Genomic DNA, 56,112 nt, shown 5'->3' with positions numbered 1-56,112 from the left:
GCCGGGCAAGCAGAAGGCGCTCTTCGCCGGTCTCGTCGTCGTGGCGCTCGGGCTCGGGTCGCTCGGCGCGTTCGGGTTCGCCGCGATCGCGCGTTCGGCGGGACCGCCGGTCGCGGGCAGCTGCCTCTACCTCTCCTCGCTGGGTTCGGAGACGCAGACCTACACCGGCGCGAACTGCTCCGAGCAGGCCGCCACCTACCGCGTCGACACCGTCGTCAACGGCCGGGCCTCCTGCCGCGGCGAGGACTACGTGCGGTTCGAGCTGTACTCGTCGACGCGCTCCACCAGCGGCAGGCCGACCCAGACGTTGTGCCTCGCGTTGAACGTCGCGTCCGGCGAGTGCGTGCGCGACGTTTCGGACGAATCGAAGGTCGGCAAGGTCGCCTGCGACGACCCCAAGGCGGAAGCGCGCGCGGTCGTGCACGACGGCCAGCGGTCGGCGTCCAGCTGCGAGGACAAGGACCTGTCGCTGGTCTACGCGGGACCGCCGGTGCGCACGATCTGCCTGCAGCCGACCGGGGCGAGCATCTGAGGGCTACAAAGCGTTGGGCAGCATCGCCGCCACGTCGAGGCGGTTGGCGAGCTGCCCGGAGCTGTGCATGAGGTCGGCCACGCGCTGCAGCCGGGTCGCCGACAGCGTGGTCGGGTAGCTGCCGAGCGAGATCAGCGCGGCGGTGGTCTGGTCGATGTCGGAGAACGTCGGCAGCGCGTCGCGCACCTTCGCCGAATCGGACGCGGCGAGCTGGGCCTGGGTGAGGACGTTCCGGAACGCCGTCAGCGTGCGGGGGTTCGCCGCGGCGAACTGGCCGGTCGCGGCGTAGCCCGACGCGGGGAAGTCGAGGGTCGCGCCGGTCGAGCCGTCGGCGAGGATCTGCGCGCCGAGTTCTTTTTCCGCGCGGGTGATGTACGGCTCGACCATCAGCGCCGCGTCCGCGTCCCCGGACTGCAGAGCGGCGGGCATCTGCCCGAACGGCCGGGCCACGAACTCGATCTTCGACTTGTCGACGCCCGCCGTGCCGAGGACCGCCCGCGCGGTGAGCGCGCCGATGTCGGCGGGGGAGTCCACGGCGATCTTCGGTGACTTCTTCGCGGTCGGTTCGCTGTAGTCGGAACCGGGCAACGTGACGAGCGCGATAGTCGTGCGGCCGAAGGTGTACGCCTCGCCCTGCAGTTGCAGCGCGGTGCCCGATCCCGCGGCACGGAACAGGGACACGTCGCTGCCGAACGTCACATCGACCTGTCCGGCCTTCAGTTTTTCCACGCCGTCGCTGTCGCCGAGTTCCACCAGTTGGACGTTCAGCCCGGCCTGACGGAACTTTCCGGCCGCGGCGGCGATCCGCAGCGGGGCGGTGTCGATCGGGCTCGCGACGCCGACCCGCAGCGTCGCGCGTTCCGGCGGTTGCGCTTGTCCAGCGTCACTGGATCCGAACATGGAGCAGCCGCTGACTGCGAACAACGTCGCCACCAGCGCAAACCTCAGACCGGTCGCTTTCACGTGCCATCCCCTGCCGGGAGAATCTCTGCCTCGTGCTGGATCGTATGGGCCGCTGCCCATACGATCGCCCGCAGGGCCGTGCCCCCGCCAGGGTGGCTTCCCGATCTTTTCGCCGAGAACTGCCAAGCGGTAGTTTCCGGCCGGAGCCGATGACGTCCGCGGGCAGAAGGTCCCCGCGGTGGAAAAGGAAGCACAGGTGACCCGTCGCGACGACCGTCCCCGTTCGGGTGACGCGACGGATCCGGCTGCCTCGCGCGCGGTCGGCGGCGGGTGGCGGCTGCGGAACTGGCGGCTGCGCACCAAGCTCTTCGTCGTCCTGCTGATCCCCGCGCTCGCCGTGGTCGTGCTCGTGGGCCTTCGGGTCAGCAGCGACCTGCGCGACGCCCGCCAGCTCGCCGAGTTCGCCGCCCGCTGCCGGGTCGACACGACGGTCGCCGAGGTCGTGCACCAGCTGCAGCGGGAACGCGACGTCACGGTCCGGTTCGTCGCGGGCGACCGGAAGGGAGCCACCGACGTCCTCGTCGGCCAGCGCGGCCGGGTCGACCTGGCGATCGGCGCGTTCGAGCGCTCGCTCGCCGACAGCAAGGCGCGGCTCGACGAGTCCGCCGCGGGCGATCTGCAGCAGAGCGACGACCGGCTGCGAGTGCTTGGCGGCCTTCGGTATTCGGCCGAACACTCGGCGTATCCGGCCGACGCGGTACTGCGCTCCTACAGCGAGCTGATCTCCGGCCTGCTCGACATCAGCGACACCGTCGCGGCCGACGTCACCGAACCCGACCTGGCGCGGCTGCGGCTGGCCGGGAACGCGCTCGCGCGGATCAAGGACCAGATGTCGGTCAAGCGCGCGGTCATGTCCGAAGCCATCGCGCAGGGCACGCTCAACCGGGACCGGACGCGTGCGTTGCTCGGCGCGGAAGCCGAGCTGGCCGCCGCGCGCAGCGACTACCGCACCTTCGCCACTCCGGACGAGCAGCGGATGTACTCGGACACGGTGATCGGCATCGTCGTCGACATCGGCAACGACATGGTCGAGTCGGCGCTCACGCGTACGGAGAACGACCAGCCGCTTTCCGGCCTGGACGCGGACCGGTGGGACACCGCGTCGACGTACACGGTCAATCTCGCCCACCAGGTCCAGCAGGCGCTGCTCGTCCAGCTTCAGGAGAAAACGGACGCGCGCGCCGCCAGCGCCCGCGCGTCGACGATCTGGGACGGCGGAATCGTCATCGGTGTCCTGTTGGTCGCCGGTGTGCTGTCGGTGGTGATCGCGCGCTCGCTGCTGCGGCCGTTGCGGATCCTGCGCCGCACCGCGCTGGAGGTCGCCGACCACCGGCTGCCCGAGGCCGTGCAGCGGCTGCTCACCGAGCCCGATCCAGCGCCGGAAAACCTGCGGCACCGGGCGGCGGTCGCACCGGTGCCGATCTTCACCCGCGAGGAAGTCGGCCAGGTCGCGCGCGCGTTCGACGCGGTGCACGGCGAGGCGGTCCGGCTCGCTGCCGAGCAGGCGATGCTGCGCGAGAACGTGAACGCGATGTTCGTCAACCTGTCGCAGCGCAGCCAGGATCTGGTGGAGCGGCAGCTGTCCGTGCTCGACCGGATGGAGGCGGGCGAACAGGACCCGGACACCCTCGGCGGGCTGTTCGAACTCGACCACCTCGCCACCCGGATGCGGCGCAACAGCGAGAACCTGCTGGTGCTGTCCGGAACCGACCTGGTGCGCGAGGACGCCGGGCCGGTGGTGGCCGACGAGATCATCGGGGCCGCACTGTCCGAAGTGGAGGATTACCAGCGGATCGAGGTCGGCCCGGCCCCCGCGCTGGCGGTGCGCGGCGACGCGGTGAACGACCTGGTGCACGTGGTGTCCGAGCTGCTGGAGAACGCCACCCGGTACTCCGGGCCGCGGACGGCGGTCACCGTCGAGAGCGCGCGGACGCCGGACGGGGCGTGGCGGATCGAGATCACCGACCGCGGCGCGGGCATGCCGCAGGCGGAGATCGACCGCACCAACGCGCGGCTGGCGCATCCGCCGGAGGTCGACGTCGAGGTGTCGCGCCGGATGGGGCTGTTCGTGGTCGCGACGCTGGCCGAACGGCACGCCATCGCGGTGAAGCTGAGCCCGGCCGAGGGCCGCGGCCTCACCGCGACAGTCGTCGTCCCGGCGGCGTTGATCACCGAAGCCCCACCGCTGCCGCAGCTGCCCGCACCGGTCGAACCGGAACCCGCGCCGGAGCCGGAACTGCTGGCCCCGCTCGCGCCGCTGACGCCGGTCGAAGAGCCGGAGGAGCCCGCCGAGCTGGTCGCGCCGACCCTTGACGACGCTGGTCCGCTGCGCCGCGCGCCGGTGGTCGAGGAAGCGCCGTCGTGGCCGGTCGAATCGGCACGGTCGCATCTGGAGATCGACGCGCCGACGGACCGGATGCCTGCTTATCGCGACGTGTTGTCGCGCTGGTTCGATCTCTCGGCGCCAGCGGAGGACCCGGTGGTACCCGAGCCGCGCGTGGTCGCGCCGATGCCGGAAGTGCCCTCGTTCGAGCCGGACTACCAGACAGCCGAGCCGAAGCACGCCTACGAAACGCCGCCCGAGTTTCCGACCGAGGACCCGGACGAGGCGGTCCCGGAATGGCCGGCGCCCGCGCACTCGGAGCAACCCGAGTGGCCGTCGCCCGCGCACCTGGAACAAGAGGACGGGGCCGAGGACACCTGGCCGTTCCTGCGGGTCGCCGACGTGGCGGGCGGCCCCGCAGCGGCCGAGGAGCAGCGGCCGATACTCTCGCTTTCCCCCGACGCGGTGCGCGCCCGGATGACGAGCCTGCAAGGCGGCTTCCGGCGCGGCAGGCACGCCAGGGGGGAAGACACCCCGCCACTGGATCGAAACGGATGAGGCATGAGTTCGAACACCGCCCTGCTGGAAGTGATCGCGCTGGGCTCCCAGGACGCGGAGCGGGCGCAGGAGGGCGGAGCGGACCGGCTCGAACTGGTCGCCGACATGGCCAGCGACGGGCTCACCCCCAGCGAGGCGACGGTGCGCGAGGTGCTCACGGCCACTGATTTGCCGGTGCGCGTGATGCTGCGCGCGGAGAACACTTTCGACGCCCGCGCGATCGACGAGGTGCGTGCTTCGGCGGCCCGGTTGGTGTCCGCGGGCGCGCAGGAGTTCGTGTTCGGCTTCCTGACCGAGGACGGCGAGGTCGACGCCGAGGCGTGCCGCGCGCTGCTGAAGGAGATCGACGGGCGGCCGTGGACGTTCCACCGCGCGATCGACCGCTCGCGCGACCCGATCGCCGCGTACGAGGTGCTGGCCGAACTCGGCTGCGACACCGTGCTGGCGGCGGGGCACGCGAACGGTGTCGCGAGTGGACTGTCGGTGCTGCAGCAGCTCGCGCGGCGCACCGACGGCCCGGCGCTGTTGGTCGGCGGCGGGTTGCGGGCGCAGCAGGTGCATTTGCTGCGGGCCGGCGGAGTGCGCGGATTCCACGTCGGCGGCGCGGTGCGTCCGTCCGGTTGGGACGCTCCGGTGGACCCGGCCGCCGTGCGCGAGTGGGCCGAACTCGTCAAAGGCTGACGCTCTAGTCCATTCGAGAGGGGAACCTCGCCGGGAATTCCAATTCCGGCAAGGTTCCCCTCTTTGCTTGACGCGCACAGTGCGGGTATGCGCGCAAGGGGTCCGGATTGTCCGCGGCTTCCGTCTTCCGACGTCCGGTGGTTTCCGGATTCGCCGGGACATCGCGGCGTGAATCAGTCATAAATCGTGCAAGTGGAAAACAAACCAACCGCGATAAGGTCAGCCAAAAGTAGGTTTCTTTGTTTCGAGCGGTTTTTTAGGGTCGGTGATACGGGTCGGTACCGCGATTTAGCCGGCCCGGTCCCCGCCTCTCGAGAGGAATTCTCATGCGCTTGCGCAAGCTCGTCGCCGCCGCGGTTCCGCTGCCGGCGTTGCTGTGCCTGTCCGTGGCCGGCGTCGCGAACGCCGACCCGCTGGTCGCCCTTTCCGGCAACGCCGCACCGCTCGCCGCCAGCGCGCGGTCCGGCGATGTTGCCGCTGAGCAGCAGATTCCTGCCGCCCTGTCCCTCAAGCTGCACAACCAGCAGGCGCTGGCCCGCTTCCTTTCCGACGTGCAGGACCCGGCCTCGCCGCAGTATCACCGATTCCTCTCTCCGGAGCAGTTCACTGCCGCGTTCGGCCCAACGCAGGCGGAAGCCGAGCAGGCGGTGAATTTCCTCAAGCGCAGCGGCGCACAGGGCATTGAGGTTTCCGGAAACCGTCAGGCGATCACCTTCTCGGCGACTGCCGGACAGCTGGAATCCGCCTTCCATACGCGCCTCGGCAATTACACCGACACGGTCACCGGCCGGAAGTTCTACGCGAACGACTCCGCGCCGGAACTGCCCGCGTCGGTGTCCTCGGTCGTCGATTCGGTCGTCGGCCTCGACAACCACGCGGTGAAGCACCACGCCAAGCCGACGCAGGCGCCGCGCACGGTCAAGCCGGTGACGCCGACCATCCTCAAGACCGCGTACGGCACCAGCGGCATGTCCGCCACCGGCGCGGGCGTGAATGTCGGTTTCGTGGAGTTCGACGGCTACAAGAAGTCCGACATCACCGCGTACGACACGAAGTACGGTCTCAAGGGCGGTTCGGTCAGCACGGTTTCGGTCAGCGGAGCCAACTACGACTCCAGCCCCGGCGACGGCCAGACCGAGGTCGACCTGGACATCGAGGTCGTGCACGCGCTCGCCGCCCCGGCGAACGACTACGTGTACGAGGCCCCGAACTCCAACGCGGGCGAGCTGGCGATGTACCAGAAGATCGCGTCGGACAAGAAGGTCAGCGTCGTCTCGATCTCGTGGGGCTCCTGCGAGGCGGCGGAAGGCTCGGCCGCGGCCAACAGCGTCGACAAGGCGCTCGCGACCGGCACCGCCGAGGGCATCAGCTACTTCGCCGCCGCGGGCGACGACGGCACCACCGACTGCGCCCGCCAGACCGGCAGCAAGTCCCAGGCCGTGGACTTCCCGGCGTCGAGCCCGAACGTCTCCGGCGTCGGCGGCACGCAGCTGACGGTGAACTCGTCGAACGGCTACAGCAGCGAGACGACGTGGAACGACGGCGCTTCCGGCGGGGCCGGCGGCGGTGGCATCTCGACGATCTTCGCCGCGCCGTCGTGGCAGTCGAAGCAGAGCACGACCAAGCGCAAGGTCCCGGACGTCGCCGGGGACGCCGCGCAGGGTTCGGCGTACACGATCATCTCCGGCGGCCAGGCCGGCAACGTGTGGGGCACCTCGGGCGCGGCTCCGCTGTGGGCGGGCTTCGCGGCGCTGCAGAACGAGGTCCACAAGGGCGGTCTCGGCAACCTGAACGCGAAGTTCTACGGCATCGGCAACGGTTCCTCGTACGGTTCCGGATTCCACGATGTGACCACCGGCAACAACACCTTCAACGGCACCACCGGCTTCTCGGCCGGCAAGGGCTACGACCAGACGACCGGCTGGGGTTCGTTCAACGGCTCCGGACTGTCCAAACTGATCGGCTGACAGTGATTCTCGCGAGCGCCTGTCCCGGTCGCCGGGGCAGGCGCTCGCGCGTGTCTTGTGGACTGAAGCGGCTACGGACAATGGCTGATTGACCAAGATCCGGGACGCTGTTTTGATGGCCGGGTGCAGCCTCTCCTGACGCCCAAGCAGCAGGCCCTCGTCGACCGCGCCGCCAAGCTCGCGGACATCTTCGCCGAGCGCGCGGCCGAGCACGACCGGGACAACACCTTCCCGCACCAGAACTACGACGATCTGCGGGAAGCGGGCTTCCTCCGGCTGTCGGTGCCGGAAGAACTGGGCGGCTCCGGAGCCGGGCTGCCGGAGATCCTGCCGGTGCTGGAACGGCTGGCGATGGGCGACTGCGCGACCGCGCTGGCGTTCACGATGCACCTGTCGCCGCTGGGACAGTGGGCGAGCGTGTGGCGGCGCACCAAGGCACCCCGGCTGGCGGAACTGCTGCGCAAGGCGGTCGACGGTGAGTTGGTCTGGGCGTCGATCACCAGCGAAACGGGCCTGCGCAACGACATGACGGACGCGAAAACCCGCGCTGTCCGCGTCGAAGGCGGCTTCGAACTGACTGGCCGCAAGAGCTTCGCGACCAACTCGGCGGTCGCCACGCACTGTTCGACCACCGCCCGCTACGAGGACGCCGACGGCGGCCCGCGGCTGCTGCTGTGCCAGATCGCGCTGGACCAGCCCGGCGTCACGATCCATCAGACGTGGAACACCATGGGCATGCGCGGCACCCAGAGCAACGACGTCGAATTGGACAAGGTGTTCGTCGAGGACGCGGCGGTCGTGCACTCGCTGCCGGTGAAACACCTCGACTCGCGGGTACTGGAAACCGTGTGGGCGTGGGCGATGCCGGCGTTCTCGGCGGTCTACACGGGAGTCGCGGCGGGCGCGCTGGACTGGACCGTGCAGACGCTGATCCAGCGCGGCAAGGCGGAAGACCCGGTGCTGCAGGACCTGATCGGCGAATGCCAGATCCTGCTGGAGAGCTCCCGCGCGCTGATCTACCGCCAGGCCGACGAGGTGACCAGCCGCCGGCTGTTCACCGGAGACATCCAGGACGGCGTGGCCCGCAGCGCGGTGGTGAAGTACACGGCGGCGAACAACGCGGTCCAGGTCATGCAGCGGCTGGTCGACGCACTGGGCGGCATGTCCTACACGAAGGCGCTGCCGTTCGAGCGCATGTGGCGGGACGTGCAGGCGAGCACGTTCATGCCGATGGGGAACCTGGCGACCCGGAAGCTGGTGGGGGCCAACGTGCTCGGGGTGCGGACGCTGCCGGAGATCGGTCCGGATGAGACCGGACCGGATTCCCGGGCTAAGGGCTGAATGGGTGAACCCGGGCGGAACCGGGTGAGTTTTCGCTGCTCAGAGGCTACCTTGATCGCTTCGGTCTTGGTGTCCAGGGGAGGGGCAGCGAGTGGCGAAGCAGAAATTCCGGACGCTTAAGGACGGGCGAGTAGTCCCGATTGACGAGGGCGGCGGGGCAAAGGTCTTCGTAGCCGGGGTGGCAGTAGTCGCCGCTGTCGGAGGCGGAACCGCGGCCGGGATCGGCGGTGCGGCGAGCGTGGAATCCGGGGCAGCGGCGGAGGTCCTGCCCGGAAATCTCGCCGGTGACGTCGCGGATTCCTTGCCCGGCCGGAACTTCGAGACCCGCAAAGCCGAGGGCAAGAAGTCGGCGAAGCGCGGCCGCAAGGACGAAACCTTCAGCCGCTTCAAGCTCAAACAGCTCAAGCAGGCCGCGAAGCACGAGATCAACTGCCTGCTGAACTCCACCGACCGCGTCCGCGACTACCTCGCGGAGCACCGCTGCACCTCATTGGACCGAAACCTCTTCGCCGTCGGCGACGGACACGGCAACGCCGCGGTGATTTCCGTTGCCCGCGTGGAGTTTTCGAAGAAGAGCGACGCCGAGGGCTGCGAGAAGGTCGAAGAGGTGCAGGGCAGCGGGGATATCAAACCCCTTGGCGCTGCCCTGCTCGGCCTCGACGGCGTGAAATTCTCCGGCCACCACTTCCAGTCCAGAGTGGACGGTCGAGCCATGGTGGTCGCCGAAGTGGAAACCGGTGCCGGAAAACCAGATTCCGGCACCCTGGACGCCCTCGCCGACGTCTCAGTCTGGTTTCCGAAGCTGTGACTACTTCTTCTCCGACACGACAGTCTCCGAAGCCTCGGACGCAGCGGCCTCCGCCGCCTCCTGCTCCGCCAGATCCGCCGCCGCTTGCACCGCCGGACCGTGCAGCAACCGCGCCACTTCACCGCGCAGCGAAACGAATTCCGCCGATTCGCGCGTCGTGATCTGGTCCCGCTGCGCGGGCAGGTCCACCTTCAGATCCGCCACGATCCGAGCCGGCGACTTCGACAGCACCAGCACCCGGTCGCCCAGGTACACGCTCTCGTCGATGTCGTGCGTCACCAGCAAAACCGTCGTGCCCTGTTCGACCTGGACCCGGCGCAGCAGGTCCTCCAGTTCGAACCGCGTCTGCGCGTCCACCGAGGCGAACGGCTCGTCCATCAGCAGCAGCGCCGGACGGCTCGCCAGCGCACGGGCGATCGACACCCGCTGCTGCATGCCGCCCGACAGCTGCCACGGGTACTTGTTCACCGCGGCGGACAGTCCGACCGCCTCGAGCGCTTCGGCGGCCCGCGCCTTTCGGGTCGCCTTGTCGAGTTTGCTCCAGCGCAGCGGGAATTCCACGTTCTTCGCGACCGACAGCCACGGGAACAGGGAACGGCTGTAGTCCTGGAACACCACGGCGAGATCGTCCGGCACCGAGGTGACCCGGTCGCCGTGCAGGCTCACCGTGCCCGCGGACGGCGGGATCAGGCCGGCGATCGCGCGCAGCAGCGTGGACTTGCCGCAGCCGGACGGGCCGACGATGCACGCCAGCTGCCCGGTCTCGACCGTGAACGACAGTTCGTTGACCGCGACGTGCGCGGATTCGCCGCTGCCGTAGCGGTGGCTGAGGCCGGAGACCTCGAGCATGGTCGACATAACGGGAAAACCTTCCTAATTCCGGCCGGGCTGCCAGCCGAGCACCCGGCGTTCGATGCCGAGCAGCGCGGCGTTGAACCCGTACCCGAGGATGCCCAGCAGCACGATCCACGCCCACATCTGGTCGAAGTCGTACGAGCGCTGGGCGGCGAGCAGCGCGTAGCCGATGCCGTTGAGCGCCCCCACCAGTTCGGAGATCGCCATCAGGATCAGCGCGATGGAGAGCGACAGCCGCAGCCCGGCGAAGATCTTCGGCAGTGCCGCGGGCAGTACGACCAGCCCGATCCAGTACCGCTTCGGCGTGCGGAACGCGCGCGCCGTCTCCACCTTGACCTTGTCGACCGAGCGGACCCCGTCCACTGTGTTCATCAGAACCGGCCACAGCGAACCGAAAATGATCGTCGCGGTCTGCATGCCAGGACCGATGCCGAACAGGATGATGAACACCGGCACCAGCGCGGGCGGCGGAATGGCGCGGAAGAACGCGAACAGCGGTCCCACATAGTCCATTCCGGTGCGCGAACGGCCCAGCGCGGTGCCGAGCGCGACGCCGATCACCACCGCCAGCAGCCAGCCGCCGAGGACCCGGCCGAGGCTCGGCAGGATGTGCGCGAACACCGGATCGCCGAGGAACAGCTGCGAAACCGGGCCGGAGAACCACAGTTTCGCCGCCGCGGCGGCGATCTTCGACGGCGGCGGGAAGAACACGCTCTCGCTCAGCCGCGTCGCGATCTCCCACAGCACCACCAGAATCACGAACAGCAGCCATTTGCGGGCGAACCCGCCGAGGCCGCGGCTCATCCGGCGCGTCACGGTGGACGGCTTCTCGACCACACTCACGCGGCGGCTCCTTCGACGGCGCTGCTCCAGCGGAACAGCCGGTGGCCCAGCCGTTCCAGGCCCTCGTTGACGAGGAAGCCGAGGATCCCGGCGACGACCGTCCCGGCGAGCACCAGGTCCATCCGGCCCGGCCCGGAACTGGCCTCGAGCACGAACTGCCCGATGCCGAGTTTCGCGCCGGCCAGGAATTCCGTGCTGATCACCAGGATCAGCGAGATCGCCGCGGACAACCGGATCCCGGTGAACACGAACGGCGCGGCGTGCGGCAGCGCGACCGAGGTCAGCACCCGCGCGCGCGGGGTTCCGTACGTGCGCGCGGTTTCCAGCAGCAGCGGGTCGATCTCGGCCAGCGCGTAAATGGTGTTGAAGAGGATCGGCCACACCGCCGCGTACACGGCCAGCGTGATCTTCGCTTCCGGGCCGCCGCCGACGACGATCAGCACCAGCGGGATCAGTGCCACGGAAGGGATCGGCCGCAGGAACTCGACGATCGCCTTGGTCGCGTCGCGCAGCCAGGGGATGCTGCCGAGCAGCAGACCGGCGGGGACCGCGATGGCGATCGAGATGAGCAGCGCGATCATCCACGCGAGCACCGAGGCGACCACGTCGCGGACGAATTCGACGTCGCCGAGCAGTTCGCCGATCCGGGCGAACACGACGGTCGGCGGGGGCAGGTCGTTCTGGTCGATCAGACCGGCCCGCACGACGGCCTCCCAGATCAGGAGGAAGCCGAGCAGGCCGGTCAGGTTCCGGACGAGGCGCACGTCAGGACGCGTTCGCCTGCGGGACGATCATCGACTGCACGTCGATCTTCGACTGGATGGAACCGAACTGCTGCAGCAGGTCCGGCACCCGCTGGATGCGCCGCGCGTCCAAAGTGGACTGGAAGGTCAGCAGGTTCGTGATCTTCGCGGTCGCCTCGTCCACCTTCGAGAACTGGATCATCAGCGGCTCGATCTTGGAGCGGTCGGACGCTTCCTTCGTGGCCCGCAGCATCGCGCGCTGGAACGCGGCGACGGTCTTCGGGTTCGCGTCGGTGAACTTGCCGAGCGAGCCGTAACCGGCGGTCGGGAAGTCCTTGGTGCCGCCGGAAGCGGTGTCGACGACCTCGACCGTCCCGTTGACCTTCGCCGACTGCGTGATGAACGGCTCGGTGAGGAAGCCCGCGTCGATGTCACCGCGCTTGACCGCGGGGCCGATGTCCGGGAACCGCAGCGAAACCCACTTCACGTCGTTGAAGTTCACGCCGTTGTCGCGCATGACCGACTTGGTCAGGGTGTCGCAAATCGTGTTGGTGGCGGTGATCCCGATCTTCTTGCCCGCGAGGTCGCGCACGTTCTTGATGTTGCTGTTCGGCATCGCCACGACCTCGGTGCTCTTCGGGCCGGCCGAGGAGGCGTCGGCGACGAGCTTGATGTCCGCGGCGCCCTTGCTCTTGGCGATGAAGAACGGCGTGTAGCTCGCGTAGGCGATGTCGACCTCGCCCGACTGCAGCTTCTGCAGCGAGGCGTCACCGCTGGCGGCGTCGACGGCTTCGACTTCGAGGCCCTCGTTCTTGAAGTAGCCGTTCTGGACCGCGAGGTGGAAAGGCACCACGTCGATCGTCGGCATGATCGAGACCTTGATCTTGGCCTTCTCGACCCCGGAGCCGCCCTTCGAGCTGCCCGAATCCTCCGATCCGCCCAGCAGGCCGCACCCGCTGGCAGTCAAGGCCACGCCGCCCGCCATCGCGAGCGACAGGAACCCGCGCCTGCCGTAACCGCGCCGGCTGCTCACCGCTTCATCAAACAAGGTCGCTCCTAGCAAATGGGCCCGCGTCTGGCATGGACGCGGGGGGAAGGTGGCTCATTGTCCGGAGTCACGCGGCTACTGTAGAGAACCAGCACGATCACTCACAATGGGTGTTCATATACGATTCAGAAGTGGTACTGGTCACTCGATCAGGTGATCGAATCCGCTGGTATGCCGGGGTATGTGAACGACCTGTGGGTGCCCGAAGGGCCTTGATCCGCTGCCTGGGTGCTCTCCGGGCAACTTCTGGAGGGTTACAAATCGGCCAGGCGTTCGCTACCCTCTGCTCCTGCAGTGTGAGGTGTGGACCACCGATGTAGTGAGAGCAGGACATGCGAAAAGGCTCTCCGCACACGCCGGCTCCTGGCCGGCGGAGGGTGGCCTCGGCCGAACGGACCAAGAGATCGACCACGTGCGGGGACCGAACGTCATGCCAGACCTGAACCGATTCCGCGCCCGAGGCGACGGGCAGCCGCACCGGGAAGTCGATCTTTTCACTCAAAAGGGTGTAACGGTCCGGGGCGCGGTCCAGACCACTCAGGTGGCGGATTACCTGCCGGGAGCGTGCGCGTAGTGGCCACGAGCACGGCAGGTTCGGAATCAACGGGCCCCTCGGGCCCGGACGGTGGTGCGGCGGTGCCGAACGAAGACACCGCGGGGGCAGGGGAGGCCTCCGCTCAGGAGAACGCGGGGACCGCGCAGCAGCGGTCCTGGCTCGCGCTCGGCAACTGGCGGCTGCGGTCCAAGCTCGCGCTCATTCTCCTCATTCCCACGATCACCGCGCTGGTGCTCGGTGTGCTGCGCGTGGTCGACGACGTGCGGTCGGCGGTCGAGCTCAACCACACCGCCAACCAGGTCGCCTTCGCCGAGAAGGTCACCGCGGTGGTGCACGACCTGCAGCGCGAGCGCGCGCTGGCCGTGGTCCGGATCGCGTCGGCCGACCCGCTGCGCCAGACCGGCCTCGACGCGCAGATGGCGAAGGTCGACCGCGACGTCGACGACCTGCGCAACGCCGCGGTCAACCTCGAAAGCGACGACCAGGCCGCCAGCGACCGCTACGCGCACGGCCTCCAGCGCCTCGACGCGCTGCGCCCGCTGCGCGCGGCGATGACCACGTCGGCCTACTCCGACCGCGCGGTGCTCGACACCTACTCCTCGGTGCTCGACTCGCTGATCCAGCTCGGCCGCGAGGTCTCCACCGCGACCACCGACCGCGATCTGCTCCGCCTCGGCACGAGCACGCAGTCGATCAGCGAGGCGAAGGAGTTCATCCTCCGCGGGGACTCCGCGCTGCAGATCGCCGCGTTCCGCGACAACTTCCCGGGCAACCTGATCGACGAGACCCGGGCCGCCGAGGCCAGCGGCGACGCGTCGATCACCGCGTTCCTCGCCAACGCGACCGGCGACCAGGTCCAGCTCTACAACGACACCTACTCCGGACCCGAGGTCGACGAGCGTCGGCGATTGCAGACACAGGGCTTCTCCTTCGCCCAGCAAGGCCAGCCGCTCAACCTCGACGGCACCAAACTCGGCCAGGACTCCACCGTCGCCGCCGACAAACTGCGCGCGGTCGAGGTCAACCTGCTGACGCAGCTGCGCGCGCAGGCCGACGAACTGGCCAGCAACGCGGTCCGGTCCGCCTGGGTCGGCGGCGTCATCGTCCTCGCCGCGCTGGTCGCCGCGCTGATGCTGATGCTCGTCATCGCCCGGCTGATGCTGCGCCCGCTGCGGGTGCTGCGGAAGACCGCGCTGGACGTCGCCTACACCCGGCTGCCGGAAACCGTGCAGGCCATCCTGGACGACCCGGACCCGGTCAACGCCTCGAAGAAGGCGGTCGACCCGGTTCCGGTCCTCACCCGCGACGAGATCGGCGAAGTGGCGCGCTCGTTCGACGTGGTGCACGAACAGGCGGTCAAGATGGCCGCCGAACAGGCACTGCTGCGCGAGAACGTCAACGGCATCTTCGTGAACCTCTCCCGCCGGTCGCAGCGGCTGGTGGAACGCCAGCTCGGCGTGATCGACCGGCTCGAGGCCGACGAACAGGACCCGGACCATCTCGCGAGCCTGTTCGAACTCGACCACCTGGCGACCCGGTTGCGCCGGAACGGCGAATCGCTGCTGGTGCTTTCGGGCGCGGGTCTCGCGAAATCCGTGCCGAAGCCGGTGCCCGCGGCCGACGTGATCGGCGCGGCGGTGTCGGAGATCGAGCAGTACGCCCGCATCGAGATCGGCATCGTGCCCGAGGTCGCGGTGCAGGGCCTCGCGATCCACGACCTCGTGCACGTGCTCGCGGAACTGCTCGACAACGCGACCTACTTCTCCGAACCGGAAACCAAGATCACCGTCCGCGCGGTCATCACGCGCAAGAAGGCGCTGGCGATCCAGGTCACCGACCACGGCGTCGGGATGAGCGAGGAGCGCCTCGCCGAGGTCAACGAGCGCCTCGCCGACCCGCCGGACCTGGACGTGTCGGTGACCCGGCGAATGGGTCTGTACGTGGTCGCCCGGCTGGCCCAGCGGCACGGCATCGAGGTGCGGCTGCGCGAGAACGAGGACATCGAGGGCGGCGTGATCGCCCGGGTCGTGGTCCCGGTCGAGCTGCTCACCCAGGTCCGGACCGTTTCGCCGACGATGCGCAACACCCCGCCGCCGCCGAACCGCAACGAGGTCTCGCACCCGAGCCTGCCGCCGCTGAACCGCGCGCCGGAGCCGTCGAACCCGCTTCCGCTCGCGCCGCCGCCCGCGGCCGCCGAGCTGACCGAGGCGATGGGCTCGGCAGGCGGAGCGTCGGACAACGGCGGTCTGGTCCCGCTCGACCAGCCGATCAGCCTCGACGACCTCGTCGCGGGCAACCGCGCGGCCGGTCCGTTCCTCAGCCCGGCGACGCCCGCCTCGGAAGCGCCGGCGTGGCCGACCGCGGAGGACCTCGCCCCGCTCACTCGCGAGTCGTACGGCGAGGGCGCGAGCCTGGCGCAGACCGAATTCCCGCCGCTGGTGCTGCCGAAGCGGGAGCCGAAGTACGTCGCGCCGGAAGCGCCGAAGGAGCAGCCGCCGGCAGAGTCGGACGGTTCCGCCGCGCTCGAGGACGACGTGCCCACCCGGCGGCTGCCGATCTACCAGTCGGTGCTGTCGCGCTGGTTCAGCGAGGGCGAGGACGGCGAGAACGGCGCGGGAACGCCCTCCGCCGCCGCGCCGGAACCGGAAGCCGCCGAGGCCCCCGCGGCTCCCGAGACCCCCGCGGCTCCGGCCGAGCCGGAGGAGATCCGGGCCGAGCCGGAGCAGCGGCCCGCGGCGCTCGAATCGACGCCGCTCTACCCCGGTATCGACGAGCCGGAAGACAGCTGGCACAGCGTCTCCGACGAGGGCTGGCAGGCGGCGCAGTCGCTGCTCGAATCCAAGAACGAGGAGATGACGTCCGCCGGGCTGCCCAAGCGCGTGCCCAACGCGTACCTGGTCCCCGGCTCGATCGGCAACGCGCCGGAACCGGCGCAGCAGAACTCGTTCACCGACACGACCGCCGGAATGCCCGGAACGGGTGCGATGGCCCGCTCGGCGACGGCTGCCCGCAGCCGGATGGCAAGCTTCCAGCGTGGGTACAAGTCCGGTAGGCACGCACTGAAGGAGCGGCCGCCGGACGCCCGGCTCGACGACGACGGGGTTCGCGTCACCGGGGCCGGGTATGTGAGCGACAGCAGTGAGGAGCGAGAGTGACACGGGCGGGAGTGCAGCCGGGAGGCGGCTCGGTGCAGCCGAACGGCAGGCAAGCCGGCGGCGGGGCGAGCAGCTTCGCGTGGCTGATCACGGACTTCGTCCACCGGGTGCCCGGTGCGGCGCACGCGGTGGTCGTCTCGGCCGACGGTCTGCTGCTCGCGTCTTCGCGCGGGCTGCCGAAGGACCGGGCGGACCAGCTGGCGGCCGTCGCCTCGGGGCTGACCAGCCTCGCGCGCGGGGCGGCGAAGGTGTTCGAGGGCGGCCCGGTCGCGCAGACCGTGGTCGAGATGGCGAACGGATTCCTCTTCTTGATGTCGGTGTCCGACGGCTCGTGCCTCGCGGTGCTGGGCTCGCCGGAGAGCGACATCGGCTTGGTGGTGTACGAGATGACTCTGCTGGTCGAACGGGTCGGCCAGCAGCTGACACCGGAGATGCGGGCACAACTGCAGGGCGCTGCGGTCCGTCGCTAGGCGGACCTAGGACTACAGGAGTAAACCGTGGACGACGGGCGCTTGCGCGGCGATGGCCGGCTCGGTGACGAGCACACCGGGGGCTGGGGCGATCGGGACCAGAGCCGGGAGGACTGGAAGTCCTTCCGGGACCGGGTCGACCGCGAATGGCGTTCGAGGGACGTCCAAGCCGCGGATTCCGAGCCGGTGCGCGAACCGCCGAACTGGCTGACCGATTCCAACGCCGGGCAGCAGCCGGGCATCACCGCGGTGCCCGGGTACCGCGAGCGGTTGCTCGGCGGGCCCGGTTCGGAGCTGTTCGGCGGGGCGAGCGGACCGCTGTACGACTCGGCCGAGTTCGCCGCGTTCAGCGCCGAACGGGACGGGTCGCCGGGACCGTCTTCGAACGAGCTGGCCGCCGCGCTGCCGATGCAGGCGGCGGGCGAGTACGTGGACGAGCCCGCCGAGGTGGAGACCTCCGGGCTGGTCCGGCCTTACTTCCGCACCCGCGGGCGCACGAAGCCGACCTACGACCTCGCGATCGAGGCGCTGGTCTCGACGAGCGAACAGGGCCGGGTTCTCGACCGCGTCCGCGTGCCGGAGCACCGGTCCATCTGCGACCTGTGCCTCGACACCCGGTCGGTCGCCGAGGTGGCCGCGCTGCTGCGGCTGCCGCTCGGCGTGGTGCGAGTGCTGATTGGTGACGTGGCGGGCCTCGGCCTGGTGCTCGTGCACACGAGCAGCAGCACGAATTCGGGCGACCGCCCCAGTATCGAGTTCATGGAAAGGGTGCTCAGTGGGCTTCGGAGAATTTGACTCCGACGCGAACACACCGCATACGGGTCCGACCTCGTCGGCCAAGATCGTGGTCGCGGGTGGGTTCGGTTCGGGCAAGACGACTATGGTCGGGGCGATCTCCGAGATCGACCCGCTGACCACCGAGGCCATGATGACCGAGGCCAGCGTGGGCCACGACGACGTGTCGGCGACGCCGAACAAGTCGACGACCACGGTGGCGATGGACTTCGGCCGGATCTCGCTCGACTCCGACCTGGTGCTGTACGTGTTCGGCACGCCGGGCCAGCGCCGGTTCTGGTTCATGTGGGACGACCTCGCCGTCGGCGCGATCGGTGCGGTCGTGCTCGTGGACACGCGGCGGCTCGCGGACGCGTTCCCGTCCATCGACTTCTTCGAGAACCGGAAGCTGCCCTACGTCGTGGCGATCAACTGCTTCGACCGGCTGCTGCACCACCAGATCGAGGACGTGCGGCACGCGCTCACCATCTCGCCGTCGGTGCCGATCATGGCGTGCGACGCGCGGGAGCGGGAATCGGCGAAGCAGGTGCTGATCTCCGTCGTGCAGCACGCGATCGCGCACGACACGGCTTTACGGGCGGGCTAGTCCCGCTCGCGGTCCCCGCCGCCGTCTGCGAAGGAGGCGTACGCCGACTCCCAGATTCCCGTTACACCCCGGCTCGGGTGCGGCCGTTGGAGTGAACTCCGCGCGCTTCACCCGCTTCGGGGAGTGGTGCCTCCGAGTGGCGCAGACTGAGTAGTCCTGCCCCCTCGCGGCCGAGGCCGACCGCCCCTGATCGGGGCGTCGGACCGGCGGTGACCTGCACGGACATCCCGCTGCGCACGGTGGCCGCCGCCACCACCGAGTGACCCGCGAATGCGTGGTTGTGCATGCGTTCGCGCGACGTTACATCCGGCAGACACGTACCGTGCCCGGGCACACGCTCGACACGACCGGGTGCGTGAATACGCTGGAACGACGACTTCACCGCGGCCGGGCGAGGATGACCGGCAGGCGGCGAACGGGCGTCCGGCAGCGTTCGAGGAGCTTGGAGGGGCAGTGACCGATTCCGACCGGCCAGCGGACCAGGGCACGTTCAGCTGGCTGATCTCGGATTTCGTGCGCCGGGTCCCGGGTGCGGCGCACGCGGTGCTGGTGTCGGCGGACGGACTGATGCTCGCGCCTTCGGAGGGGTTGCCGCAGGAGCGTGCCGAGCAGCTCTCGGCGGTGGCGTCCGGGCTGATCAGCCTGACCCAGGGCGCGGCGCGGTGCTTCGAGGCGGGCGGCGTGAACCAGACCGTGGTCGAGATGGAACGCGGGTACCTGTTCCTGATGTCGGTCTCCGACGGGTCCTGCCTTGCCGTGCTCGCCGCGCCGACGTGCGACATCGGGACGGTGGCGTACGAGATGACCCTGCTGGTCGAGCGGGTCGGCGAGCAGATCACGCCGGAACTGCGCGCGCAGCTGCAGGGCGGCGGGGTGCTGGGGTAGCCGATGAAGATCTCGGGTTTCGGAGACCAGGACACGGGTGCCTGGGACGCCCTCCACAAAGGCACGGAGCGGGAGTCGTTCGACTCGCCGAGCCGGTACGACATGAGTTCGCTGAGCATGCGGCTGCCGCACCGGCAGCCGCGGCCCTCCCCTCCGCCGCCTGCCGCCCGGCGTCCGGAGCCTGCTCCCCGTCCGGCTCCCGCGCCTGCCCCGCGTCCGGTGCAACAGGCGGTCGCCCCGCGCCCGATGGCCCCGCCGCCTCCGGTGCAGGAGGAGAACTGGGACGACGGCTACGAATGGGTCGAGGACGGCGAATCCGGTTATTGGGAAGAGCCCCGGCAGAGCCAGCGCTGGGAGGAACCGCCGCCGCCTCCTCCTAGGCCCGCGGCGCACGACCCGTACTCATTCGACGAGTACGCCGGTTCGCCCGGTGCGGACGACCGCGTGGTTCCGGAAGGCTCGGCGTACCAACGCCATCACGTCGAACAAGCCACCCGCAGTCGGCACGCGCTGGCCGACGAGCCCGAGGACCGGTACTCGTACTCCGACCCCGGCCCGGCCTCCGGAGTGTCCGAATTGGACCGGTTCTGGTCCAGTGAGGAACCCGCGCAGCCGGAACCGGAGCCGCCCGCACAGCCGACGAAGTCGCGGGTGCGGCCGTACGCGCGAACCCGCGGCCGGACTCGCTCCGACCACAACCTCGCGCTCGAAGCCTTGGTGTCCACCAGCGACGAGGGCCGTCGGTACCGCGGGGTGCGGTCGATCGAGCACCGGCGGATTTGCGATCTGTGCCTGGACACCCGGTCGGTGGCGGAGATCGCCGCGCATCTGCACCTGCCGCTTGGCGTGGTGAAGGTGTTGGTGGGCGATATGGCCGACATCGGGCTCGTGATGCTGCACCAGACCGATCTGGTGCTGGGGGACAGGTCGTCGAGGGAGTTCATGGAGCGGGTGTTGCAGGGGCTTCGCAACCTCTGACCGGCCTTGCCTGGGGCCGGTTCGTTCGGTTCCTGCTGCGCTGTTTCGTGCCGCGCTCGCCGCTCGCCTCGCCCGCGCAATTCCGGTTCCCTCAACGGAAAGCGCGTCAATGCAGGTGCGGTGCCGGAAGTCCGTGAGGGCCACCTTGGGCCGAGGTCAGTCCTCGACCAGTGCGGCGGAAGTGATGCGGTGCAACGGATACCGCTCGTGGTTGGCGCCCTCCAGCACCCCACCGCCGACCCGCAACGGCCGCACCACCCGTTGGCTAGCCGTCCCACGCGAATCGACCAAACCGATCCACACCTCGCGCTGCTCCAGCGTCGCGCGGGACAGCAGGTCCAACGTCGCCGTCGTGTCCGCGCCGCCGCCACCAGGCGCGCGCACTGTGGAACCGCGCCGTCGCGCCGAAGCTTGGTCTCCGGCGCGCAGATTCGACACGATTCGCGTCGCCTGATCGTCGGTCAGCACCGCCTGCTCGCCCGGCCTAGCCCGAGCCGCCCGCGCTCGGGCGGGCAGTCGGCGTCCGGTGGGTCGCAGGTCGACCACCCGGCCGTCCGGGCCCTCCGCCGCGGGCGCGAAACCCGCGCCGCGTAAGGCTTCCAGCACGTCCGCCAAGGGTGCGGAGCTGATCAGCACCGTCGGCGCGATCAGCCGCAGATCGTATTCCGTCGCCACTGGGTGAGCGAGCACTTCGGCGAGAAGTGCCTCGTCGTCGCAGCGCAGGAACGATCCCGCGGTGCCGCCGCGCAATCGGCCATGGCGGCGGGCGACGTCGTCGATCAGGTACGTGAGGCCTTGCGGCACCGGAGTCGCCGACTTGTTGCGGAACATCGCGTGCAGCTCGTCCGCGGTCCGGCCGGTGTCGAGCGCGCGCCGGACCGAAGTCTCAGTGACGCGGTAAACCGTTGCGTGCCCAGCGGATTCGACGTCCGCGACCGCAGCCATGTCCGCCGCCAGTTCCGGCTCCAGCGGGCCTGGCGCGACGACCGTCAGGTCCGCTTGCACCAGCACGTGGTCGACCGGCGCGGGCAATGCGTCGTGCATCGCCTCGACCGCGCCGGAGCGGTCGTCTTCCAGCAGCAACCGGGTGGCGGTGGTGAGCGCGCCGAGGCCGACGAGACCAAGCGCGGTCGCCTCGGCCATCGTCCAGCGGACGGTCTCGTCGCGAAGTCGGCCACCTCGTCGAGGCGCGCGCCAGGCCAGCACCGCCACCAGCTCGTCAATGCTTTTCACGCCTGCGCCCGGATTCAGTGTCGCCAACGCACTGAGCACGCGATGCCGCGAAACCGGCGCGAGCGGCCGGCGCAGCTCTTCGGACAACGGCGCGATCGGCTTGTCTTTCGCGTCCCGGCCACCGGCGAGACCGGGCAGCCGCGGCAGTTCCAGCCACGCCTGCGCGAGCGTCATCCACCGCTGCACCGACGGCGACGCGAGCCAGCTGTCGGTGAGCATGGTGGGCACGTACTCCGGAGCGGTGTTTTCGCTGTCCGCAACGAGTCCCGCGCCGACGACCAGCTCGGCGAGCAGCGTCGCACGGGTCTCGCCGACTTCGAGATCCTTGGCGACCTTCTTCAGCTCGCGCACTCCGAGCCCGCCCGCCTTGAGCACCGGCGGCGGGGAATCCGACCACATCCGCAGCAGAGATTCCGTCTGCCGCAACAACTCCATCGCCTCGCCGGCCGCCGTTTTGTCCACCGTGTCCGTCCGATGTGGATGGACGGGCAGCTCCGGCTCGACCAGCGTGTCCGGTTCGAACGCCCGACCGCCGCGCAACAGCAAGCCGAGTTCGCGGGGAAGTTCGACGGTCTGGTCGTCCCGGCGCAGCAGCAGGCCGCGCGCGAGGAGCTTCTGCACCGGCGTGGCCGCGTCGGACAGTCCGACGTCGAAGCTCGCGTCGCGGGTGCGGCCGATCGGCGGCCCGGCGGCCAGCGCGGTGAGCACGGCCCGCTCGTCGTCGCCGACCTCCGCGAGCCGCGCGTCGATGTCGGTGGCGGCCAGCGCGGGCGACGGCGCGCCGAGCCCGGCCGGGAACGGACCGAGCGCGTCGCGGGCCGAGGGCGGCACCCGCAGCTCGTCGTCGGCGCCCCAGACGAGAGCCCGGGCACGCAGCCGGGCGAGCGGTTCGCTGACGTCGCGGCCGATCAGCGCCGTCACCGCGGACACCGGCGTCGGCTCGACGTCGGCACCGGCGACCAGCAGCGCGTCGATCACCGCGAGGGTGAACGTGTCGAGGTCCTCACAGGCGCGAGCGACCGACCCCGGCGTGCCCGCGCGGGTGGCGAGCACAGTGGTGTCGGACGGAGGAGGGGTGGACAAATCGCGACGTGTGCGCAGCAGCTCGGCGAGTGCGTCGTCGGACTCCGCACGCAGCCAGTCCGCCAGAGAGGTCGCGGGCATAGACACCCAGGATACCGGGCGGGTGCGCGCGCTTGAGGAGTGTTCGGGCAGACTGTGGTCGAGTTTGCCGGACGAGGGCCTCGGAGGAAGCAGTGGCGAAGGGCGACAAGCAGAGCAAGGGCATCGACCCGACGTGGCCGGGCGAGCCGGGCGAGCACCCGGTCACCGAGCTGTCCTCGGACCGGCAGGGAGCGCTTTCGCCGTTCGGCGACCTGACCTTCCCGCTCGAGCAGGTGCCCTACGTGCACCCGGAGACCGAGATCAACCGCTGACCTGCGGACCGCGTCCGGGAGCGCCGCGAGCCGCGGCGCCCCGGACCTGAAGTTACTGGTCAGTCACCCGGTTGGGGTGTGGTGGCGCGGGTCACCGGACTAGATTCGAGCCGTCCCAACCCACTCCACCAGCGGGGAGTACGTGTCATGCCGGTTCCCGGTCCCGGGTATTCGATCACCGTCCGGGTCGAGGCCCCGGCCTCGTCCACGGCCGCGGGCGATCTCACCACCGCGGTCGGCCGCGTCGGCGGCGTGCTGACGGCGTTCGACGTCGTCGAGTCGCACGCGGACACCATCGTGATCGACATCAGCGCCAACGCGCTGTCGGAAAACCACGCGCAGGACATCACCGCGGCGCTCGACTCGCTGCCGGGCGTGCGCGTGCGCAAGGTCTCGGACCGGACGTTCCTGATCCACCTCGGCGGCAAGATCGAGGTCAGCCCCAAGGTCGCGCTCCGCAACCGTGACGACCTCTCCCGCGCGTACACGCCGGGGGTCGCCCGCGTGTGCCAGGCGATCGCCGCGAACCCCGAGGACGCGCGCCGGCTGACCATCAAGCGCAATACCGTCGCGGTGCTCACCGACGGCTCCGCCGTGCTCGGCCTCGGCAACATCGGCCCGGCCGCCGCGCTGCCGGTGATGGAGGGCAAGGCGGCGCTGTTCAAGAAGTTCGCCGGCGTCGATGCGTGGCCGGTCTGCCTGGACACCCAGGACACCGAAGAGATCATCATGATCGCCAAGGCGCTCGCGCCGGTGTACGCGGGCATCAACCTCGAGGACATCGCCGCACCGCGCTGCTTCGAGATCGAGAAGCGGCTGCGCGAGCAGCTGGACATCCCGGTCTTCCACGACGACCAGCACGGCACCGCGATCGTCGTGGTCGCCGCGCTGCGCAACGCGCTGCGCGTGGTCGGGAAGAACATCGAGGACTGCAAGATCGTCGTCAGCGGCGTCGGGGCGGCCGGTTCGGCGATCATCCGCCTGCTGCTGCACAAGAACCCGGGCGACATCGTGGCCGCCGACATCGACGGCATCGTCTACCCCGAGCGCGGCAACCTCGACGACAACCTGACCTGGATCGCCGAGCACACGAACAAGGACCGCAAGTCCGGCACGCTGCACGACGCGCTGGTCGGCGCGGACGTCTTCGTCGGCGTCTCCGCCCCGAACCTCTTCGGCGCGGAGCAGGTCGCCACGATGAACGACGACGCGGTCGTCTTCGCGCTGGCCAACCCGGACCCGGAGATCGACCCGCTGGAGGCGCAGAAGCACGCCGCGGTCGTCGCCACCGGCCGCAGCGACTTCCCGAACCAGATCAACAACGTCCTGGCGTTCCCCGGCGTCTTCCGCGGCCTGCTCGACGCGGCCGCGCACAACATCGACGACAACATGCTGCTGGCCGCCTCCGACGCGATCGCCGACGTGGTGGACAACGGCAAGCTCAACGCGTCGTTCATCGTGCCGAGCGTGTTCGACAGCGCGGTCGCCCCTGCAGTCGCCGAAGCGGTGCGCAACGCCGTCCGCGCCGAGCGCGCCAGCTGACCGTCCGTGAGGGGAACCCTCAGGGACTCTGATTCCCTCAGGGTTCCCCTCACGGACTTTGGGCGAAGTTGCGCAGTAGCCTCGCGGGCGTGAGTGAACTCAGCCACGTCGACGAATCCGGCGCTGCCCGGATGGTCGACGTTTCCGGCAAGACGGCGTCCGCGCGCACCGCGCTCGCCGGCGGGACCGTCCACACCACGGCGGAGGTCGTCGGCCTGCTTTCGGCCAACGGCCTGCCCAAGGGCGACGCGCTGGCGACCGCGCGGATCGCCGGGATCATGGGTGCCAAGCGGGTGCCCGAGCTGATCCCGTTGTGCCACCAGATCGCGCTTTCCGGGGTCAAGGTGGAGTTCGAACTGGACGGCACCGCGGTCCACATCAGCGCGACGGCCAAGACCAAGGACGTCACCGGGGTCGAGATGGAGGCGCTCACCGCCGTCGCGGTCGCCGGGCTGACGCTGCACGACATGATCAAGGCCGTCGACCCGGCCGCGACGCTCGACAACGTGCGGTTGCTGCGCAAGGACGGCGGCAAGACCGGAACCTGGGAGCGGCCATGAACACCGCCGACGGACTCTCTCCCGCGGAGGCGGCCGTGCACAGCGCGCGCGTCATCGTCGCGTCCAATCGCGCCGCCCGGGGCGTCTACGAGGACAAGACCGGGCCGGTGCTCGTCGCCTGGCTGGCCGAGCGGGGCTACGACGTGCCGCCGCCGGTCGTCGTCGAGGACGGCGACCCGGTGGGCGTCGCGCTGCGCGCCGCGGTGGCCGACGGTGTCCGGGTGATCCTCACGACCGGCGGCACCGGCATCTCGCCGACCGACCGGACCCCGGACGTCACCCGCGCGGTGCTGGATTACGAGCTGCCCGGCGTCGCGGACGCGATCCGCGCGGCCGGGCTGCCGAAGGTGCCCACAGCGGTGCTGTCGCGCGGCGTGGCCGGCGTCGCGGGGCGGACCCTCGTGGTGAACCTTCCGGGGTCGAGCGGCGGCGTGAAGGACGGTCTGCGGGTCCTCGCGGACATCCTCGAGCACGCGGTGGACCAGCTCGCCGGCGGAGACCATCCGCGCGAGGCCGGGAAAGCCGGTCCGGCGGTCCGGGTCCTGCGGGCCGACGTGAGCGACCGGCCGCTGTCAGTCGAGGAGCACGCGCAGCTGGTGGAGGACGACGCGGCGGGCGCCGTGGTCACGTTCTCCGGCGTGGTCCGCGACCACGACGGCGGCAAGGGCGTGCGCGATCTGACCTACGAGGGCCACCCGACGGCAGGCGACGTGCTCGCCGAGGTGGTCAACGACCTGGCGGCGCGATGGAAGGGCGTGCGGGCGGTGGCGGTGAGCCATCGCGTCGGCGCGCTGACGATCGGCGACGTCGCGCTCGCCTGCGCGGTCGCCGCCGAGCACCGCGGCCAGGCGTTCACCGCCTGTGCGGAACTGGTGGACGAGGTGAAGGCGCGGCTTCCGGTGTGGAAGCACCAGCACTTCACCGACGGCACCGACGAATGGGTCAACTCGCCCTGATCCGCTGAGCGCTCCGGACACGACGAAGGGCCCCACCGCCAGGGGATTTGACGCGGTGGGGCCCTTCGGGCGTTCTGTCACAGCAGAGGCTGCGCCGGAACCTGCCTCACGAGGAGGCCGGGATTCACTTGGTGGCGAGCTTCTGGCCGACCACGATGAAGTTCGCGTTCGACACGTACTGCTTGTTCAGGTCCTGCAGCTTCTGGAAGCCGCCCTGGATGTTGTGCTCCTTGGCGATCTTCGAGAGCGTGTCGCCCGCCTTCACTGTGTAGTCACCGTTCGGGTTGGAGTTCGCCACGAGCGCGGCCACCGGCTGGGTGACCTGCTTCTTCGGGGCATCGCTCTTCGGGGTCGCCTTCTTGGTGGCGGTGCTCTTCTTCGGGGTCGCCTTGTGCGAGGAGGCCGAGCTGCCGGCCTTCTTGCTGCACACCGGCCACGCGCCCGGGCCCTGGCCCTGCATGACGCGCTCGGCGACGGCGATCTGCTGGTCGCGCGACGCGCCCTGCGGGCTGCCGGTGCCGCCGTAGGCCTTCCAGGTGCTCTGGGTGAACTGGAGGCCACCGTAGTAGCCGTTGCCAGTGTTGGTGTTCCAGTTGCCGCCGCTCTCGCACTGTGCGATGGCGTCCCAGTTGGTCGCCGACGCGGGGGTCGCGGCGATCGCGAGGGGGGCGCCAACCGCGATACCCGCGACTGCGACACGGGCGATGGTGCGGGTGGCAGCGGACATCTTGCGGTGCTTGCCTCGGTAAGACATCTGAAAACTTCTCGATTCCTGCGCCTACGAGCTCGGTGCTGCGGGTCGGGTTGGGAGCCCGTCCGCCCGTTGCCGGGCGGCTGACGCGGACGTCGCACGACGCGCCGTCTTCGTCCCCTCGTCTCTGTCCGGAAATGCTTTCGCTCGGGGTATGGGTCCGGGGATCCGTTGGACAGAGCTGGGCGCTACGGATTCCCGGTGTTGCTTGGTCGGTCGGGGCCAACCGAAAAGCGACGGTACGTAATTTTCGGCGTGATCGGAAATCATTCGAGGTGTGACCTACGTCACAGTAACGGCACGCAACCTTGCTCGATCCGCTTGTTTCCGCAGGTCAGAGCGCCGTTATCTGGCCGTTTTCTAGTCGAGATATTTCACGGATCGTGAGGCTTGGGTCACGTCGATAACGCGTCAAGAGGCCATTCGCAGCAGATAAGAGCGGGCACTCTAAACCACTCGTCAACCGTCGGCCACTGCCCGCCGAGTGGTTCTTTGAGCTGCGCAAATACGCCGTGAGCGAAACACTTCGGAGCGTAGGGATAAAGCGTGCCGACCGCTCAGCGCGCCAGTGCCGCCATTCACCGTGGTCCGGACCAATCGGCCGGGAATGGCCGCTCCGCCGGTCAGTGCGGCGCTCAGCCGGGTGCACGGGGGCTTTCCGGGAGCTCAACCGCCGGCGAACGGCGGGAGGATGTCCAGGTGGGAGCCGTCACTGAGCGCGCGGCCGCGATCGCGGACCGCCACCTCGTTGACCAGGAAGCTCGCCGCGTCGAGTACGCGGGAAAGTTGCCCGGGGTGCAGCTCGCGCAGCGCCTGGACGGCGTCCGCCACCGTCGCGCCCGCCGCCAGCTCCACCTTCTCCTCCTCAGTGCCCGCCGCGGCCCGCGCCGAGGCGAAGTACCGGACGACGACTGTCACCGGGGAAGAAGAGGACGGGGAGGGAGAGGTCATGGCTCAGCCGCCGATCGCGCTCATCGGCCGGATCGGCTGCGCGAAGCCGGCCTCGTTGATCTCGTGGCCCGCGAGCTTGCGCCACATCGTGTCGCGCCACGCGTCCGCCACCTCCTCATCGCGCGCGCCCGCGCGCACGAGGGAACGCAGGTCCGTCTCGTCGTTCGAGAACAGGCAGGAGCGGACGGCTCCGTCGGCGGTCAGCCGGGTGCGTTCGCAGGCGGAGCAGAACGGCCTGGTCACCGACGCGATCACGCCCACATCGCCCGGTCCGCCGTCAACCAGCCAGCGCTCGGCGGGCGCACCGCCGCGGGGAGCGGGGAACGGGGTGAGGGTGAAGGTCTCGCCGAGCATCGCGAGGATCTCCTCGGCGGTGACCATGTCGCGGCGGTTCCAGCCGTGCTGCGCGTCGAGCGGCATCTGCTCGATGAACCGCAGGTGGTAGCCCTCTTCGAGGCAGAACCGCAGCAGCGGGACCGCCTCGTGCTCGTTGTAGCCGCGCATCAGCACCGAGTTGATCTTGACCGGCGACAGCCCGGCGTCGCGGGCGGCGGCGAGGCCGGCCAGCACGTGCGGAAGCCGGTCGCGGCGGGTCAGTTCGGCGAAGCGCTCGCGGTCGATGGTGTCCAGCGAGACGTTGATCCGGTCGAGTCCGGCCGAGACGAGGCCGGGCGCGCGCTTGGCCAGCCCGATCCCGTTGGTGGTCATGGACACCCGGGGGCGCGGTTCGAGCGCGGTGATCCGCTCGACGATCCGCTCCAGTCCCGGGCGCAGCAGCGGTTCGCCGCCGGTGAGCCGGATGTCGGTGACGCCGAGCGTCTCCACCGCGATCCGCATGAGCCGGACCAGTTCGTCGTCGGTGAGCACCTGGTCGCTGGGCATCCAGTCGAGCCCCTCGGCCGGCATGCAGTACGTGCAGCGCAGATTGCATCGGTCGGTGAGGGAGACCCGCAGGTCGGTCGCGACGCGGCCGAAGGAATCGACGAGACCGGGGTGCTCGGGCCGGGGCGTGCCGGACGGGCCTCGGTTGCCGGGGACGCGAGGAAACCCGAGATGTACTGCTGTCATTACGCTCAGGATAGCTTGCGGCGTCGTAAAAGGCAGTCTTGCGAAAATCCTGGAAACCACCCTCGGTTCCGATGTGGAGGCACTCGGTGAGCACCGGCGAGACGAATAGTGAGCTGACTCACTTCGCGGCGCTGGCGGCACAGCTGCGCACGCACGCCGTCCTCCGGCACGCTCGCGACGCCGCGCTCGAAGGGCTTTCGGCGACCGGGCTGCAAGCTCTCGAGCTCGCCGGGCAAACCGCGGATTCCCTTACCCCGGGCCGAATCGGGCAGCTCACCGGCCTGTCGACGGGTGCGGTGACCGGGGTGCTCGACCGGCTGGAGAAGGCCGGTCTGGTGCTGCGCGAACGCGACCGGACCGATCGCCGGAAGGTGCTCGTGACGATCACCGAGGCCGGCCGGGAACGGCTCGACGCCATCTCGGAGCGGGTGGCCGGGCGGCTCGCCGGGGTGCTCGCGGAGTTCACTTCCGCAGAACGGAAAGTCCTCGGGCGTTATCAGTTCGCAATGCTCGAAGCGTTACGCGAAAATGCGCGGCCCGCATAGCTTTTCCGCATCTGCGGGGATAATGTTTCGACCATGCCGCAATTTCGGTTGTCCGAGGCCGCTCGGCTGCTCGGCGTAAGCGACGACACCGTCCGGCGGTGGGTTCGCGCGGGTCAGTTGACCGCGACGGACGACGCCGCCGGCCGCAAGGTCGTCGACGGCGCTCAGCTCGCCGGGTTCGCGCGGGCCCAAGCCACTGAACCGGACGACCCGTCGGCGGTCGGCCGCTCCGCGCGCAACCGCTTCGTCGGGCTCGTCACCGAGGTCGTCACCGACAAGGTGATGGCGCAGGTCGAACTGCAGTGCGGGGCGCACCGAGTGGTGTCACTGATGAGCACCGAGGCGGTCCGCGAACTCGGGCTGCGCCCGGGCGTGCTCGCGGTCGCCGTGGTCAAGGCGACCACCGTCGTGGTGGAAACCCCGGAAGGATCCAGATGAAGAAGCTCGCCCTCGCCGTCGCCGGAACCGCGGCGATCGCGTTGGCCGCCAGTGCCTGCAGCTCCGGCGACCAGCCCAGCTCCGCCCCGGGTGCGGGTTCCGCGTCCGCGCCCGCTCCGGGAGGCGGCACGCTGACCGTGTTCGCCGCGGCCTCGCTCACCGAATCCTTCAACGTGCTCGGCAAGCAGTTCGAGGCGGCGCACCCGGGCGTCAAGGTCACCTTCGACTACGAGGGTTCCTCCGCGCTCGTGCAGAAGCTGGACAACGGGGCCAAGGCCGACGTGTTCGCCTCGGCGGACCAGAAGAACATGGGCAAGGCCGTGCAGGACGGCGTGATCGACGGCCAGCCGACCGTCTTCGCCACCAACAAGCTCGCGATCGCCGTGGCCAAGGGGAACCCGAAGGGCATCAAGACCTTCGCCGACCTGACCAAGCCCGGCCTGAACGTGGTCGTGTGCGCGCAGCAGGTGCCGTGCGGCGCGGCCACGCAGAAGGTCGAGCAGACCACCAAGACCACGCTCAAGCCGGTCAGCGAGGAGACGAACGTCAAGCAGGTGCTGGCGAAGGTCCAGTCGGGCGACGCTGACGCCGGCCTGGTGTACGTCACCGACGCGACCTCGGCCGCGGGCAAAGTGGACAAGGTCGACTTCCCGGAGTCCTCGGGCGCGGTGAACCAGTACCCGATCGCGGTGGTGAAGAACGCCCCGCAGGCGGCGCTGGCGAAGCAGTTCAGCGACTTCATCCTTGGCACTGAGGGCAAGGCCGAACTGGCCAAGATCGGGTTCGGCCCTGGCAAGTAAGGCGGGCGCGGCGGCCGAGACCCGGCCGCCGCACGCCCGGGTGCCCCTGATCCTCTGGTTCCCCGCCGTCGCCGCGCTCGCGCTCGTGGTGCTGCCGGTCGTCGGCCTCCTGGTGCGGTCCGATCTCACCCGGCTGCCGTCGCTGCTGGTCACGTCCTCGTCGCTGAACGCGCTCCGGCTGTCGCTGGTGACCGCCGCACTGTCCACAGTGGCCTGTGTGGTGCTCGGCGTCCCGCTGGCGATCGTGCTGGCCCGCTCCCGGGTGCCGGGCGTGCGGATGCTGCGGTCGATCGTGTTGCTGCCGCTCGTGCTGCCGCCGGTGGTCGGCGGCCTGGCTCTGCTGTACCTGCTGGGCCGCAAGGGTTTCCTCGGCATCTTGCTCACCTGGCTGACCGGCGAGCAGGTGCCGTTCACGACGGCCGCGGTGGTGATCGCGCAGACGTTCGTGGCGATGCCGTTCCTCGTCGTCAGCCTGGAAGGCGCGCTGCGCGGCTCCGGCGACCGCTACGAGCAGGTCGCTTCGACGCTCGGCGCGCGCCCGTGGACGGTGTTCCGCCGGGTGACGCTGCCGTTGCTGCTCCCGGCGCTGGGCTCCGGCGTGGTACTGAGCTTCGCCCGCGCGCTCGGGGAGTTCGGCGCGACCATCACGTTCGCGGGCAGTCTGGAAGGCGTCACCCGGACGCTGCCGATCGAGGTCTACACACAGGCCGAAGTGGACATCGACAGCGCGGTCGCGCTCGCGTTGCTGCTCATCGTGGTCGCGGTCCTGGTCATCGCGGTCGCGCGGCCGCGGTCGTGGGAAGGCGGGCTGCGGTGACCCTGTCGGCGAAGCTGGCGCTGACCCGCGGCGAGTTCTCGCTCGACGTCGAGTTCACCGTGCCCGGCGGCTCGGTGCTCGCGCTGCTCGGGCCCAACGGCTCCGGGAAGTCCACTGTGCTCGGCGGCCTCGCCGGTCTGCTGTCGGTGACCTCGGCCGACGTCACGCTCGCCGACCGGCTGCTGGCCGGGAACGAGGTCGACCTGCCTCCGCACGAACGGCGGATCGGCCTGTTGTCCCAGGACGCGCTGCTTTTCCCGCATCTGTCCGCATTGGACAACGTCGCGTTCTCGCCGCGTTCGACCGGCACCAGCCGGGCGGAGGCGCGGGAGATCGCCTTGTGGTGGCTGGGCGAAGTGGACGCGTCGGAATTCGCGAACCGGCGGCCGAGCCAGCTGTCCGGCGGGCAGCAGCAGCGGGTGGCGATCGCGCGGGCCTTGGCTTCCGCGCCGGATCTGCTGTTGCTGGACGAGCCGTTCGCCGCGCTCGACGTGGACTCGGCGCCGGCGATCCGCGGCCTGCTGCGCCGAGTGCTGCGCAACGGCCCGACCACAGTGCTGGTCACGCACGATCCGCTGGACGCATTGGCCCTGGCCGACCACGTCGCGGTGATGAACGGTGGCCGCATCGTGGAACGCGGGCCGACGCGTGCGGTGCTCGCGGCGCCGCGGACTGCTTTCACTGCGCGGATCGCCGGGCTCAACCTGGTCTCCGGAGTCGCGGTGGCGGAAGGATTGCGCACGCCCTCAGGCGAGGTGGTGGCCGGTTTGCTGACGCCGGACGCCGTGGTGGGCGAGGCCGCGGTCGCGGTGTTCGAGCCGAACGCCGTCGCGGTTTATCCGCACGACGGCGAGCACCACGGCAGCCCGCGCAACACGACCGACGCCGTCGTCGCGGCGCTGGAACCGCACGGACCGGTGATCCGCGTCCGGACCGAGGGCGGCGGCTGGGCACACGGCCTGACCGCCGACCTCACCCCGGCCGCGGTCGCCGAACTGGCGCTGGAGCCCGGCTCGGCGGTGGCGCTGTCGGTGAAGGCCGCGACCGTGGCGGTGCACCCGGCCGCGGCTTCCTGAGCCGAGTGCCACATTGAGGTTTTCTCGGTAGCGCGGAGTGCGGCTCTGTTCCGGCGTAGGTCTGTGAGGGGAACCCTGAGGGAATCTGATTCCCTCAGGGTTCCCCTCACAGACCTTGGCATCGCGCGCCAGGCCCATCGACGGGGGCACCGAACGCCACATTGGGGCGCAAGCGGACCCGGTCAGCCGTCGTGGTGGTGGCCGCCGCCCGGGTGGACGTGGAACTTCGCCACCTCGGGCGGGTGCACGACGAACGGCCGCATCATTCCCTTGTCCTCGTGGTCGAGGATGTGGCAGTGGTACATGAACTCGCCGGTACCGCCGCCGAACTGCCCGGCCACGCTCACCCACTGGCCGGGATCCACGATGATCGTGTCCTTCCAGCCCTCCTCGTACTTCTCCAGCGGGACCTCCGCGAACCCGTCGATCGGCCTGGCCGTGCGTTCGGTAGCCGGGTCGAAGGTCGTGGCGAAGCTGCGCCGGAAGAGCGCCTGGAATTCGGTCAGGTGGATGTGGAACGGGTGCGCGGGCCCGCCGTTCGCGACGTGCACGATGTTCCACACCGCCCACTTGTCGTGGTTGATGAAGATGCCGGTGGTGTCGTCGAAGATCCGCCCGATCATCCGGAACGTCTTCAGCCCGCCCGCCGGGTCGTTGATCTGGATGATCCCCTTGCCGCCCGGATCGGCGTCCACCTGTTCGAGGTCCCACATCTCCGGATGGCCGCTCGCGTTGAGCAGCAGCGCGACCCAGACGTGGTCGTGGTCCTCCGGCAGCGTCGAACCGTGCTTGATCCGAACGTAGGACGTCGAGAGCTTTTCGGGCAGTTCGAACGAATCGTGCTTCGCGCGGCTGTCCACCCGGAACTCCATGACGTCCGGCTCGACCCCGCCGAGACGCGGATCGGCGTTGCGCAGCTTGACTTTCCGCCCCCTGAACCGGCTGAAGTCGATCAGCACGTCGAAGCGCTCGGCGGGCGCGACGGTCAGACCGCCGGACGGCAACGGAGCGGGCTCGGGCAGCAACCCGCCGTCGGTGCCGATCAGGCGGACGGCGTCGTTGCGCGGCACGTTGTTCTCGTCGACCAGGTTCAGCGTGAAGAACCGGGAGTTGGCCGCGTTGAGCAGCCGGAAGCGGTACCACCGCGCGGAAACGTCCAGGTGCGGCCAGATCACGCCGTTGACCAGAGTGAACGGACCGGAGAACGGGATCATCGGCCCGTTCGGCACGTACGGGAACTTGTACAGCAGCTGCCCGGTGAGCCGGCCGGTCGCCGGATCGAGGTCGAGGTTGCGGTCGGTCAGGATCAGCGGCAGCTCGCGATCGCGGCTGGGCAGGCCGAGCTCGTCCTCCTCGTCGTCGCGGATCAGGTACATCCCGGCCAGGCCCGTGTGGACGTTGAAACGCGTGATCGCCATGGCGTGGTCGTGGTACCAGAGCGGCATCGCCTGCTGCCGGTTCTGGTACTCGGCGAGCTGCGAGGTGCCCTGGAGACCGGCGTTGTGCGCCCAGCCGTCGTCGCCCGCGTTGGTCCGGGCTCCGTGCAGGTGGACGACGGTCCAGGCGGGCAGGTCCGCGACGCCGTCGACGATCGAGTAGCCGGGCCGGTCGAGCTCGCGGCCGGGGCGGCTGGTCGGCCCGTCGGCCACCGGGCCCTGCACGGCGACCAACGGGAACTTGCCCGTTATTTCGTTCGACCACGAAATCCGCAGCTGTTTACCGCTGCGCACTTCGATTGTCGGACCCGGGAAATGTCCCGCGTATGTCCACAAGGTGGTCGGCGGCAATTGCGAGTGCAGTTGCTGCTGTTTCGCCACCATCGGAATGGTGATCATGTCCTGTCCCCACCACGGCGGCCGCAGTACCGGAGGCACCGGAAGCGGGTCGAGGAACTTGGTCAACCCCCAGGTAGGCCCGGTGATCGGACCCACGACCGCCGGACGTTCGGCGATTTCGGTCATGTGCTTTCCCCCTTCAAGGCAAGGGGCAGGAAGAATTGCATAACGGCGCTTACGCCGGTGCTTACTGAAAAGATTCCCCCGAACCCCCTCGGTGACCGGGAGCGCGACTCCCCTCGCGTTTCCCGGCAATTTCCACTGTAGCCGCTTTCGTCGTATGCCGCAGGCGTCTCGCGCGCGTGATAGGTTTTCGCGCATGAGCGAAGGCCGGTGGACGTATCTCTCCGACATGGACGGTGTGCTGGTCAAGGAGGAACACCTGGTCCCGGGAGCGGACGAGTTCCTCGCCGAACTGCGGAACAACGATATCGACTTTTTAGTGCTCACCAATAACTCGATCTACACCCCGCGCGACTTGCGCGCGCGGTTGTTGCGCACCGGATTGGACATTCCGGAGGAGTCCATCTGGACCTCGGCGCTGGCCACCGCGAAGTTCCTCGCCTCGCAGCGGCCGAACGGCTCGGCGTTCGTGATCGGCGAGGCCGGGCTCACCACGGCGCTGCACGAGGTCGGTTACGTGCTGACCGAACGCGACCCGGACTACGTGGTGCTCGGCGAGACCCGCACGTACAGCTTCAGCGCGATCACGCGTGCGATCCGGCTGATCGAGGGCGGCGCGAAGTTCATCGCGACCAACCCCGACGCGACCGGCCCGAGCGTCGAGGGCTCGATGCCGGCCACCGGGTCCGTCGCGGCGCTGATCGAGAAGGCCACCGGCCGCTCGCCGTACTACGTCGGCAAGCCGAACCCGCTGATGATGCGCTCGGCGCTGCGCCGGCTGGGCGCGCATTCGGAGTCGACGCTCATGATCGGCGACCGGATGGACACCGACGTGCACTCCGGGATCGAGGCTGGATTGCAGACCATCCTGGTGCTCACCGGCATCTCGAACGAGGAATCGGTGGAGAACTACCCGTACCGGCCGACGAAGGTGATCGGCTCGGTCGCCGACCTGATCGGGCGAACGCTCGACCCGTTCGGCGAAGGCTGACCGCCCACCGCCCGGGATCAGGGCATATCGTCGAGCGATGAGCGTCTATGTGGTGGGCGACGTCCACGGGCACCGGGACGCCCTGGTTGACGCACTGCGCGCCGAGGGCCTGGTCGACAGCGACGGCAACTGGGCCGGCGTCGACGACCGGTTGTGGTTCCTCGGCGACTTCACCGACCGCGGCCCGGACGGCGTCGGGGTGATCGATCTCGTGCGCGAACTGCGGGAGCAGGCGGAGAAGTCCGGCGGCTCGGTGCAGATGCTGCTCGGCAACCACGAGATCCTGCTGCTGGGGATGTACCACTTCGGCGACCGCCCGGTGCCGTCCGACTTCGGGCCGCGCAGTTTCGCGCGCAGCTGGGAGATCAACGGCGGCCTGCTGTCGGACCAGGACCGGCTCACCCCCGAGCACATCGAATGGCTCACCGAACGGCCGCTCGTCGCGGTCGACGAGGACCATCTGCTGCTGCACTCGGACACCCTGGAGTACCTCGACTGGGGCGAGGACCTCGACACGATCAACGCCACCGCGCGCGACATTCTCTCCGGCAGCAACATCGAGGCCTGGTGGGACGTGTGGCGCCGGATGACCACCCGGTACGCCTTCCGCGGCCCGGACGGCGAGGAGAACGCGGACCGGCTCCTCGGTGCGCTGGGCGGGTCGCGGATCGTCCACGGGCACAGCGTGATCGCCGACCAGCTGGGCATTCACCCGACGCAGATCGAGGGCCCGTATCTCTACGCCGGGGGGAAGGCGCTGGGCATCGACGGCGGGCTGTTCGTCGGCGGGCCGTGCCTCGTGGTGAAGCTGCCCTTCGAGCCGGAGGACTAGTCCGCCGGGGCGTACCGCAGTTCGAGAATCCCGGACGGGAAGGCCGTGCTCTTCACCAGGCGCAGCCGCCGGGCCTCGTCCAGTTCGGGGAACAGCGCCGCGCCTTTGCCGGTGACGGCGGGGAGCACCCACAGCCGGTACTCGTCGACCACGCCGAGCTTGATCAGCGAGTGGAGAAACTCGGTGCCGCCCGCGGCGACGAGATCCTTGCCCGGCTCGGCCTTGAGCTTGGCGATCTCTTCGGCGAGGTCGCCGCTGGCGATCCGGGTCTCGGGCCAGTCGGCCTTGGCGAGGGTTCTGGAGAACACGACCTTGGGGATCGTGTTCATGGCCTCGGCCGAAGGGTGGCCGGAGGTGGGCCAGAAGCCCGCCATGGCCTCGTAAGTGTTGCGGCCCATGAGGAAGGCTCCGGCGTCCCACAGTTGGTCGACGAAGTACTTCTCCTGTTCGGGGTCATCGGTGGTCATCATGACGTCGCGGATGCCGTTGTCGGCGTCGGCGCTCTTGCCGTCGAGCGAGACGTAGAAACCCAGGACCAGCTTGCGGGTGTTTGCCATGCGGCCTAGCTTGCTTCCGAAGGTTTGAGTTGTCAAGACGAAATTATTTTTCGGTGGAACCTGCGGACGGACCACGAGGTGAACCGGGCTGTCGCGGCCCGGTTCACCTCGGTCGGAGCGAGGACCTCAGGAGTCCACGATCTCCTTGCCCAGCGGCATCAGCGAGATCGGGATCATCTTGAAGTTGGCCAGTCCCAGCGGGATGCCGATGATCGTGAGGCACTGCAGGGCCCCGGTGATCAGGTGGCCGATGCTGAGCCACAGCCCGGCGACCAGGAACCAGATCACGTTGCCGACGAACGAGCCGACCCCGGCCTCGCGCCGGTCGACCACCGTGCGGCCGAACGGCCACAGCGCGTAGTTCGCGATCCGGAACGACGCGATGCCGAACGGGATCGTGACGATCAGGACGCAGCAGATCGCGCCGGCCAGCAGGTAGCCCAGCGCCATCCAGAAGCCGGCGAGGACGAGCCAGATCACGTTGAGAATCAGTCGCATCAGACGTACAGCTCCCCGCTCGCTACGGTGACGGCCTGGCCGCGCAGCAGCACGCGGTCGTCGCGGACTTCGGTGCGCACGGTTCCTCCTCGGGCGGAGATCTGCTGTCCGACGAGAGCGGTTTTGCCCAATTCCCCGGCCCAGTACGGGGCCAGCGAGCAGTGCGCGGAACCGGTGACGGGATCCTCGTCGACGCCTACGCCGGGGCCGAAGAACCGGCTGACGAAGTCGTCTCCCCGCGCGGTGATGACGAGCCGTCCGGTCCAGGTGGCGCGGAGGGCGTCGAGGTTCGGCTGGGCGTTCTGGACCGTTTCGGCGTTTTCGAGCACCACGAAGAGGTTCTCGCGAGCCCGTCCGGTGAACTTCGTGGGCAGGTCGAGGATGTGGGAGAGGTCTTCGCCGGTCTCGACGGGCGGGTCGGCGGGGAAGTCCATCTCGATCCAGCCGCCAGCCTTGGTGCAGGTCAGCTGGCCGCTGAGGGTGTCGTAAACCTGGTGTCCGCCAAGGACATGCGTGACGGCGATGGTGGCGTGTCCACAGAGTGAGACCTCGTCGGTCGGGGTGAACCAGCGGAGCGATTTCGCTCCCTCGCCCGCGTCGACGACAAAGGCGGTCTCGGAGTGCTTCATCTCCGCCGCGACCTGCTGCATCCACGTTGCGTCAGCGGGTTGTTCGAGCACGACGACGCCTGCCGGGTTGCCGGCGAAGGCCTGGTCGGTGAAGGCGTCGACTAGGTGGAATCGCATGGCTTCGATCCTGCCGTGCCGCGCGGGGCCGGGCATCGGGGATTAGCCCTGAATTCTCAGCGCACGCCCTCTTCGATCGTCTCCAGCAGCCATTTCCGCAGGTGTGCGCCCGTCGAAGGCGTGAAGTGCAGCCGGAACCCGCCGTCGGGCAATGGTTCCGAAAACGTCAGGTACCGCCCGCCGTCGGTGTCCACGAACGTCGCGGTCGAGATCGGGCGCAGCGTGCCTTGCCCTGGCCGCAGCGAAAGCTCCACGGTTCCGTGCCGGTGCAGCGGCCACTGCGAGTACCCCGCCAGCGCGTCGCGATCCTGGCGGGAGGGGGCCGGAGCCTCGGCGTTGCGTTTCGGCGGCGGGGCTTGGGTGATCGCCACCGGGGAAACGGGCAGCGCCGGATAAGGCGGGAACATGCTCAGCACCAGATCCACCAGCCGCTCCGGCCGGACCTGCCGGAAGCGGATCCCGTCGTCGACCTCTTCCGAGAACACGCCGAGACCCTCGCCGATGCACGCGCGGTACAGCACCGTCCCGGAAGGCGGTTCGGCCGCGCGCACGATGATCAGCACGTCCGGCCTCGTCCAGGCGCGCAGGGTCGCTTCGACGTCCCGGTCGAGTTTCTCCGCGTCGGCGAGGCCCCGGCTCCGCAGCGCGTTCCACGCTTGCTCGGCCAGCCGGTTGTGCTCGGTCATCGTCGCGCCCGCGCTGCGGATCTCGAACGGATGCCACGACGCGGGCAGCCCGGTGCGCCGCACGGCCACGTCGGTCTCGGTCCAGCCCAGGGAGAATTCCTCTGGCAACGTCCCAATCCCCTCGTGCGCGAACAACCCGCACCGAGGGTAGCGGAACGCGCACGACGATCAGCCGCTCGTGCGAGCGCACCCCATAACGAGGGTGGCGGAAAGGTCCGAAATCAAGCTTAGACTCACCTTCGTCGAGGAAGACCGCCACGGGAGGCACCGATGCCTGACGCGCCTGCACTGCCGAGTTACGCCTCCGGGACCTCCAGCGTCCCCCTGCTCGGCGACACGATCGGGGACAATTTCGACCGCACCGTGGCCGCGTTCGGCGACCGGGACGCGCTCGTCGACCGCGAAGCAGGCGCCCGCTGGACCTACCGCGAACTCGCCGCTGAGGTCGACACCCTCGCGCACGGGCTGCTGGCCTCCGGCATCGGCAAGGGCGACCGCGTCGGCATCTGGTCGCCGAACCGGGCGGAATGGACGTTCCTCCAATACGCGACGGCGAAAATCGGCGCGATCCTGGTCAACATCAACCCGGCCTACCGTTCGCACGAACTGCAGTACGTGCTCAACCAGGCGGGCATCCGGATGCTCGTGGCGGCGGACAAGTTCAAGACCTCCGACTACGCCGCGATGATCGAGGAGGTCCGGCCGAACTGCCCCGGCGTCGAAGCGGTCGTATTGCTCGGCACTTCCTCGTGGACGGAGCTCATGGATTCCGGCCGCGGCGGCGACCCGGCGCGGCTCGCGCAGCTGCAGGCCGCGCTGTCGGCGGACGATCCGATCAACATCCAGTACACGAGCGGCACCACCGGCTTCCCCAAGGGCGCGACGCTCAGCCACCACAACATCCTCAACAACGGTTATTTCGTCGGCGAACTGTGCAACTACACCGAGGAGGACCGGGTTTGCATCCCGGTGCCCTTCTATCACTGCTTCGGCATGGTGATGGGCAATCTCGCGTGCACCAGCCACGGTTCGTGCATGGTCATCCCGGCCCCGGCGTTCGACCCGAAGGCCACGCTCGCCGCGGTCGCCGCTGAACGCTGTACGTCGCTTTACGGCGTGCCGACGATGTTCATCGCCGAGCTGAACCACCCGGAGTTCGAGACGTTCGACCTCGGTTCGCTGCGCACCGGCATCATGGCCGGATCGCCTTGCCCGGTCGAGGTGATGAAGCAGGTCATCGACCGGATGGGGATGACCGAGGTGTCCATTTGCTACGGCATGACCGAGACGTCGCCGGTGTCCACGCAGACCCGCGCCGACGATTCGGTGGAGCGCCGGGTGTCCACGGTGGGCCGGGTCGGCCCGCATCTGGAGTCCAAAGTGGTCGATCCGGAAACCGGGCTGACCGTGCCGCGCGGCACCCCGGGCGAACTGTGCACCCGCGGTTATTCGGTGATGCTCGGCTATTGGGAGGAACCGGAAAAGACCGCCGAGGCGATCGACGCCGCGCGCTGGATGCACACCGGCGACCTCGCGATCATGGACGACGAGGGATATATCAACATCACCGGCCGGATCAAGGACATGGTGATCCGCGGCGGTGAGAACATCTACCCGCGCGAGATCGAGGAATTCCTCTACACCCACCCGGATGTGCTGGACGCGCAGGTGATCGGCGTGCCGGACGTCAAGTACGGCGAGGAATTGATGGCCTGGATCCGAATGCGCGAGGGCGCGGAGGCGCTGACCGCGGAAGCAGTACGCGAGTTCTGCCAGGGCAAACTGGCGCACTACAAGATCCCGCGCTACATCCACGTGGTCGAGGAATTCCCGATGACCGTCACCGGAAAGGTGCGCAAGGTCGAAATGCGCCAGCAGTCGGTGACTCTGCTCGGGCTGGAGCAGGCAGCGGCGCAGAAGCACGCGTGACGCAACCCGGCGGCCGTCCGAAGTGGACGGCCGCCGGTCCAGGTCAGGCGGAGGCGGCTGCGGCGGCCTCCGCGAGCGCCTTTTCGTCTTCCTCGCCGAAGGTGTCTTCGAGCTGTTCCGGCGAGTAGTCGAGGTCGATCTGCTCGACCGGCGTGCCCCGCGCGGATTCGATCGCACCGAGGCGGCGCTGGGCGCGGTCAGCGGCGTACTGGATCAATTCCTCGGGGTCGTTGTCGAATGGGACTTCCTCGAATTGGTCCTGCACCCACTGGATCATGCCGAGCGCGTGCGGCAGCAGTTCGCCCATGCGTTCCTGAACGGCGTCCCACATCGCGTCGTCCGCAGCGACGTGCCGTCGACAGGTGAAAGTGCCCCACGCCATGTGCCGGCGTTCGTCATCGCCGATGCGGCGCACCAATTCCTGCATTCCCGGCAGGATCTGGTTCTGCGTGCAGATCAGCTGCCACGAGTAGTACCCGGTGAGGGCGAGACTTCCCTCGATCACGTGGTTGTACGTCACGCTCGCGCGAATCTGGTTGAGCGGACTGGGATCGTCCTCCAGCGCGCGCAGCGACTGCGGCAGTTCCTCGTAGAAAAGCTTGCGGTAGTGCGGATTTTCCGCGACGTAGGAGTGCAGGTCCTTGTCCAGTCCGACGGCGTCCATCCATCGCCGGAAGACCTCGACGTGTTTGGCCTCTTCGAAACAGAACTGCGTCAGGTACATCTCGTCGCCGAAGCGGCCGGTCGACGACATCGCGCGCATGAACGGCTGGATGTCCTCGGTCACCGCCTCCTCGCCCGCGATGAACTGCGCCACGAGGTAGGTGGTGGAGCGTTGTTGTTCGGGCGTCAGGCTTTCCCAGCCCGCACGTTCCTGGCTGAAGTCGAGGTCGGCCGGGTTCCAGAACTTCTTGTTGCCCTTGACGAACAACCGCAACGGGAACGAGTCCCAGTTCAGCCCGCCCTTGCGCAGGGACGAGAATCCGCTGCGCAGCTCCGGAAGCGTCTCGGTCATGACTGGCCCTCTCGTTTCACTCCATTGTGGACGAATTGGTCGATGGCGGGGGCGAGCACCGCGAGGACCGACTCGGCGGCCTCGGACGCGGAATGCGTCGGCAGCACCAGGTGGCTCAGCGACAGCCGGACCACCGTTTCGGCGAGCAGCGCGGCGGCTTCCGGCGTGAGCCGGGGTTCGAGTTCGAGGTACTGCTGGGTCGCGAGTTCGGCCGCCGCGGTGAGGATCGGCTCGCCGCGCGAGGTCAGCAGGGGAAGCAGGTCCTCGCCGGCCTCGGTGCCGAGCGCCGCCGCGATCAGCCGGTTCTCCCTGGCGTGTTCGATCGTGTAGACGACCGCGCCACGGATGCCCGTGAGCAAACTCTCCGCGTCCTCGAACCGGCAGCGGATGCCGTCGAGGAATTCGGCCGCGACGCGCAGCGCGACGGCCTGGGTGAGCGCCGCCTTGCTGCCGAACTCGTTGTAGACCGTCTGCCTGCTGACCCCGGCTTTCGCTGCGACGTCGGCCATCCGGAGGCCCTGGTGGCCGCGGTCGGGGAGCAAGTCCGCGGCCGCGTCCAGCAGTGCCTCGCGAAGCGTCGCCTTGGTCCGCTCGGTGAAGCTGGTCACAGCGTCAGCTTGACACAAGAAGAATCTGTGTCAAGAAGGTTTACCTGGATGGTGCACGTGTACAGCAGCCCGCCGGAACTGTCGGTACGGGCGGCTACCGTGTGGGACGTGGGCATCACGGTGGGGTTCGACCTCGACATGACATTGATCGACCCGCGGCCGGGCATGGTCGCGGCGATGAACGCGCTGGGCAAGAAGTCCGGGCTGCCGTTCGACGGAGAGGCGTTCGCCGCGAACCTCGGGCCGCCGCTCGATCAGGCGCTGCGCGATTTCGGCGCGCCCGAGGACCGGATCCCCGAGCTGATCTGGCAGTTCCGCGAGCTGTACCCGGAGACGGTCGTGCCGAGCACGGTCGCGCTCCCCGGCGCGGCCGAGGCACTGGATGCGGTCCGGGCGGCAGGCGGTCAGACGCTCGTGGTCACCGGCAAGTACGGGCCCAACGCGCAGATGCACCTCGACGCGCTGGGGATGAAGGTCGACAACCTGGTGGGCGAGCTGTGGTCCACGCAGAAGGCGGCGGCCCTGCTGGAACACGAGGCGCGGGCGTACGTCGGCGACCACCTCGGCGACGTACGGGGCGCGCGAGCGGCCAACGCGGTTTCGGTGGCCGTGGCGACCGGGCCGTGCACGCGGGAGGAACTGGCCGAGGAAGGCGCGGACGTGGTGTTCGATTCCCTGGTCGAATTCCCGGAATGGTTCGCCCGGACCTTCGTGGGGACGGTGGTCTGACCCGGCGGTAAGCGCAGGTCAGCCGTGCTTTCCGGCGCGGGCTTCCTTGATCAGGGCGATCAGCCCGAGCAGCAGGCCGAGCGGGGTGATCACCCCGGCGGCCGCGCTGAGCCACACCGGCAGGTTTTCGAGCCCGGCGGCGAACAGCACGAACACCGTCGCCACCGCGAGCATGCCGATGGCGAACAGGCCGATGCCGAGCCGCATGAGGATCGGTTTGCCGGTCTGCTTGGCTGCGTTCTCCATGGGGTGAGAGTAACGGGACTATCCGCTTCTCCCCAGCGCCTGTGGCGAGATACGCTTGTCGGACGCGCGCCTCGAGATCGCTCGGGGCGCGTTCGTCGTGACCTGCACAGCAGAAGGACTGGTGAGGGAAGTGCCGACCGGCAAGGTCAAGTGGTACGACGCGGAGAAGGGGTTCGGCTTCGTCACTCAAGACGGCGGCGCCGACGTCTACATCCGCAAGGCCGCGCTGCCCCACGGCGTCGAGGGCCTGAAAGCCGGACAGCGGCTCGAGTTCGGCGTGGCCGACGGCAGGCGCGGGCCCCAGGCGCTCTCCGTCCGGTTGCTGGACCCGCCGCCGTCGGTCGCCGAGGCGCGCCGCCGTCCCGCGGAGGAGCTGCACGGCCTCATCGAGGACATGATCAAGCTGCTGGAGCTCAAGGTCCAGCCGGACCTGCGGCGCAACCGGTACCCGGATCGCAAGAACACCAAGCAGATCGCGGAGATCATGCGCGCGGTCGCGCGCGACCTCGACCCGTGATCGGCCGCTGAAAGGTCCGTGAGGGGAACCCTGAGGGAATCAGGGTCTGTGAAGGTGGCCCTCACGACAGCCGAGTCTGTGAAGGTGGCCCTCACGGACGCTGACTGCCGTGAAGGTGGCCCTCACGGCAGTCAGCGGATCAAGACGGCTGGACCTGCAGCGACCACAGCGCCGTCGTGACCGCTTCCGCGTCGTTCGGGTCGCCGGTGCGGCTGATCACCGAGGCCTGCGCGATCTCGACGACCACGATCTGGTCGTCCTTCGCGGGCGGGGTCGCGGTGTAGGCGTAGCGGTCGCGGGAGGTGATGATGTCCTCCTTGAGCGGCTGCGGCTCGCCCTTGCTGTTCACGTACTGCACGGTGACTTTCCACGGCGTCTCGGCGATTTCCTTCGGCACCGAGATCTGCACCGACCGGCCCGGCCGCACCTTGAGCTTGCCCGTCGCGCCGGGGTTGGCCGCGCAGACGCCGGATTTGATGTCGCAGTTGCCGATCGGGGCGGCGGTGATCGTGTGCCCGTCGGCGTAGAAAGTCACCTCGGCCGGACCCGGCGCGGAACAGCCGGCCACCGCGAAACCACCGGCCGCGAGCACGGCCACCACCCGGGAACGTCGCATGGCCCGAGATTACCGGCGGCCCCGCGCGGGCCCCGGAGCGGGGAAGCTGCCGGTCGGCTCTGGGCGCAATGGGCGATTGCCGCCGAGTCCGGGCAGGAGCGAACCGCCGCGCTGCACCAGGAAGGTCTGTGCGAGACCGACTGCCAGCAGGAGCGTCACGACCAGGAAACCGATCCAGTACGTCGGCGGCAGCAGCAGCCCGACCGCGCCGCCGAAGCACCACGACAGCTGCAGCACCGTCTCCGAACGCCCGAACGCGGACGCGCGCGACTGTTCCGGAAGATCCTCCTGGATCACCGCGTCGAGACTGATCTTCGCCAGCGCACTGGCCGTCGCGCCGATCAGGCCGACGATCGCCGCCGTGGCGAGGCCGGGCAGCAGCGTCGCGACCAGCGTCGTCACGACACACGCCGCCACGCAGGCCACGATCACCTGGTCCGCCGAACCGAAGTGCAGCCGCGAACCGAGCGCGTTGCCGACGAACCCGCCGACGCCGGCCGCGGCGCCGATGATGCCCAGCAACAGCAGCTGCACGAACGGACTGTGCCCGGCGTGCTCGGTCTGCGCCTTCACCGCGAAGGCGGCGAACATCATCAGGAATCCGGTCAGCACGCGGACGGAACCGTTGCCCCACAAGGCAACGACGATGTGCCTGCCCATCGGCTGGCGCTGCCGCTTCTGTTTCGGCTCCGGGCGTGCCGACAGCGACGTCGGGACCTCGCCCTCGGTCACCTCGACCCACGCCGGGATCCGCATCGACTGCACGGCCGCGGCCACGCAGATCACGGCGGTGAACCACAGCGCGCCGGAGGAGTTGGTGAGGCCGCTCACGCCGCTGGCCAGCGCGCCGAACACGCCGCCCGCGATCAGGCCGAACACGGTGATCCGCGCGTTGGTCTTCGACAGCGTGATCTCCGGCGGCACCACCCGCGGCGTGACCGCCGCCTTCAGCACGGTGAACGACTTCGACAGCACCATCATCCCGAGCGCCGCCGGGTACAGCAGCCAGTCGTCGAAGTGCAGCGCCATGACCACGGCCATCAGGCCCTGCCCGATCGACGAGACGCACATCGCGAGCCGGCGGCCGCGCTGGATCCGGTCCAGCGCCGGGCCGATCACCGGCGCGACGAGTGCGAACGGCGCGATCGTGATCAGCAGGTACAGCGCGACCTTGCCCTTGCTCTCGCCGCTGGTCGCGGCGAAGAACAGCGTGTTGGCCAGTGCGATCGCCATCGCCGCGTCGCTGGCGTAGTTCAGCATCACCGCGTACATCAGTGAGGTGAGACCGGACTTGTCCGCGCCGTCTGCCTTGGTGGCGCGCTGGAACGCGCCGATCGCCTGCCCGCTCAGCTGGCGGCTGCGCAGCGCGGCGACCCGGGTGACGGTGAGCTTCTTCGGCAGCTTCGGAACCGAGCCGGCACCGGGGACGGCGGCGGTGTGCAGCGCGTCGTCCTGCTCGTCCTCGATCCGGGGCTCGCCCGCGTAACCGCCGGTGTCGTAGTGCTCGTAACCGGCGCTGCCGGGACGGTCCTCGTACGGCCGCGGGTGAACGGGCTCGGTGCGGTGCTCGCGCGGCGGGTACGGCCGCGCCCCGCGCGGGGGCGGCGGCGGACGGTGTCCCATCGGGGCGGCACCGTTGGGCGCCTCCTCGGCGTTCTGCTGAAACGGCGGCGCGTCGTCGTAGAACGCGCTGCGTCCGGGCCCGGGATAGCCGCGAGGCGGCTCGCGCCGCTGATCGACGTGCTCGGTCCGCGGTTCGGCCGGGCGGCCGCGGGGCGGTTCGGGCGGGATGCGCTCCGGACGGGCCCTCGGCGGTTCCGGCGCGTACGACGGCGGATCCTGGCGAACGCGCTGGTCAACGGGCTGATCGACCCGGGTCGGCGGGGTGTCGCGCCACGACCGGGCCTGCGCCGCGCCGGGCTCGGGAGTCCAGCGGCGCTTCTTCTTCCCACGGCCTTTGCCCGACTGCCCGCCGAGGGGGCTGTCGGAACTGGAGCGCGAGCTGAAGAGTGCCACAGTTCAATCCTGCCTCATCGGGGTCCCGCCCCGCCCGCTCACGTGCCAGTTCGCTGATTTTCCGGGACGAACTTCACGCGGAACGACGACGGCCACAGCTTCCCGGTGAGCAGGAATTCGTCCGTGCCGGGAATCACCGCGATGCCGTTCAGCACGTCCTGGCCGGGCCGGGTCGGCTTGCGGAGCCGGTCGGCGTCGATCTTCGCGGTGATCCGCCCGGTATTCGCGTCGATGCGCAGAATGGTGCCGGTCTGCCAGACGTTCGCGTAGACGGTGTCGCCGACGCACTCCAATTCGTTCAGCTGGTCCTGGCCGACCTCGATGGAACCGGTGACCGCAAACGTTTGCGGATCACGGAACGTGAGCTGCGACGACCCATTGCTCATCACCAGCCGCCCGTTGGGCTGGTGACAGAGACCCCACCCTTCGCCGTCGTAATGCACGCGCCGCAGCTCGGCGAGCGTCTGGGAGTCGCGCTCGATGGCGATTCCGTCGCGCCAGGTCAGCTGCCACAGCTTCGGCCCGAGCACGGTGATGCCCTCGGCGAACAGCGGCGACGGCACCGTCACCTGTTTGGCTGGAGTTCCCCCGGCCGGGCCGGCGGTGAGCGAGGACTGCCCTTCGAGGCCGCGACTTTCGTACAGCGTGCTGCCGGAGTACTCGAGCCCTTCAGTGAAGGCGGTCGAGTCGTGCGGCAGCGTTTCGAGCACCTGGACAGTGAGTTGTTCGGGCTGGGCAGGCGTCGCTTGGGTGCCCGCGCATCCGCCGAGCAGGGCAGCGGCCACCAGGGGCCAGACGATCCGGGTTCGCACGGACAACAGCCTGGCACGGGCGGCGCGGATGCGTGCGGCACAATTGGGGGTATGACGCTGCTGTTGACCCTGGACGACGGCTCTCTCCACCGGAAGCTCGCGGACGCCGTGGCGGTCGCGCGGGAGGCCGTGCTGGCGGAAGCCCCCGCTGAACAGGTCGGCGAGCACGTCGGGGTGGAGCGCGAGGACGCGGTTTCCGCGAGCCACCTTTTCGAAGCGGCGGTGCCCGGGTACCGCGGCTGGCGCTGGTCGGTCACCGTCGCGGTGGCCGGGCCGGACGAGCCGGTCACGGTGAGCGAGCTGGTGCTGCAGCCGGGGCCGGAGGCATTGGTCGCGCCCGCTTGGGTGCCGTGGGAGCAGCGCGTGCGCGCGGGCGACCTCGGCGTCGGCGATCTGTTCCCCGCGGACAAGGACGACCCGCGTCTCTCGCCCGCGTACCTCCAGTCGGACGACCCGGCTGTGGAGGAAACGGCCCACGAGGTCGGCCTCGGCCGGGTGCAGGTCCTCTCGCGCTACGGCAGGCTCGACGCGGCCGCCCGCTGGCACGGCGGCGAGTTCGGCCCGCGCTCGGACATGGCCCGGAGCGCGCCGGCGACCTGCGGGACCTGTGGTTTCTTCGTGCCGCTGGCGGGGTCGCTGCGCGGCTCGTTCGGTGCGTGCACGAACGACATCGCGCCCGCGGACGGGCATGTCGTGGACGTGGCTTACGGATGCGGGGCGCATTCGGAGGTGCGGGTCGAGGTGACTTCCTCGGTCCCGGTCGCGGAACTGGTTTACGACGATTCCCTGATCGACTTCACGCCGGTCCCGGAGCCTCGGGGGGCTGTCGCCGAGCCGAGCGCGGTGGCGGACCCGGCGGTGGTGGAAGAGGCGGCGGCTGCCGCGGCTGAGGAGACTGCCGCGGTCGCGGCGGTGGAGCCGGAGGCGGCTGCGGAAGTGGCTGTCGAGGAGGCTGCGGCGGAGGTGGCCGAGGCTTCGGACTCGGTTGAGCCGGTCGCGGCGGAGGATGCCGCCGAGCCAGTTGTCGAGCCAGTCGCCGAGGAGACCGCGACGACGCATGCGGCCGCGGAGACTGTGGCTGACGTGCCCGCCGAGCAGAGTGCCGCCGAGCCGGTCGCCGAGGAGCCGGTGGAGAGCGCGGTTGCCGAGCCGGTCGAGGGCTCGGGTGTCGGCGAGGCTTCGGTGGCGGGTACTGCCGCTGAGGTTGTCGTCGAGTCGGTCGCGCCGGACGCGACGCCTGCTGATTCGGCTGAGACGGCCGATGGCGAGCGGGGAGAGGCGCACGGCGACTCCGACGGGAGCGATGTCCTCCGGTGAGCGAAGTCGCTGGGGGAGCGGCTGATCCTTTCGGGACAGTCCGCCTGCGGGAAGCGGTCCTGAGCGCCTGGCGCGACTCGCCCACCCGTTTCATCGAGGACACCAACTCCGAGCGCGACCTTCGCGTCGGCGCGTATCGCGATCGGCTGTTCGTCGAGCTGGCGCAGAACGCCGCCGATGCCGCGCAGCTCGCGGGTGAGCCGGGGCGGATCCGGGTGTCCGTTGTGGATGGTGAGGTGCGGTTCGCGAATACCGGCGCGCCGTTGGACGTGCGGGGGGTCGAATCGCTGGCTTCGTTGCGGGCGTCGGCCAAGGAAGGGACTGTCGGGCGGTTCGGGGTCGGGTTCGCGGCCGTTCTCACCGTCACTGACGAGCCGAGGGTCGTTTCCACTTCCGGCGGGGTCGCGTTTTCGGCGCGGCGCACGCGGGAGGAATCCGGGCGGGACGGGGACGTTCCGGTGTTGCGGCTGCCGTTTCCCATTACGGAACAGCCGGCCGACGGATTCGCGACCGAAGTCCGGTTGCCGCTCAAGGAATCCGGGGCAGAGCTGCTCGACGGGCTGGCGAACGAGATCGAGGATCTCCTGCTGGCGCTGCCGTGGCTCGCTGAGGCCGAAGTGGACGGTCGCAAGTGGACTCGAAGCGGCGAGGAGATCGTTGAGATCACTTCGCCGAACGGGCACAAGCGCTGGCTGAAGCACGGCGTCTGGGCGGTTCCGGTTGACGCCGAAGGAGTGCCGCAGCCGCTTGAGGACGATCTGCTGCACGCGCCTACCCCGACCGACGAGGGGCTTTCGCTTCCGGCTCGGTTGATCGCGGAAGTGCCGTTGGAGCCGTCGCGGCGCCGGGTGCTTCCCGGGGAAGAACTCAATCGCGCGCTGGAGAAGGCGGCGAGCGAATACGTCGAGCTGGTCCGGGCGGTAAAGGCGGAGTATCGAGACCTCCTGATTCCTGCCGCGGGGTTTCCTCAGTCCACTGTGGACGCGAAGCTGAAAGAGCTGGTGTACGGCGAGCTCGCGCGGAAACCTTGGCTGGCCACCGTGGACGGTCAGGAAGTCTCCGGGCAGCAGGCGCGGGTGCTCGACGTCGATGGGCTGGCTCCGTTGCTCGCGGACGTCATTCCCGGGCTGGTGCAGGCGAATCCGCGACTGCTCAAGCCGGTGTCCGCGAACATTCTCAACATCGGCGACGTTCTTGAAGTCCTGACTGGCATTGACCGCGAGCCCGACTGGTGGCAGAAGCTGTACGCCGCGTTGGCGGTCGCCGTCGAGAGTCACGCGCTCAGCGCGAATCAGCTGGACGGATTGCCGGTTCCGTTGTCGGACGGGCGGACGTTGCCGGGCGTCAAGGGCGCGCTGCTCGTCGACGGCAGCAGCGAGCTTCGGGAACTTCTATCCGATGTGGACGTTCCAGGGCTCCGGCTGGTGCACCCAAGTGCGGCGCACTCATTGCTGGAACTGTTGGGAGCCAAACACGCTGACGCGCGCCAGCTGCTCGAAGCGGAACAGCTGCAGTACGCGGTGGAGCACAGTGTCGCCGACGTTCAGTCCGGTTTGGACGGAATGAACCTCGCCGGTGCGGTACTCCGGCTGGTCGCGGATTGCGGGAACCAGGCACCGAGGTGGATCGGGGCGTTGGCGCTGCCTGCGGAGGACGGCTGGCGGCGCGCGGACGAGCTGGTGCTGCCGACCTCGCCGTTGCTGGAAGTGATCGACCCCGAGGTGTTCGAGCCCGGTGGCGCGCTTTCCGTGCTGGACGAGGAATTCGCGGAGGACTGGCCGACCGAGACCCTCGTCGCGGCGAAGGTGCTCGACTCGTTCGCGGTCGTGCTGGACGAGGAGCCGCACGAGCCCGATCACCATCTCCCGGACGAAGAGCAGTGGTGGGATTCGTTCGAGCAGCCGCCGACGACGGTGGTGTCCATCCGGGACCTCGACCTCGTCGCGGACGACGCTTGGCCGGACGCGCTCCGGCTGATCGCGTCGCGTCCGGAAACGTGGCAGGCACTGCACAGCCCGGACGGCCACGCGGGCTGGTGGCTCGCGCGGTACGCCCTGCTGGCCGGGGAGGCGCCCGGCGCGTGGCGGCTCGCTTCGGCGACCGCGCTGGCGGGGCTGTACGACCCGGTGCCGGATCTCGAGTTGAGCGACGACCTGCTCCGCGCGGTCGGCGTCCGGACGGGCCTGGATCTGGAGACCGCGGAAGACGTCACCGATCTGCTCGAAAGGCTCGGCGATCCGCAACGCACGCCGACGCCGGGGCTGGTGGCCCGCGCGCACACGGCGTTGGTAGCCGCGCCGATAGACATCTCTGACGTTGATGCGCCCGCCCGAGTCCGCGCGGCGGACGGCACTGTGGTTGAGGATGCTGTGGTGCTGGACGTGCCCTGGGTCGCGGCGGCACTCGATCCGGCGAAGATCCTGGTCGCGCCGGTCGAGCCGGAGCGGTTGGCGGAGCTCCTGGACGTCCCGGTCGCGAGCAGCCTCAAGACCGAGGTCACCAGCTCCGGCGAGTACGTCGCGTGGGCCGATCTGCCCGCCCTCGCGCTCGCCGTGGACCAGCTCGGCATCCCGCTGCCCGACGGTGGCGTGCTGCTGCACGATCCGCTCACCGTGACGGTCGACGGCGAAACGGCCGAGGTGCCGTGGTGGTCCGACGACCGGCTGCACGCGGCGGACACGTCCGAGGGGCTGGCGCGCGCCTTCGCCTGGGCGAGCGACCACTGGGGCGAGCGCTACCGCATCACCGCGCTGCTGGAAGACCCCGCGCCGCGCACCATGCTGAACTGACGTCGTGCGTGGTGATCCCGGTGAGAACCGTGATCACCACTCGCGAGCCCTAAAGCCGCTGCGCCGATTTGGACCCGCGCCGAGCCGCCGTGCGCTGCCAGAAAATGATCCCGAACCCGATGAACCCGAGCGCGATCCCGGCGAGACAGGTCTGCACCCAGACGCCCCCGCTGGTGAAGAAGAGCACCACGAGCGCGACAAGCCAGAGCGCAGTACCTACGATCACCACCGGCGTCAGGTCGGTGAGCCGCTTCGGCAGGTCCGGCGTGTGCCGCAAGGCGGCCGGAGTGTCCGGGGCACTGGTCGGTTCGTCCACGGACCAGAGTTTACCCGGACGGAAACAGCGAGACAGGCGGGGAAATGGCGGAGCAGCGCGAACGGGCCGGGTCCACTCTGGACCGCTTCTTCCGGATCAGCGAACGCGGGTCGAGCACGGGGCGGGAGATCCGCGGCGGCGTGGTCACGTTCGTGACGATGGCCTACATCGTGGTCCTCAACCCGCTGATCATCGGCAGTTTCGCGGCGGACACCCCGTCCGCGCACAAGGACGTGCTCGGCCACATCCTCCCGGTGCCGCAGGTCGCGGCGGTGACCGCGCTGGTCGCCGGCGTGCTGACGATCCTGATGGGCCTCGTCGCGAACTATCCGTTCGGCATCGCCACCGGGCTCGGCATCAACAGCCTGCTCGCGGTCACCATCGCGCCGCAGATGAGCTGGCCGGAGGCGATGGGCCTGGTGGTCATCGAGGGCGTGATCATCGTCCTGCTCGTGCTCACCGGCTTCCGCACGGCGGTGTTCCGCGCCGTGCCGCCCGCGCTGAAGTCGGCGATCGCGGTCGGCATCGGGCTTTTCATCTGCCTGATCGGCCTGGTCGACGCCGGGTTCGTGCGCCGGCTGCCGGACGACGCGCACACCACGGTGCCGGTCGGGCTCGGCATCGGCGGTTCCATCGCGTCGTGGCCGACCGCGGTGTTCGTGGTCGGGCTGCTGCTCACCGCGGTGCTCGTGGCCAAGAAGGTCAAGGGCGCGATCCTGATCGGCGTGCTCGGCTCGACCGTGCTCGCGATCGTGGTCGAGGCGATCGTGAAGGCCGGGCCGTCGAACGGCACCGACCCGAAGGGCTGGAACCTCGGCTACCCGGCGCTGCCGAGCAAGGTCATCGGCCTCCCCGACCTGTCGCTGGTCGGCGACGTTTCGTTCGGCGCGTGGACCCGGCTGCCGATCATCACCGTGGTGCTGCTGGTCTTCACCCTCGTCCTCGCGGACTTCTTCGACGCCATGGGCACGATGACCGGCCTCGGCAAGGAAGCGGGACTGGTCGGCAAGGACGGCCAGCTGCCGAACGTCGGCAAGGCGCTGTTCGTCGAGGGCCTCGCGGGCGCGGCCGGCGGATTCGGCTCGGCCAGCTCGAACACGGTCTTCGTGGAATCCGCGTCCGGGATCGCGGAGGGCGCGCGGACCGGTCTGGCGAACGTCGTCACCGGGCTGCTCTTCATCGCCGCGATGTTCCTGACCCCGCTGTATCAGGTCGTGCCGGTCGAGGCGGCCGCCCCGGCGCTGGTCGTGGTCGGCGCGCTGATGATGGCGCAGGTCCGCGACATCGACTTCACCGATTTCAAGATCGCCCTGCCCGCGTTCCTCACCATCGTGGTCATGCCGTTCACTTACTCGATCGCCAACGGGATCGGCGCCGGATTCGTCAGCTACGTCGTGATCCAGGCGGTCACCGGCAAGGCCCGCAAGGTGCACCCGCTGATGTGGGTGATCGCGGTGGCGTTCATCGCCTACTTCGCCGTCGGGCCGATCGAAGCCGCACTCGCCTGACCGGCGTAAACCGGCGGCGCAGGTCGTGAGGTATGCTAACTATATGTCCGGCGACCCGCACGAGCGTTCCTTGGCGAGCCGCTTGCGTCTCGCGGTGGTGCGGCTCAACCGCAGGCTCCGGGCACAGCGGGTGGCTGACGACGTGTCGCTCACGCAGATCGCGGCGTTGTCCACCCTGCACAAATGCGGCCCGCTGACCCCAGGTCAGCTCGCCGCGAAGGAAGGCGTCCAGCCGCCCTCGATGACGAGGGTCATCGCCGCGCTCGAGGAGATGGGGTTCGTCGAGCGCAGGCCGCACCCGACCGATGGCCGCCAGGCCATCGTCGAGCTGTCCGACGACGGGCTCACGTTCGTGCGCAAGGCCATCTCGGTGCGGGAGGCGTGGCTGGACCGGCAACTGGCCGAACTCGGCGAGGAAGAGCTGGAAGTGCTCTCCCGAGCCGCGGAGATCATCGACAGGATGGCGGGGAACTAGCACAGGTGACCACCACGGGTAGCGAAACAGGATGTCCGTCCCAATCCACTGCTACCCGGGACACGGCACCGCCGCCGTCCGGTTCCGCTCCGCCCGGCCCGTCTTCCGTCCCGGCCGGGAAATCGTCTTCCGCCGCGGAAACCGACGCGGAATCCCCGGAAACCAAGACCCGCCGCACGATGTTCTCGTCGCTGCGCGTGCGGAACTACCGGCTGTTCTTCAGCGGCCAGGTCATCTCGAACATCGGCACCTGGATGCAGCGCATCGCCCAGGACTGGCTGGTGTTCACGCTGTCGGGCAACAACCCGGTGGCGCTCGGCGTCGCGGTCGCGCTGCAGTTCATCCCGACGCTGCTGCTGTCGCTGTGGGCGGGCGTGCTCGCCGACCGCGTCGACAAGCGCAAGCTGCTGATGCTCATCCAGTCGGTGAACTGCCTGCAGGCCGTGCTGCTCGGCGTGCTCGACCTGACCGGCGTCGCCCAGCTGTGGCACGTCTACCTGCTCTGCGTGATGCTAGGGACGACCTCGGCGATCGAGGTGCCGACGCGGCAGTCGTTCGTCGCGGAGATGGTCGGCCGCGACCAGGTGGCGAACGCGGTCGCGCTGAACTCGTCGATCTTCAACATGGCCCGCATCGTCGGACCGGCCATCGCCGGGTTCGCGATCACCTGGGTCGGCACCGGCTGGCTGTTCATCGCGAACGCGGCGAGCACCATCGCGGTGATCACCGGGGTCGCGCTGATGAACCCGGCGAAGCTGTTCCGCGGTCCGGCGATCCCGCGTGCCAAGGGCCAGCTGATGGAGGGCCTGCGCTACGTGCGCGGAAGGCCGGATCTGGTCACCGTCATGGTGCTGATGTTCTTCGTCAGCACGTTCGGCATCACCTACTTCACGTCGCTGCCGATCGTCGCCGCGAACGTCTTCCACACCCAAGCCGACGGCTACGGCTTGCTGTCGACGCTCGTCGCGGTCGGCACCTTCACCGGCGCGCTGGCGTCGGCTCGGCGTGGGGTGAAGAGCCGCCCCCGGGTGCGGCTGATGCTGGTGTCCGCGGCGCTGCTCGGGGTGTTCGAGTTCGCCACCGCGTTCATGCCGACGTACCTGGCGTTCGGGATCGGGCTGATCCCGCTCGGTTTCGCCACGATCACCTTCCTGAACACGGCGAACGCGCTGGTGCAGACGTCGGTTTCGCCGGAGATGCGCGGCCGCGTGATGGGCATCTACGTGCTGGTGCTGATCGGCGGCAACCCGATCGGCGGGCCGATGACCGGCTGGATGGCCGACGCGTTCGGTGGCCGGTCGCCGTTCTACATCGGCGGCGCGATCTCGGCGGTCGCGGCGGTGGTGTGCGCTGTGGTGCTGATCCGGCGCGGCGGCGTGCGGCTGCCCCGGCGGCTCGGCAACGGGCTGCGCGTGCTGCCCCGAGAACGGGTCTGAGCTGCGGAAATGGCTGTCCGTCGAAGGGCAGGCCGCCGAAAGTTGTCACTCGGGCGGGTGAGACTGAGGTCTCCGCTGGGACGGCCTTGCGTGCGTTGATGAGGTTAGGCTAACCTCATACATGTCCGCTTCGTGGTGGGAGCGGCAGTCAGTTCGGGAACGGACAGAGCCCCGCGACCTGGGAACCCCGGGAGGCGGGGCTCTGTTCATGGTCGGGGCTCTTCGCCGCGAGGGCAAGGCTGTTCACGAGGTGAGCGTCAGGACGCGTGCGGGGTCGGCTTGGAAGCCTCCAGCGGATGCTCGCCGGGGCGCATCGGAAGGCGGCGCAGCCGCAGGCCGAAGTACACGTGATAGGCCAGCCGCACGGCCTCGTCGTTCGGCAGCAGCACCTCGTGGCGCACCCCGTCCACCGTCTCGATCAGCCGGTCTCCGGAGAGCGTCACCCGGCCTTGGGCGGTCGGGCGGGAACAGGTCAGGGTCTGCGTGAAGTGCGATTGCGGCGATGTCGACTGCCACCACGCCATCGGTCCGAAGTCCGACAGCTGCCGTGGGCGGCGTTCCAAGCGGTACTCGGGCTTGCCGTCGCGCAGGACGTCCACGTCGCCGTACGGGGCGTCCAGGAGGAGGTAGTCGCCCTCTGGGTCGCTCTGCGGCTCGACCGCGGACAGCGCCAGCGGTTGCCTGCTGAACTTGCCGAATCCGACGTCCACCAGGTACTGCTCGTCGCCGAGCTGGACGAGGATGGCCGCGTGGTCCAACGGCGGGCCGGGCACGCCAGCGTCGTTGAAGACGCGAGCCGCGTGCAGCGTCGCGGCGAAGCCCAGCTCTCGCAGCAGGGCGACGAAAAGACCGTTCAGCTCGTAGCAGAATCCGCCCCGGCGGCGGCGCACGAGCTTGTCGAACAGGGCTTCTTCGGTGAGTTCGATCGGTTCCCCGAGGTGCACGCTGAGGTTCTCGAACGGGACGTGCATCAGGTGCCGCTCCTGCAGCGAGCGCAGCGCGGCCAGGTCAGCCGCCGGAGGCACCGGCAGATCCAGGCGAGCGAGGTAGGCGTCGACGTCCATGGGTTCCACTCTCACACCTCCAGTGCACTCCAGGTCAAGCGAAATAAAACGGGGCCCGGCCTGTTCGCCAGGCCAGGCCCCGGTGCGCCGCGTGCTTCAGCCGAGCAGGAGGCCGTTGCCGCCGGCGACGGCGTTGTCGAAGCGCTTGCTGATCTCGGCCCAGTTGAAGATGTTCCACAGGGCGTTGACGT

53 protein-coding genes and 1 pseudogene (1 of these 54 only partly in view) are annotated in these 56,112 nt (G+C 69.4%); 31 read left to right on the top strand and 23 right to left on the bottom strand.

Annotation, left to right across the window (positions count from 1 at the left end):
* On the top strand, positions 1-532 hold the 3' portion of the coding sequence (locus tag ACZ7SW_RS22510) for an LppU/SCO3897 family protein (protein ID WP_470232373.1). The gene continues 89 nt to the left of window position 1, outside the view; 532 of the gene's 621 nt are visible here — the last part of the coding sequence; its start codon lies off the left edge, out of view; its stop codon occupies positions 530-532.
* A 3-nt stretch (positions 533-535) separates the two neighbouring features.
* Here the strand turns inward: ACZ7SW_RS22510 and ACZ7SW_RS22505 are convergent, their stop codons facing one another.
* The gene (locus tag ACZ7SW_RS22505) at positions 536-1,432 is read right to left on the bottom strand and encodes an ABC transporter substrate-binding protein (RefSeq protein WP_470232612.1); all 897 of its coding nucleotides are present in this window, start codon (positions 1,430-1,432) and stop codon (positions 536-538) included.
* A gap of 259 nt (positions 1,433-1,691) precedes the next feature.
* Here ACZ7SW_RS22505 and ACZ7SW_RS22500 point away from each other — a divergent pair, with 259 nt between their 5' ends.
* From ACZ7SW_RS22500 to ACZ7SW_RS22480, 5 genes are all read left to right on the top strand, one after another.
* Positions 1,692-4,376, top strand: a complete 2,685-nt coding sequence (locus ACZ7SW_RS22500) for a sensor histidine kinase (protein ID WP_470232372.1) — start codon at positions 1,692-1,694, stop codon at positions 4,374-4,376.
* 3 nt (positions 4,377-4,379) lie between these two features.
* Positions 4,380-5,057 carry a copper homeostasis protein CutC gene (locus ACZ7SW_RS22495; protein ID WP_470232371.1) on the top strand — a complete coding sequence of 226 codons (678 nt, stop codon included), beginning with the start codon at positions 4,380-4,382 and terminating at the stop codon, positions 5,055-5,057.
* A 326-nt stretch (positions 5,058-5,383) separates the two neighbouring features.
* Positions 5,384-7,024 (top strand): S53 family peptidase, encoded by a 1,641-nt coding sequence (locus ACZ7SW_RS22490; protein ID WP_470232370.1) that lies wholly within the window; start codon positions 5,384-5,386, stop codon positions 7,022-7,024.
* Positions 7,025-7,147: 123 nt separating this feature from the next.
* Entirely contained in the window at positions 7,148-8,365 is a 1,218-nt protein-coding gene (locus tag ACZ7SW_RS22485; RefSeq protein WP_470232369.1) for an acyl-CoA dehydrogenase family protein, read from the top strand.
* Positions 8,366-8,456: 91 nt separating this feature from the next.
* On the top strand, positions 8,457-9,173 hold the full coding sequence (locus tag ACZ7SW_RS22480; protein WP_470232368.1) for a hypothetical protein: 717 nt from the start codon (positions 8,457-8,459) through the stop codon (positions 9,171-9,173).
* Here ACZ7SW_RS22480 and ACZ7SW_RS22475 read toward each other — a convergent pair whose 3' ends face one another.
* Genes ACZ7SW_RS22475 through ACZ7SW_RS22460 form a run of 4 tightly spaced genes read right to left on the bottom strand, consistent with a single transcriptional unit; the run spans position 9,174 to position 12,599 of the window.
* The gene (locus tag ACZ7SW_RS22475; RefSeq protein WP_470232367.1) at positions 9,174-10,031 is read right to left on the bottom strand and encodes an ABC transporter ATP-binding protein; all 858 of its coding nucleotides are present in this window, start codon (positions 10,029-10,031) and stop codon (positions 9,174-9,176) included.
* A 15-nt stretch (positions 10,032-10,046) separates the two neighbouring features.
* Positions 10,047-10,871 (bottom strand): ABC transporter permease, encoded by an 825-nt coding sequence (locus tag ACZ7SW_RS22470; RefSeq protein ID WP_470232366.1) that lies wholly within the window; start codon positions 10,869-10,871, stop codon positions 10,047-10,049.
* On the bottom strand, positions 10,868-11,635 hold the full coding sequence (locus tag ACZ7SW_RS22465) for an ABC transporter permease (RefSeq protein ID WP_470232365.1): 768 nt from the start codon (positions 11,633-11,635) through the stop codon (positions 10,868-10,870). Before ACZ7SW_RS22465 ends, ACZ7SW_RS22470 begins: the two co-directional genes overlap by 4 nt.
* 1 nt (position 11,636) lies before the next feature.
* Positions 11,637-12,599 carry an ABC transporter substrate-binding protein gene (locus ACZ7SW_RS22460; RefSeq protein WP_470232611.1) on the bottom strand — a complete coding sequence of 321 codons (963 nt, stop codon included), beginning with the start codon at positions 12,597-12,599 and terminating at the stop codon, positions 11,637-11,639.
* Between the two features lie 699 nt (positions 12,600-13,298).
* On the opposite strand from ACZ7SW_RS22460, the gene ACZ7SW_RS22455 reads away from it, so the two are divergent.
* From ACZ7SW_RS22455 to ACZ7SW_RS22430, 6 genes are all read left to right on the top strand, one after another.
* A complete protein-coding gene (locus ACZ7SW_RS22455; protein ID WP_470232364.1) occupies positions 13,299-16,373 on the top strand; it encodes a sensor histidine kinase in 3,075 nt (1,024 codons plus the stop codon).
* Entirely contained in the window at positions 16,370-16,843 is a 474-nt protein-coding gene (locus tag ACZ7SW_RS22450; RefSeq protein ID WP_377870993.1) for a roadblock/LC7 domain-containing protein, read from the top strand. Before ACZ7SW_RS22455 ends, ACZ7SW_RS22450 begins: the two co-directional genes overlap by 4 nt.
* A 27-nt stretch (positions 16,844-16,870) precedes the next feature.
* The gene (locus tag ACZ7SW_RS22445) at positions 16,871-17,638 is read left to right on the top strand and encodes a DUF742 domain-containing protein (RefSeq protein ID WP_116204131.1); all 768 of its coding nucleotides are present in this window, start codon (positions 16,871-16,873) and stop codon (positions 17,636-17,638) included.
* Positions 17,619-18,224 carry a GTP-binding protein gene (locus ACZ7SW_RS22440; RefSeq protein ID WP_470232363.1) on the top strand — a complete coding sequence of 202 codons (606 nt, stop codon included), beginning with the start codon at positions 17,619-17,621 and terminating at the stop codon, positions 18,222-18,224. Before ACZ7SW_RS22445 ends, ACZ7SW_RS22440 begins: the two co-directional genes overlap by 20 nt.
* 453 nt (positions 18,225-18,677) lie before the next feature.
* On the top strand, positions 18,678-19,109 hold the full coding sequence (locus ACZ7SW_RS22435) for a roadblock/LC7 domain-containing protein (RefSeq protein ID WP_009083953.1): 432 nt from the start codon (positions 18,678-18,680) through the stop codon (positions 19,107-19,109).
* A 3-nt stretch (positions 19,110-19,112) separates the two neighbouring features.
* Positions 19,113-20,087, top strand: a complete 975-nt coding sequence (locus ACZ7SW_RS22430; RefSeq protein ID WP_470232362.1) for a DUF742 domain-containing protein — start codon at positions 19,113-19,115, stop codon at positions 20,085-20,087.
* 156 nt (positions 20,088-20,243) lie between these two features.
* On the opposite strand, the gene ACZ7SW_RS22425 is transcribed toward ACZ7SW_RS22430, so the two are convergent.
* Positions 20,244-22,484, bottom strand: a complete 2,241-nt coding sequence (locus ACZ7SW_RS22425) for a helicase-associated domain-containing protein (RefSeq protein WP_470232361.1) — start codon at positions 22,482-22,484, stop codon at positions 20,244-20,246.
* A 92-nt stretch (positions 22,485-22,576) separates the two neighbouring features.
* Between ACZ7SW_RS22425 and ACZ7SW_RS22420 the strand changes: the two genes are divergently transcribed.
* The 4 genes from ACZ7SW_RS22420 (at position 22,577) to ACZ7SW_RS22405 (ending at position 25,814) form a co-directional block, all read left to right on the top strand.
* Positions 22,577-22,756, top strand: coding sequence for a hypothetical protein (locus ACZ7SW_RS22420; RefSeq protein ID WP_037361511.1), 180 nt, complete (start codon positions 22,577-22,579; stop codon positions 22,754-22,756).
* A 147-nt stretch (positions 22,757-22,903) separates the two neighbouring features.
* Positions 22,904-24,298 (top strand): NAD-dependent malic enzyme, encoded by a 1,395-nt coding sequence (locus ACZ7SW_RS22415; protein WP_470232360.1) that lies wholly within the window; start codon positions 22,904-22,906, stop codon positions 24,296-24,298.
* 89 nt (positions 24,299-24,387) lie between these two features.
* Positions 24,388-24,858: a cyclic pyranopterin monophosphate synthase MoaC gene (gene moaC / locus ACZ7SW_RS22410; RefSeq protein ID WP_470232359.1), complete on the top strand. Its 471-nt coding sequence runs from the start codon at positions 24,388-24,390 to the stop codon at positions 24,856-24,858.
* The gene (locus ACZ7SW_RS22405) at positions 24,855-25,814 is read left to right on the top strand and encodes a molybdenum cofactor biosynthesis protein MoaE (protein ID WP_470232358.1); all 960 of its coding nucleotides are present in this window, start codon (positions 24,855-24,857) and stop codon (positions 25,812-25,814) included. The genes moaC and ACZ7SW_RS22405 overlap by 4 nt, the downstream gene beginning before the upstream one ends.
* Before the next feature lie 124 nt (positions 25,815-25,938).
* Here the strand turns inward: ACZ7SW_RS22405 and ACZ7SW_RS22400 are convergent, their stop codons facing one another.
* The 3 genes from ACZ7SW_RS22400 to moaA all read right to left on the bottom strand — a co-directional run bounded on the left by ACZ7SW_RS22400 (position 25,939) and on the right by moaA (position 28,584).
* Positions 25,939-26,568 carry a LysM peptidoglycan-binding domain-containing protein gene (locus tag ACZ7SW_RS22400; RefSeq protein ID WP_470232357.1) on the bottom strand — a complete coding sequence of 210 codons (630 nt, stop codon included), beginning with the start codon at positions 26,566-26,568 and terminating at the stop codon, positions 25,939-25,941.
* A 663-nt stretch (positions 26,569-27,231) separates the two neighbouring features.
* Positions 27,232-27,516: a MoaD/ThiS family protein gene (locus tag ACZ7SW_RS22395; RefSeq protein WP_470232356.1), complete on the bottom strand. Its 285-nt coding sequence runs from the start codon at positions 27,514-27,516 to the stop codon at positions 27,232-27,234.
* 3 nt (positions 27,517-27,519) lie between these two features.
* The gene (gene moaA, locus ACZ7SW_RS22390; RefSeq protein WP_470232355.1) at positions 27,520-28,584 is read right to left on the bottom strand and encodes a GTP 3',8-cyclase MoaA; all 1,065 of its coding nucleotides are present in this window, start codon (positions 28,582-28,584) and stop codon (positions 27,520-27,522) included.
* Between the two features lie 86 nt (positions 28,585-28,670).
* Between moaA and ACZ7SW_RS22385 the strand changes: the two genes are divergently transcribed.
* Genes ACZ7SW_RS22385 through ACZ7SW_RS22365 form a run of 5 tightly spaced genes read left to right on the top strand, consistent with a single transcriptional unit; the run spans position 28,671 to position 32,260 of the window.
* Positions 28,671-29,129, top strand: a complete 459-nt coding sequence (locus tag ACZ7SW_RS22385; RefSeq protein WP_470232354.1) for a MarR family winged helix-turn-helix transcriptional regulator — start codon at positions 28,671-28,673, stop codon at positions 29,127-29,129.
* A 33-nt stretch (positions 29,130-29,162) separates the two neighbouring features.
* Positions 29,163-29,567 carry a TOBE domain-containing protein gene (locus tag ACZ7SW_RS22380; RefSeq protein ID WP_470232353.1) on the top strand — a complete coding sequence of 135 codons (405 nt, stop codon included), beginning with the start codon at positions 29,163-29,165 and terminating at the stop codon, positions 29,565-29,567.
* On the top strand, positions 29,564-30,367 hold the full coding sequence (gene modA, locus ACZ7SW_RS22375; protein WP_470232352.1) for a molybdate ABC transporter substrate-binding protein: 804 nt from the start codon (positions 29,564-29,566) through the stop codon (positions 30,365-30,367). The genes ACZ7SW_RS22380 and modA overlap by 4 nt, the downstream gene beginning before the upstream one ends.
* A 49-nt stretch (positions 30,368-30,416) precedes the next feature.
* Positions 30,417-31,184 (top strand): ABC transporter permease, encoded by a 768-nt coding sequence (locus tag ACZ7SW_RS22370; RefSeq protein ID WP_470232610.1) that lies wholly within the window; start codon positions 30,417-30,419, stop codon positions 31,182-31,184.
* Entirely contained in the window at positions 31,181-32,260 is a 1,080-nt protein-coding gene (locus tag ACZ7SW_RS22365; protein WP_470232351.1) for a sulfate/molybdate ABC transporter ATP-binding protein, read from the top strand. Before ACZ7SW_RS22370 ends, ACZ7SW_RS22365 begins: the two co-directional genes overlap by 4 nt.
* 182 nt (positions 32,261-32,442) lie before the next feature.
* Here ACZ7SW_RS22365 and ACZ7SW_RS22360 read toward each other — a convergent pair whose 3' ends face one another.
* Positions 32,443-34,221, bottom strand: coding sequence for a multicopper oxidase domain-containing protein (locus tag ACZ7SW_RS22360; RefSeq protein ID WP_470232350.1), 1,779 nt, complete (start codon positions 34,219-34,221; stop codon positions 32,443-32,445).
* A 193-nt stretch (positions 34,222-34,414) separates the two neighbouring features.
* Here ACZ7SW_RS22360 and ACZ7SW_RS22355 point away from each other — a divergent pair, with 193 nt between their 5' ends.
* A complete protein-coding gene (locus ACZ7SW_RS22355; RefSeq protein ID WP_470232349.1) occupies positions 34,415-35,209 on the top strand; it encodes an HAD-IIA family hydrolase in 795 nt (264 codons plus the stop codon).
* Positions 35,210-35,246: 37 nt separating this feature from the next.
* On the top strand, positions 35,247-36,041 hold the full coding sequence (locus ACZ7SW_RS22350) for a metallophosphoesterase (protein ID WP_470232348.1): 795 nt from the start codon (positions 35,247-35,249) through the stop codon (positions 36,039-36,041).
* On the opposite strand, the gene ACZ7SW_RS22345 is transcribed toward ACZ7SW_RS22350, so the two are convergent.
* The 4 genes from ACZ7SW_RS22345 to ACZ7SW_RS22330 form a co-directional block, all read right to left on the bottom strand.
* Positions 36,038-36,598, bottom strand: coding sequence for a dihydrofolate reductase family protein (locus tag ACZ7SW_RS22345; protein WP_470232347.1), 561 nt, complete (start codon positions 36,596-36,598; stop codon positions 36,038-36,040). The genes ACZ7SW_RS22350 and ACZ7SW_RS22345 overlap by 4 nt on opposite strands.
* Before the next feature lie 126 nt (positions 36,599-36,724).
* Positions 36,725-37,096 (bottom strand): YccF domain-containing protein, encoded by a 372-nt coding sequence (locus tag ACZ7SW_RS22340; protein ID WP_470232346.1) that lies wholly within the window; start codon positions 37,094-37,096, stop codon positions 36,725-36,727.
* The gene (locus ACZ7SW_RS22335) at positions 37,096-37,842 is read right to left on the bottom strand and encodes a PhzF family phenazine biosynthesis protein (protein WP_470232345.1); all 747 of its coding nucleotides are present in this window, start codon (positions 37,840-37,842) and stop codon (positions 37,096-37,098) included. Before ACZ7SW_RS22335 ends, ACZ7SW_RS22340 begins: the two co-directional genes overlap by 1 nt.
* A gap of 56 nt (positions 37,843-37,898) precedes the next feature.
* Positions 37,899-38,636: an ESX secretion-associated protein EspG gene (locus ACZ7SW_RS22330; protein WP_470232344.1), complete on the bottom strand. Its 738-nt coding sequence runs from the start codon at positions 38,634-38,636 to the stop codon at positions 37,899-37,901.
* A 162-nt stretch (positions 38,637-38,798) separates the two neighbouring features.
* Between ACZ7SW_RS22330 and ACZ7SW_RS22325 the strand changes: the two genes are divergently transcribed.
* Positions 38,799-40,457 (top strand): AMP-binding protein, encoded by a 1,659-nt coding sequence (locus ACZ7SW_RS22325; RefSeq protein ID WP_470232343.1) that lies wholly within the window; start codon positions 38,799-38,801, stop codon positions 40,455-40,457.
* A 43-nt stretch (positions 40,458-40,500) separates the two neighbouring features.
* Here ACZ7SW_RS22325 and ACZ7SW_RS22320 read toward each other — a convergent pair whose 3' ends face one another.
* Both ACZ7SW_RS22320 and ACZ7SW_RS22315 read right to left on the bottom strand, forming a co-directional pair.
* Positions 40,501-41,472, bottom strand: coding sequence for a R2-like ligand-binding oxidase (locus ACZ7SW_RS22320; protein ID WP_470232342.1), 972 nt, complete (start codon positions 41,470-41,472; stop codon positions 40,501-40,503).
* A complete protein-coding gene (locus ACZ7SW_RS22315; protein WP_470232341.1) occupies positions 41,469-42,080 on the bottom strand; it encodes a TetR/AcrR family transcriptional regulator in 612 nt (203 codons plus the stop codon). Before ACZ7SW_RS22315 ends, ACZ7SW_RS22320 begins: the two co-directional genes overlap by 4 nt.
* 108 nt (positions 42,081-42,188) lie before the next feature.
* Between ACZ7SW_RS22315 and ACZ7SW_RS22310 the strand changes: the two genes are divergently transcribed.
* Positions 42,189-42,809: an HAD family hydrolase gene (locus ACZ7SW_RS22310; protein WP_470232609.1), complete on the top strand. Its 621-nt coding sequence runs from the start codon at positions 42,189-42,191 to the stop codon at positions 42,807-42,809.
* 18 nt (positions 42,810-42,827) lie between these two features.
* On the opposite strand, the gene ACZ7SW_RS22305 is transcribed toward ACZ7SW_RS22310, so the two are convergent.
* The gene (locus tag ACZ7SW_RS22305) at positions 42,828-43,055 is read right to left on the bottom strand and encodes a hypothetical protein (protein WP_470232340.1); all 228 of its coding nucleotides are present in this window, start codon (positions 43,053-43,055) and stop codon (positions 42,828-42,830) included.
* A 130-nt stretch (positions 43,056-43,185) separates the two neighbouring features.
* Here ACZ7SW_RS22305 and ACZ7SW_RS22300 point away from each other — a divergent pair, with 130 nt between their 5' ends.
* The gene (locus tag ACZ7SW_RS22300; RefSeq protein WP_101437344.1) at positions 43,186-43,572 is read left to right on the top strand and encodes a cold-shock protein; all 387 of its coding nucleotides are present in this window, start codon (positions 43,186-43,188) and stop codon (positions 43,570-43,572) included.
* A gap of 139 nt (positions 43,573-43,711) precedes the next feature.
* On the opposite strand, the gene ACZ7SW_RS22295 is transcribed toward ACZ7SW_RS22300, so the two are convergent.
* The 3 genes from ACZ7SW_RS22295 to ACZ7SW_RS22285 are packed head-to-tail and all read right to left on the bottom strand — an operon-like array spanning position 43,712 to position 47,016.
* A complete protein-coding gene (locus tag ACZ7SW_RS22295; RefSeq protein ID WP_470232339.1) occupies positions 43,712-44,188 on the bottom strand; it encodes a DUF2771 family protein in 477 nt (158 codons plus the stop codon).
* A 9-nt stretch (positions 44,189-44,197) separates the two neighbouring features.
* Positions 44,198-46,204 carry an MFS transporter gene (locus ACZ7SW_RS22290; protein ID WP_470232338.1) on the bottom strand — a complete coding sequence of 669 codons (2,007 nt, stop codon included), beginning with the start codon at positions 46,202-46,204 and terminating at the stop codon, positions 44,198-44,200.
* Between the two features lie 38 nt (positions 46,205-46,242).
* On the bottom strand, positions 46,243-47,016 hold the full coding sequence (locus tag ACZ7SW_RS22285; protein WP_470232337.1) for a glutaminyl-peptide cyclotransferase: 774 nt from the start codon (positions 47,014-47,016) through the stop codon (positions 46,243-46,245).
* Between the two features lie 51 nt (positions 47,017-47,067).
* Here ACZ7SW_RS22285 and ACZ7SW_RS22280 point away from each other — a divergent pair, with 51 nt between their 5' ends.
* Positions 47,068-48,333 (top strand): DUF3027 domain-containing protein, encoded by a 1,266-nt coding sequence (locus ACZ7SW_RS22280; protein ID WP_470232336.1) that lies wholly within the window; start codon positions 47,068-47,070, stop codon positions 48,331-48,333.
* Positions 48,330-51,122 (top strand): sacsin N-terminal ATP-binding-like domain-containing protein, encoded by a 2,793-nt coding sequence (locus ACZ7SW_RS22275; protein ID WP_470232335.1) that lies wholly within the window; start codon positions 48,330-48,332, stop codon positions 51,120-51,122. Before ACZ7SW_RS22280 ends, ACZ7SW_RS22275 begins: the two co-directional genes overlap by 4 nt.
* A 49-nt stretch (positions 51,123-51,171) precedes the next feature.
* On the opposite strand, the gene ACZ7SW_RS22270 is transcribed toward ACZ7SW_RS22275, so the two are convergent.
* A complete protein-coding gene (locus tag ACZ7SW_RS22270) occupies positions 51,172-51,399 on the bottom strand; it encodes a DUF2530 domain-containing protein (RefSeq protein WP_470232608.1) in 228 nt (75 codons plus the stop codon).
* A gap of 83 nt (positions 51,400-51,482) precedes the next feature.
* Here ACZ7SW_RS22270 and ACZ7SW_RS22265 point away from each other — a divergent pair, with 83 nt between their 5' ends.
* From ACZ7SW_RS22265 to ACZ7SW_RS22255, 3 genes are all read left to right on the top strand, one after another.
* The gene (locus ACZ7SW_RS22265; RefSeq protein ID WP_470232334.1) at positions 51,483-52,946 is read left to right on the top strand and encodes an NCS2 family permease; all 1,464 of its coding nucleotides are present in this window, start codon (positions 51,483-51,485) and stop codon (positions 52,944-52,946) included.
* A 43-nt stretch (positions 52,947-52,989) separates the two neighbouring features.
* On the top strand, positions 52,990-53,421 hold the full coding sequence (locus tag ACZ7SW_RS22260; RefSeq protein ID WP_037807762.1) for a MarR family winged helix-turn-helix transcriptional regulator: 432 nt from the start codon (positions 52,990-52,992) through the stop codon (positions 53,419-53,421).
* A 179-nt stretch (positions 53,422-53,600) separates the two neighbouring features.
* Positions 53,601-54,857: an MFS transporter gene (locus ACZ7SW_RS22255; RefSeq protein ID WP_470232607.1), complete on the top strand. Its 1,257-nt coding sequence runs from the start codon at positions 53,601-53,603 to the stop codon at positions 54,855-54,857.
* Positions 54,858-55,114: 257 nt separating this feature from the next.
* Here ACZ7SW_RS22255 and ACZ7SW_RS22250 read toward each other — a convergent pair whose 3' ends face one another.
* Positions 55,115-55,921 (bottom strand): arylamine N-acetyltransferase family protein, encoded by an 807-nt coding sequence (locus ACZ7SW_RS22250; RefSeq protein ID WP_470232606.1) that lies wholly within the window; start codon positions 55,919-55,921, stop codon positions 55,115-55,117.
* Positions 55,922-56,017: 96 nt separating this feature from the next.
* A pseudogene (locus ACZ7SW_RS22245) lies at positions 56,018-56,112 on the bottom strand (superoxide dismutase); the annotation flags it as partial.

This window comes from Amycolatopsis sp. NPDC114484 (assembly GCF_055633755.1).
This window is presented reverse-complemented; position numbering and strand designations above follow the sequence as displayed.

What these genes read in the sequence shown, in the direction of transcription:
- ACZ7SW_RS22430 (WP_470232362.1), top strand. Translation starts at nt 19,113, where the DNA reads ATGAAGATCTCGGGTTTCGGAGACCAGGACACGGGTGCCTGGGACGCC.
- ACZ7SW_RS22460 (WP_470232611.1), bottom strand. Translation starts at nt 12,599, where the DNA reads ATGGCGGGCGGCGTGGCCTTGACTGCCAGCGGGTGCGGCCTGCTGGGC.
- ACZ7SW_RS22250 (WP_470232606.1), bottom strand. Translation starts at nt 55,921, where the DNA reads ATGGACGTCGACGCCTACCTCGCTCGCCTGGATCTGCCGGTGCCTCCG.
- ACZ7SW_RS22280 (WP_470232336.1), top strand. Translation starts at nt 47,068, where the DNA reads ATGACGCTGCTGTTGACCCTGGACGACGGCTCTCTCCACCGGAAGCTC.
- ACZ7SW_RS22425 (WP_470232361.1), bottom strand. Translation starts at nt 22,484, where the DNA reads ATGCCCGCGACCTCTCTGGCGGACTGGCTGCGTGCGGAGTCCGACGAC.
- ACZ7SW_RS22325 (WP_470232343.1), top strand. Translation starts at nt 38,799, where the DNA reads ATGCCTGACGCGCCTGCACTGCCGAGTTACGCCTCCGGGACCTCCAGC.
- ACZ7SW_RS22475 (WP_470232367.1), bottom strand. Translation starts at nt 10,031, where the DNA reads ATGTCGACCATGCTCGAGGTCTCCGGCCTCAGCCACCGCTACGGCAGC.
- ACZ7SW_RS22400 (WP_470232357.1), bottom strand. Translation starts at nt 26,568, where the DNA reads ATGTCTTACCGAGGCAAGCACCGCAAGATGTCCGCTGCCACCCGCACC.
- ACZ7SW_RS22260 (WP_037807762.1), top strand. Translation starts at nt 52,990, where the DNA reads ATGTCCGGCGACCCGCACGAGCGTTCCTTGGCGAGCCGCTTGCGTCTC.
- ACZ7SW_RS22320 (WP_470232342.1), bottom strand. Translation starts at nt 41,472, where the DNA reads ATGACCGAGACGCTTCCGGAGCTGCGCAGCGGATTCTCGTCCCTGCGC.
- ACZ7SW_RS22505 (WP_470232612.1), bottom strand. Translation starts at nt 1,432, where the DNA reads ATGTTCGGATCCAGTGACGCTGGACAAGCGCAACCGCCGGAACGCGCG.
- ACZ7SW_RS22295 (WP_470232339.1), bottom strand. Translation starts at nt 44,188, where the DNA reads ATGCGACGTTCCCGGGTGGTGGCCGTGCTCGCGGCCGGTGGTTTCGCG.
- ACZ7SW_RS22255 (WP_470232607.1), top strand. Translation starts at nt 53,601, where the DNA reads ATGTTCTCGTCGCTGCGCGTGCGGAACTACCGGCTGTTCTTCAGCGGC.
- ACZ7SW_RS22345 (WP_470232347.1), bottom strand. Translation starts at nt 36,598, where the DNA reads ATGGCAAACACCCGCAAGCTGGTCCTGGGTTTCTACGTCTCGCTCGAC.
- moaA (WP_470232355.1), bottom strand. Translation starts at nt 28,584, where the DNA reads ATGACAGCAGTACATCTCGGGTTTCCTCGCGTCCCCGGCAACCGAGGC.
- ACZ7SW_RS22405 (WP_470232358.1), top strand. Translation starts at nt 24,855, where the DNA reads ATGAACACCGCCGACGGACTCTCTCCCGCGGAGGCGGCCGTGCACAGC.
- modA (WP_470232352.1), top strand. Translation starts at nt 29,564, where the DNA reads ATGAAGAAGCTCGCCCTCGCCGTCGCCGGAACCGCGGCGATCGCGTTG.
- ACZ7SW_RS22350 (WP_470232348.1), top strand. Translation starts at nt 35,247, where the DNA reads ATGAGCGTCTATGTGGTGGGCGACGTCCACGGGCACCGGGACGCCCTG.
- ACZ7SW_RS22355 (WP_470232349.1), top strand. Translation starts at nt 34,415, where the DNA reads ATGAGCGAAGGCCGGTGGACGTATCTCTCCGACATGGACGGTGTGCTG.
- ACZ7SW_RS22415 (WP_470232360.1), top strand. Translation starts at nt 22,904, where the DNA reads ATGCCGGTTCCCGGTCCCGGGTATTCGATCACCGTCCGGGTCGAGGCC.
- ACZ7SW_RS22265 (WP_470232334.1), top strand. Translation starts at nt 51,483, where the DNA reads ATGGCGGAGCAGCGCGAACGGGCCGGGTCCACTCTGGACCGCTTCTTC.
- ACZ7SW_RS22305 (WP_470232340.1), bottom strand. Translation starts at nt 43,055, where the DNA reads ATGGAGAACGCAGCCAAGCAGACCGGCAAACCGATCCTCATGCGGCTC.
- ACZ7SW_RS22495 (WP_470232371.1), top strand. Translation starts at nt 4,380, where the DNA reads ATGAGTTCGAACACCGCCCTGCTGGAAGTGATCGCGCTGGGCTCCCAG.
- ACZ7SW_RS22340 (WP_470232346.1), bottom strand. Translation starts at nt 37,096, where the DNA reads ATGCGACTGATTCTCAACGTGATCTGGCTCGTCCTCGCCGGCTTCTGG.
- ACZ7SW_RS22335 (WP_470232345.1), bottom strand. Translation starts at nt 37,842, where the DNA reads ATGCGATTCCACCTAGTCGACGCCTTCACCGACCAGGCCTTCGCCGGC.
- ACZ7SW_RS22490 (WP_470232370.1), top strand. Translation starts at nt 5,384, where the DNA reads ATGCGCTTGCGCAAGCTCGTCGCCGCCGCGGTTCCGCTGCCGGCGTTG.
- ACZ7SW_RS22360 (WP_470232350.1), bottom strand. Translation starts at nt 34,221, where the DNA reads ATGACCGAAATCGCCGAACGTCCGGCGGTCGTGGGTCCGATCACCGGG.
- ACZ7SW_RS22395 (WP_470232356.1), bottom strand. Translation starts at nt 27,516, where the DNA reads ATGACCTCTCCCTCCCCGTCCTCTTCTTCCCCGGTGACAGTCGTCGTC.
- ACZ7SW_RS22380 (WP_470232353.1), top strand. Translation starts at nt 29,163, where the DNA reads ATGCCGCAATTTCGGTTGTCCGAGGCCGCTCGGCTGCTCGGCGTAAGC.